Origin of the sequence: Rhizobium sp. 62_C5_N11_2, assembly GCF_051811185.1 — a bacterium.
GTDB classification, from domain to species: domain Bacteria; phylum Pseudomonadota; class Alphaproteobacteria; order Rhizobiales; family Rhizobiaceae; genus Rhizobium; species Rhizobium leguminosarum.
The window spans coordinates 732197-786725 of record NZ_JBPWPW010000001.1; the positions used below are offsets into that span (position 1 = coordinate 732197).

The following is a 54529-nucleotide window of genomic DNA, read 5'->3' on the forward strand; positions in this document are numbered from 1 at the left end:
CAGTTGCTTGCGTTTAACCCGGATTGAGATGATGGTTTTCTCATCGCCAGTGAGCTCATAGGCCCCATGACACAGCGGGAACTCTTGGATCATAAGCAGCATCGTATGTTGTTGCCGAGCGTCCGGGGTCACTGACAGGGCATGGCCGCCGGGTTCATCATAGAGCGCAATGGACACGACCTCGTTGGCTAAGACGCCACGGCACAGTTTCAGAAGCTCTGATGCTGGATCCGAGAACACGTCACTGATGCGGCACCTCACTATTCCGCCATTGCAAGAGATGAGAAGATCGCTCCAACCGTGTCGATCGAGCGTGAAGCAGAAACCCAGAGCATCGCAAACGTCAGGAGGCGATCTGGTCAACTTTTCATTTCCCTTTGCGTAACGCTGGTTGGCTAATTGAAGGCGGGATGGGCCGGTGCGAGTTTGGATGGCCAGGCCGCAAAATCTTAGTTCGGGATGGCAGCAAAGCTGTCAGGACCTGAAACCCAATGAAGTTGGCCCAAGAAGGTCCTAAGCCTTTGAACAGCTCGTTCTGGCGTTTCCGTCCGCGTCCATTGCCGGCGTTCCACATGCGTGTCGATATAGCGAAACTCTATCAGGCCCGATGATTGCGCTGAAATCCGAAGGTAGGGCACCGAGGGAGGGGCATGGTCGGTTTGTTGGACGCATAGATCAGCCATCGATGTCCATCCGAACAGCGCACTCCGAAGCGAACTTCGAGCGATGAAATCGGCAAGTTGCTCAATGCCCTGCAAGGCAGACGAGAATTTTTCGTCTTCCGAATGTCCTCGCACGTTGCGAATATGGTCAACAAGTAGGGGCCATGGCCTGATCATGTGTCAAGTCTGGCCCGGCAGCACATGGCTGTCAAATGGGTGCACGCACGCGATCATCTCATGTCGAATGCTGCCCGTATTTAGCTTAGCGATGAATCTGGGATTGGCCTTCGCCTCAATCTCGCCGCAATCGTTATAACATAACCGTAATGTTATTACATTGTAGGATGCGCCATGCCCCCGAGCCCCGATCGCCCCTCCGTCAGCCTGCTGGGACAGTCGGCTTTATCCAGGATGATCGGCATGGCGCTGGTCCTTGCCGTGCTCTGGCTGGCGATCCACTGGGCGGTTCTCTTGCCATGACGCCGCTGATCCGTCTGGAGAATTTGACCGTCGCCTATAACAGGCACCCCGCCGTCCATCATGTCTCCGGCGCCTTCGCCTCGGGCAGCCTGACGGCGATCGCCGGGCCGAACGGGGCGGGCAAGTCGACGCTTTTGAAGGCGATCATGGGCGAGCTTCGCCCCGCCGAAGGCAGGGTCGAGCACCGGCTGGGGCGGGCGGAATTCGGTTACCTCCCGCAGGCGGCCGAGATCGACCGCCGCTTTCCGATCTCGGTCATCGACACCGTCATGCTCGGCGCCTGGAAGAAGACGGGAGCCTTCGGCCGCATCGCGCCCGCCGAGATGAAAAGGGCAGGCGAGGCGCTGTCGGCAGTCGGCCTCGAAGGTTTCGGCCGGCGCCATGTCGGGTCGCTGTCGGCCGGCCAGTTCCAGCGCGTGCTCTTTGCCCGCCTGCTGCTGCAGGATGCCGGCATCATCCTGCTCGACGAGCCGTTTACGGCAATCGATGCCCGCACGACCAGGGACCTCATCGATATCGTCACCCGCTGGCACGGCGAGGGCCGCACCGTGATTGCCGTGCTGCACGATTTCGAGCTCGTCTGCGCCCATTTCCCGCAAACCCTGCTGCTTGCCCGCGAACTGGTCGGCTGGGGTGCGACTGCAGACGTCATGTCCTCCGTCAATCTCCTGAAGGCGCGAGCCATGGCCGAGCGCTGGGACGAGGATGCGAATGCCTGCGCACCTGAAGAGGCGCCGGCGGCATGACGGCCTACGATCTCTTCCTGGCGCCCTTTGCCGATTACGGTTTCATGCGCCGCGCGCTCGTCGCCTGCCTCTGCCTCGGGCTCGGCTCCGGACCGATCGGCGTCTTCCTGATGCTGCGGCGCATGAGCCTGATGGGCGACGCCATGAGCCATGCCGTGCTGCCGGGGGCTGCCATCGGTTACCTCGTCGCCGGCTCGCTGTCGCTGACGGCTATGGGCCTCGGCGGCCTCATCGCCGGCCTGTCGGTGGCGCTGCTTTCCGGCGCCGTCAGCCGGATGACCGTGCTGCAGGAAGATGCAAGCTTTGCCAGCTTCTATCTCGCCTCGCTGGCGCTCGGCGTGCTGATTGTCTCGCTACGCGGCTCGAATATCGATCTCCTGCATGTGCTCTTCGGCACCATCCTGGCGATCGATGCGCCCGCCCTTTATCTGATCGGCGCGATCACCTCGATGACCCTCGTCATCCTCGCCTTCATCTACCGGCCGCTGGTGGCGGAATGCTTCGATCCGGGGTTCCTGCGCGCCGTCGGCGGGCGTGGGCCGGCCTATCACGTGCTCTTCCTGCTGCTCGTGGTGCTGAACCTCGTCGCCAGCTTCCAGGCGCTCGGCACGCTGATGGCGGTCGGCCTGATGATGCTGCCGGCAGCCGTCGCCCAGCTCTGGTCGCGCAGCCTGCCGGTGATGATGGCGATATCAGCCGCAAGTGCCGCCGCATCCGGTTATCTCGGCCTGATCGCCTCCTACCATCTCGAGCTCGCCTCCGGCCCGACGATCATCATGACGGCGGCGATCCTCTACGGCCTTTCTATTCTTTTCGCGCCCTCCGGCCTGGCCCGGCGCTTCTTTCCCCGCCCGCATTTGAAGGGCTGATCCCAAGGAGACTTCGATGACATCGCACAGACTGCTTCTCTCCGCAGCAATCCCCGCTTTGATGGCGCTGTCGGCCATGCCCGCCTCCGCCGAAACGCTGAAGGTTGTGGCGTCCTTCACCGTGCTTGCCGATGTTGTGAAACAGGTCGGCGGCGAGCACGTCAAGGTGACGAGCCTCGTCGGGCCGAACGGCGATCCCCACGAATTCGAGCCGTCGCCGGCCGATGCGAAGAATTTGAACGCGGCGCAGGTTACCTTCGTCAGCGGCGAGGGGCTGGAGGGCTGGATGGACCGGCTGATCACCGCCTCGGGCTATAAGGGCAAGCCGGTCACCGTTTCCGAAGGCATCAACACCCGCACCATGGAAGAGGACGGCGAAAAAATCACCGATCCGCATGTCTGGAACAGCCCCGTCAACGTCAAGGTCTGGGTCGCCAATATCGAAAAGGCGCTGTCATCGGCCGATCCCACCGACGCCGCCGCCTTCAAGGCCAATGCCGAGAAGTACACAAAGACGTTGGATGAATTGAACGCCTACGCCCACGCGAAATTCGACAAGGTGGCCGAGGATCGCCGTAAGGTGCTGACCAGCCACGATGCCTTCGGTTATTTCGGCCGCGAATATAATGTCAGCTTCCTCGCCCCGCTTGGTCTGTCCACCGAAAGCGAGGCCTCGGCCGCCGACGTCGCCAAGCTGATCGAGCAGATCAAGGGCGAGCATGTGAAAGCCTATTTCTTCGAGAATTCCAACGATCCGCGCCTGGTCAAGCAGGTCGCCAAGGCAACCGGTGCCGAGCCCGGCGGCGAGCTCTATGTCGAATCCCTGTCCGACGCCAAGGGGCCGGCGCCGACCTATGAGAAAATGTTCAAATACAATGTCGACCAGCTCGCCGCCGCCATGGCGAAATCGAGCTGAGGATCGAGAGGGCTGCGGGGTTTGACCCCGCAGTCTTTACAAATTGAGGTCGAAGACCAGGATGCCGGCAAGGCCTCCATCCGTCGACGAGACGATGCGCTCGCCAACAGCCACATGTTCGGGATGGATGAGATAAGCGTCGCGGGCCTCGGCGCTTTCAAAGGTCACGGCAAACCCGTCGACGAAGCCGCCATGCAGTCCCTCGGGCGAAACATTCGGCCCGTATTTGATGTCCAATATGCCGGGAATGACCTGTTTCAGGGCGACGATTGCCGCAAACAGCGACTGCTTGTCGTCGGTCGTCACCGCGGTTTTCAGCCGCAGGAATACGCAGTGCAGGATCATCCGTGGTCCTCCCGATTTTCTTTGAGAGGACAATAGCGGCGAAAGCCGGGAGAGCAATGAGATTTATTTTCACGCAGGCGTTGCGCCGCGAGCCGGCACCCCAACCGATTACATCTGGTCGGTCTTAGCCAGAGGCCGCTTGTAGATCTTCTGGACGAGATCGCTCGCCAGCGCGCGGGCTTCGTCTTTCTCAGCCGCCGTCATCGGCCGGCAGGTGATCCTGGTGTTCGAACTGTCAAGCACTGTTGTAGTACCGGAATTGGCGATGACGAGATGCCAGCTGCAGGAGGCGACCTTGTCGATGGCGACGGCACCATGGCAACCTGTGGACAGGCAGAAGGCAACGGTCGCCTGCGCCCCGTGATCGCCTTTATACGCCAGCTCGACGGCTTTCTTAATATCTGTGACCCATCGCTCGCATTGCGCCTGTTTTGCCCCCGGCTGGCAGCTCTTGGTAACGGGAGTGACGTCGCCGGCCTGAAGCGGCGATACGCAAAAAACACCCATCGAGAGGGCGAGCAGAAACTTGAGCATGGGATTTTCCTTGTACAAGGAATGAGTGGCGCACATCGCAGGCGATTGGTCAATGGCCACCCACAAAAGCGCAGGTGGCACGCCAAGCAGATGTTGGCGCGCCACCGGGAAAATCCGAAATTGTGTAGATCCGGCGCCGCCGCTATTCCAGAACGACGGTGGCTTCGACCTCGAAGAGCATGGGATCGATGGCCAGCTTGGGAACGGGAATCAACGTCTGCGCCGGCAGCGACGCGCCGAACATGTCCTTGACGTTCTTGGTCAGCACCTCGAGCTTGGACATATCGTGATCGACCACGAAGACCGTGAGCTTGGCGACCTGATCCGGCCTGGCGCCGAGCGCATCGAGGGCGGTGCGCAAATTCGCATAGGCCTGCTTCACCTGGACGGCGAAATCGGGCGACAAGGCTCCCGTGCTGTCCTGGCCGCCCTGTCCGGAGATGTAGGCCAGCCGGCCTTGGCGGGGCACGATCACCGCCGTGCTGTAGCCATTCGGCGAGGGGTCGTAGAGGTTTTTTGGATTGACGATATCAAGCTTGAGATCGTCCTCATTGGCTGGCGCCGCAGTGGGAACGCTGATGGTCATGATGATGAGTCCTCCGATAATGAGATGTTTGATTGACACGATTTTCTCTCGGCTTCTCAGGACTGCGAGCAACGGATCCTCGCGGCCTGCAGGATGGAACTTTGTCGCTATAGAATTGACTCGTACGTGGTACGATTAAATTGCATCGTACGACGTACGAGTCAATCGGTCAGGATCGACATTCCCAGCATTGTCGGCTTAGATCGACATCTGATGAGTAAAGGGAGACGAATGGCAGCCAAACGCAGCGGCGCTGAGAGCAAAGGGTCCGGGCGGACAGGTGAGTCACCCCAGTCCGGGCAGGAGCCGCGCAATGAACCGCCTCTCTCGCTGGAACGGATCGTGGCGACCGCGGTGGAACTGCTGGACGCCGAGGGCATCGACGGATTGAAGATGCGTCGGCTGGCCGATCGCCTCGGCGCGGGCGCGATGAGTCTCTATTGGCACGTCGACAACAAGGAAAAGGTCTTCGATCTGGCGCTCGATTCGGTGCTCGAATATCGCGGCCCGCCTGAGGTCGATGCGTCCCGAGACTGGCGCGGCGACGTCGTTCATATGCTCGAAGACTGGCGCGCCAGCATGCTGCGCCATCCCTGGTCGGCATCGCTGCTGCCACGCCGGGCGCTCGGCCCGAACATCCTCGGCCGCCTGGAACTGCTGAGCAAGACCTTGTCCGGAGCCGGTGTCGCCGATGCTGATTTGAACGTCGCGATCTGGTCGCTCTGGAATTTTGTGATCGGCGCGACCACCACCCGGGCGAACTTCGACCTCTCGGACGACGACAGGACCGCCGCGCAACAGCGCCTGACAGGTCTCAGCCAAGACTACCCGACGATCGAGCGCTCTCGTCTGCTGCTGGACAATGATTGGGACGGCGCTTTCAGGAAGGGCCTCGACTTCCTGCTCGATGGCCTTGCCCCGCGACAATGAACATTCGTCATTCCTGGACGAGGCGGTGCCGGATTCTGCGCCCGTGCCTTGGGTGAGCTCATGCAAACCTGACTGGCTATTTCCGCAGGATTTTCTCCATCGCTTTCCCCTTGGCGAGTTCGTCGATCAATTTGTCCAGATAGCGGATTTCCCGCATCGTCGTTTCCTGGATATCTTCAACGCGGACGCCGCAGATCACGCCTGTAATCAACGATCGAGAGGGATTCATCCGAGGCGCTTGCGCAAAGAAATCCTCGAAGTTGGTCTTCTCCGCCAATTGATCGTCCAGGCTCTGCTGGCTATGCCCCGTCAGCCAAAAGATGATTTCATCGACCTCTGCCTTCGTGCGCCCCTTCTTCTCTGCCTTGGCGAGATAGTGGGGATAGACGCTGGCGACGCTGACTGAATAGATGCGATGCTTCGTCATGCGTGCTCCTCAACGTTCCGGATATTTTCCGGCTTGAGATAGCTGACTTCAAGACCTCAACAAGTGGCCGACAACGGTACCAGCGTAGGGGAAACCTTCGGCTTCCGTCCACGTCGCATCAGGTGCCAAGGCCGCAAGTAGATTGCGGCCATTGTCTTCCGATGAGCCCTCATAGGTGGCCCGGATGAAGATTAGCGCTCATGGCGATCAGCCCCACTTCATTTCGCCGGTCGCGACCTTGGAGCCAATATCGAGCGCAACACCCATGCCGAGGTTGGGGAAACGGCCTTCCATGGCGGCCTTCAGCGATGCGGAGTCCTTGGCCTTGGCCAGTTCTTCCTCGAAGGCCTTCAGGTAGGCGATGGTATGTTCCACACCCGCGAGGTCGGTCTTGGCGTCGGACGTCATGTGTCCGGCCACGACGACGGCCGGCTTGCGCGCCGCGAGCTTTTCGAGATTGGCAACCCAGGCGGCGCGCAGTTCCGCGCTGTTGGTATCTGCCGTCCAGACGTGGACGCCGTTGAAGATCATCACGCCGCCGAACACGGCATTCAGCGATGGAACGAAGAGGTAGCGACGATTGGCCATGCCTTCCGCATCGACAATCTCGATGGTCTCGCCATCAACAGTCAGCCTCTTTCCGTCAAAGGTTTCCGGCATGACGATGTCAGCCAGAGTCTGGGGACCGTTTTCCTTGAGCTGCGGCCCCCAGACGGCCAGCTTCTTTTCGACGCTCGCCTTGATCGCATCGACTGTCGCCGAGGCAGCGATCACCTTGGCATCGGGGAAAGCTACCTTGATCGGGCCGAGGCTGAAGTAATAGTCCGGATCGGACTGGCTGATGTAAATCGTGGTCAGCTTTTTGCCCGTCGCCTTGATGGCGTCGGCGAGCGCCTTTCCATCGGGCAGCGTGAAGCCGCCATCGATCAGCACAGCTTCGTTCGCGCTGGAAACCAGAACGGGCGCGCGGAAGAAGCCATTCTGCCCTGCAGGGAAATGCTTCCAAGTGAGGCTTCCTGCTGCGTGGCCGAGGCCTGCGGGTGCAAGTACGGCGGTCACGCCAGCGGCGAGAGTGGTTTTCATGATGGTTCTCCTGGTGAACATGGTCCTGGTGTCCTGTCTTGGTTCATTCATGCGTCATATCAATGTGGATCGGCGGTCGGGCTAGAGCGCCTTCGCGCCGGTATTGGCGATTGCGCCATCATCTGCGGGCATGCCGCCACTGACGCCGATCGCACCGATTACCTGGCCATCGGCGACGAGAGGCACTCCGCCTTCGACCGGAAAAGCTCCCGGCACGGCAAGCAGATTGCTCTGGTTGTTATGAAGGATCACATCCTCGATCGCCTTGGTCGGCGTCTTGATACCGTTTGCGGCCTTCGCCTTACCGAGCGCGGCGTCGATCGTGCCGATACCCGCCTGATTGGAGCGTTCGAGATAGACGAGGTTACTGCCGGAATCGACGATGGCGACCGTCATCTCAAAGCCTTTCTTGCGCATTTCCGCGAGGGCGGCCGCGGCGACCTGCTTGGCGCGCTCGATGCTGATCGGCGCGCCGTAGGGTGGCACACTCTGGGCGAAACCGGGCGTCGCCGATGCTGCCGCGAGCATGAAGACAGCCAGTGCTGTATAGGTCGTGCGCTTGATCATCATCGGGTTATCCTTTCATCGGATGGCTATTGCGACCGAGACGTGCAGGTGAAGCGCCTGTGTTGGACAGCCTGGCGAGGAGATCGCCGCCGCTGAATAGGTCCTGCGCCTTGAGCAAAGTCCGGTCCGCGCCGTCATCCACGATCAATCCCGGTACGCCATCGACTGCGAACTCACGCGTCAGGGCGCGCGCCGAGGCCATGCGCGCGCGATTGGCGGCCAGCAGGTCGGAATCGGGAGAAGCGAGGCGGGAGGCTGCCGCATCAAGTCCAACACTGACCAGCACGCTCTGCAGTTCGGACATGTCCGTGACATCGCGGCCCGAAACATAGCGCGCCTCCTGGATGAACCGGAGCGCATCGAGTTCGTGCTGCCCCGCCGTCAGGGCAACGGCAGTTAGTGCCAGCGTGGCCGGACCAGAATCCAGCATGCCGCCTTTTGCCAGAACCTGGCTCCGGTAGACATCGCTAAACCGCTGCCCCGTGAGGCTCCCAATGCGCTGGTCGTTTGACCAAGCGAAGGCGGCGAACTGTTCGTCCATCGCCCTGGCCCCGGAGTCGGAAAACAGACCGGTCGGGGCGAGCGACACTGTCAGATCAGGTGCCGCGGCGAGCTGTGCGAGCAGCGGCGATGCGCCATAACACCAGCCGCAAAGGGGATCGAAGAGATAGGTGATGTGGGTCTTGCCAGTCATGTCGGCTCCTTCTTGAGCCATAGATGACATGAGCCGATTGGAACGAGAAGATCGAGAAAAATGACAGAATGTATGCTAGAGGCTGACAATAAAATCGGAGAATACTATGCAGGAAGCGACCAATCTCAATCGGCTGGCTTATTTCGCGGCCGTCGTTGACGCGGGATCGTTCACGAGAGCTGCGGAATATTTGGGCATCACCAAGGCGGTTGTCAGCCAGCAGGTCGCAAGGCTTGAACAGGAGGTCGGCACCACATTGCTGATGCGCACGACGCGGCGGGTGCAGGCGACCGAAGCCGGGCTGTTGTTTCACGCCCGATGCGTCTCGATCCTGCGCGACGCAGAGGATGCCCTGGGAGAGTTGGCTCAGCGCAGGACGGAACCCAAGGGCCTTCTGAGGATCACCGCCCCCTACGACTACGGTACCTCGGTTGTCGTGCCCTTGGTCGCCGCCTTCCGCCGACGCTATAATGATTGCAAGGTGGAACTGAACCTCAGCGACAAGATGGTTGATCTGGTTGCCGACAACATGGACCTTGCCATCCGCGTCGGCTGGCTGGCTGATTCCAGCATGCAGGCACGACGAATCGGATCGTTCCGCCAACTCTTGGTGGGATCGCAAGCCTTTGCCGCGGAGATAGCGGCAATGAGCGAGCCGATTGACTGCACGCCTCTACCCTTCGTGGCCAACAACGCTTTGAGAGAGCCGCTTATATGGACGTTCACTCGCAGCGATGGAGACGCCAGGAGCGTCCGTTTTAAAGCGGACATCGCGATCAATACCACGCCAGCGGTCATGGAGGCGGTCCGACAAGGCGCAGGTCTGTCGGTTCTGCCCGATTTTCTCGCGACCGCCGGCATATTGGCGGGAGACCTCATTCCAGTCCTGCCTGAATGGCAACTCCCATCCGGCGGCGTTTACACGGTCTATCCCGCCGGGCGATTTCGGCCGCCCAAAGTTTCCGTGTTTGTCGACATGCTGATCGCAGCGTTGAAGGCGTGAAGCTATCGAATGTCGCGTAAACGATCGGAAATTGACATCGGATGTTGATATGGAGACGAAACCGGATACCAGCGCCTTGGTAAAGCCCCGCGAAATTCAGTCTGCCAAGCGTCCTCCAACATGTCTTGGTCTGGCGCTTTCCGGGCGCGACCGCTGGCGAAGCAGACCGACGGCTTCCAGTAGCTCGCGCGGGTGGTGTGAGTGACCAAAATGAAGGCGCATTGCCGCCCGGCAGCATTGGCTCGGTCTGTGGTGTCTCTGACCGCATTTCTGCTAAAGCTCGGAAGCAAATCGCCCGCGATGTCACCAACTGCCGAAGTGTGAACGGCGCAACGGGCTGATGGGCCTCTCGCTCATCAGGCCTCTTGTCTTGAAGGAGGAGCGCTAGGATGAGCACCGACCTGGATACCGTGCGGTCCTATGATACGGTCGCGGCGGAGTACGCTGCGGAGGCCGCGGCGATGCCCGAATGGGTCGCGACAGAGATCGATACGTTCGTGACCGAACTGGGCGGCTCGGGCAGGGTGCTGGAAATCGGAAGCGGTGGTGGGCGAGATGCACTTGAGCTGGAGAAGCGGGGAATTAGCGTCCGGCGCACCGATATTTCAAAGGGTTTCGTCGAACTGCTTCGCGAAAATGGCTTCGAGGCCGACCTGTTGGACCCGCTGACCGAAGACTTGGCCGACCCGCAGCGTCCCGGCACGCCATACGACGGGATCTGGGCCTGTGCCTGCCTGATTCATGTCGCGCGCGAGGATTTCGGCACGGTGCTTGGACGGCTTGCCGAGGCGACCCGGACCGGTGGCCGATTGCACGCCTCGGTTAGAGAGGGCGAAGGCGAGGATGTGTCCACACACGGCAGTGCTGCAGCGCCTCGGCGCTACGTCGAGACGTACTGGCGCGAGTCTGCCCTGCGGTCCGCACTCACAGACGCCGGCTGGATCGTTAGCGAGGTACGTCGGTGCGTCGGAAAGCCCCATGATCGGTGGCTGAGCGTTCGGGCGAGTCGGGCGTGACGCACACAGAACTTGCGGAAGTGGCCGGTTGTGGCGCGACTATGAACTCTAGGTGATCACCGCAATGTCGGCTTCTGGGCGAAGGCAAAGATCCCCTCTGTGGCCGACATGGGGGCGCATTGCTGCCGTGGTCGGTCGCATATCGGCCCAAAACGCACAAGAGGTTGCTCTGTCGTCCCTGCTGGCGGGGCTCGTCCATTCGAATTCTGGACGTCAAACTAACCACCTAGCCTATGATTCCGCGGAGTTCGTCGTTGCGCCAGGCGCTAGAAAATCTTCTCGGTGGGAAGTCCGAGCGCGAATGAACCCGCGTATTGCGCCTGGGCTCCGGGCTGCATCGGATGATAGCGAGCGCCCTGTATGTCACGGAAGCAGCGCTCCAGCCCGTTCTCTCGATAGAATGCCGCGCCGCCTGCGACCTCCATTGCAAGCTCCGTCACCTCGATAGCGTGCCGTGCGACCAAGGAACGGCCGATCATAACCTCGTTGACGGTTTCCGCGGACGGTTCGTTTCGAGCAACTACCTCTAACATCCAGCGATGCGCGATCTGTGCGGCCCTCAGAGACGTTTCCATGCGCCCGACCAACCCGATCACATGATCGTTGTTGGCCTTGCTACGGACCATCTTGACTGCGATGTCGCGGGCGCTCTCGGCGACGCCAAGATAGACCGCGTAGATCAGAGGAAACGCGATCGTGCCGATGACTTGAAATACTGGATGCCATTGCCCCGCGCTTCTGGAAAATGCGACACTGGCATCCGGCACGAAGAGGTTTTCGATGATGACATCGTTTGACCCGGTTCCCCTCATTCCGAGTGTTCGCCACGTATCCTCTATCGAAACCTCTGGCGATGCCATCGGAACGCCGAAATGGATGACGGAGCCCGCGCCATCCGGTTCTTCATAAACAGCACCGGTCATCAGGATGTTTCCTGCCGCCGCGCCGGAAGTGAAGCGTTTACGCGCGGTGATCCGGTATCCGCCATCAACTTTCATGGCCTTGCCCGATCCGCCGATCCAGTCCGATCCGCCGCTCGAGAGCAATATGATTTGCTCCGATGCAACACGTCTCAGGAGCGGCTCCACCGCGGCCACCTTTTGATGCCGCCAGCGCCAGGCGGGGATGGCGACTTGATGGGTATGCATGGAAAAGGCAAGCGCAGTGGACCCACATGCACGAGCAATGGATTTGAGCATCTCAGAAAGTTCGGGCACTTCCGCGCCCAGCCCGCCCAATTCGATTGGAACGCCTGCCCGCACGAGTCCAGATTCCTTTAGAAGCGCGTAATTCTCGCCGACGAAGGTGTCGCTCTCGTCGATCGATGCGGCGCGTTGCGCGATGGTGGGCAGGACCGAATTGGTTAGTTCGACAATGGTCCGACCGCCGGCAAGGTTCTGTTTTGGTTCTGTAAGCCCGAGCATATCAATGCCTCCTATCTCGTGAGGATTGAGACTCTGCGCTCGTTTCACAATTGCGGCTAGTACACGAACTGTACTGAACGCCGCCCCCGTATGGCTGGGCAAGGAGCATTTGGCGGACCGGTTGTTTTACAATATTGTGCCTGATCCAGACCGGTGGAGGTCCTTATGGTAGAGCGTGACGGCTACGGGCAATTCTGTCCAGTATCAATGGCGTCGGAAATCCTCTGCTCGCGGTGGACGACCTTGGTCGTCCGCGAATTCCTTTGCGGATCGACGCGCTTTAATGAGTTGCGTCGCGGTCTACCGAAAATGTCTCCGGCACTCCTGTCAAAACGCCTGAAAGAACTGGAACAATCGGGCGTCATCACGGTGACAAGGAGTGCGAACGGCATTGCCGATTACCAACTCACGGCAGCGGGCGAAGAATTGAGACCTCTGATTATAGGTCTCGGAAATTGGGCTCAACGGTGGATGGAATCGCGACTTTCCTTGAAGAATCTCGACCCTTCTCTGCTCATGTGGGACATGCGGCGGAGCCTCGATACAAGAAGACTTCCGACCCGCCGTTGTACGATACAGTTTCTGTACCCGGAACTTTCGGCCGCGCAAAAGAGCTGGTGGCTTGTGGTCGAAAACGGAAAAGTCGATCTCTGCAACTTCGATCCGGGCTATGATGTAGACCTTCTCGTTGAAGGGTCGCTCCGTTCGATGACCGCAATTTGGATGGGCCTCACGACCATACGTCAGGAAACCGATGCAGAAACGCTGAAACTTGAAGGGGACAGGGTCCTCGCGCGCGACATGCAGGAATGGCTCGGTCTTAGTGTGTTTGCCAAAACCCCCCGGATGAGGGCTTGAACCATCGAAGGCGAGTGGTTCTGACGGATACAGCCCAGCAACGAAGACCCGTCACCCAGCCGGAAAGGCTCTAGTTCCAGTGCATCCTCAATATCCACCCCCCGGGTACCTGAAGTGTTGTCGATCTTGGTATGATCTAAGAGGATCTGGTCGGCCAAGGATTGGCCGCTCGGAAAACATACGTGAGCAGTGAGAGGGGCTGCCATTTCTTTGGCGACGCGTGCTTAGGGAGAGTGTCTTTTCACCAGATCGAAGTCCATGATAAGCGGCGCCTATGGGAATCAAGAACTATTTGATCGAAGGCGGTTCCGGCACTGGGAAAACGTCTGTCGCTACCGAACTGGAGCGGCGGGGCTACCATGTCGTCCATGGTGACCGGGTCTTGGCCTATGTCGGCGACCCCGAGACGGGCCAGGCACTCGCACGACCACCCGAAGGCGCGGACCGCATCATTTGGGGATACGCCCACTGGATCTGGCGTGTCGACAAGGTCAGCGCTATTGCTGCCGACACCACCCATCCTGCCACTTTCTTCTGTGGCGGCTCGCGCAATTTCCACAAATTCCTCGACCTTTTCGATAAGGTTTTCGTGCTCGACATAGACGTTGAGACTTTAAACCGACGATTGGATGGGCGGCCAAATGAGCCGGGCTTCGAGCCGGCCGAGCGGACGCTGGTGCTCCGCTATCATCATACCCGGGAATATCTTCCCATCGGCATCAATATCGACACGACGGGTACTGTCCCAAGTGTCGTCGACGATATCCTCGCTCAACTCACCTGACGCTCTGAAAGTAATGAGAATGGGATGGGAGGCACTCGATTATTGCGGGAACGCGAGTCGCCTGAACGACTCACAGGCGGCATTATCGCTTTCGTAGTCGACCGGCAGCTCTCAGAACGAGAAACCCGGTGTCTTAACGACCAACAAGACGGCGCAAAGTACCCGCATCCCTCAACAACAAACAGATGTCCGCCTCGGGCTGAAGCCGGCCTTTGGTTGCTACCGAGGAAACCGACGAGACCGGCCGCTCCGCTTACGCCCGTTTCGTCAGCGGAAAGCGGTCGCGCAGCAGCCGCAGCACCGATTCCGACGGGATCGGCGGGCCGAAAAGGTAGCTCTGGCCGTAGTTGCAGCCCATCTTGGCGAGTTCGATCGCATCCTCGTTGGATTCGATCCCCTCCGCCACCACCTTCATCTCAAGTTCGCGCGCCATTGATATCACCGACCGGAGCACGGTCGCCTTCTTGTCGCTGCCGTCGCGCACCAGCGCCTTGTCGAGCTTGATCATGTCGAAGGGGAAGCGGGTGAGATAGGCGAGCGACGAATATCCGGTGCCGAAATCGTCGAGCGCCAGCCCGATGCCGGCTTCCTTCAGCTTCTGCAGCACCAGCCGGGCCTGTTCCGGATTTTCCATCACCATGGATTCCGTCAGTTCGAGCTTGAGGCGCGAGGGCTGGCAATGCGTCTTGGCGAGAACCGAACGCACGTCGTCATAGAGCTCGTTGTTGAGCAGCTGCACGCTCGACAGGTTGATCGACACGAAGATCGGCAGTTCGCCGGTCTGGTGCTGCCAGCTCATCAGGTCGTTGGTCGCCTGTTCCAGCGCGAACATGCCGAGCGGGCCGATAAGATCGGAGGCCTCGGCGATCGGGATGAATTCGGACGGCGGGATATTGCCGCGCTTGGGATGTTCCCAGCGCATCAATGCCTCGAAACCGGCGACCTCGACATCCTCCAGCCGGGCGATCGGCTGGTAGACCATCGACAATTCCTTGCGTTCGATGGCGCGGCGCAGATCCGTTTCGAGCTGCAGCCGGTCGGTGCCGAAGTCGCGGAAGGCCGGCTGGAACGGTTCGACACGGTTGCCGCCGGCCCGTTTTGCCCGGTACATCGCAAGCTCGGCGTCGCTGAGCAGGCCGGTGGCGCTCTCCTGCCGGTCGACCCAGGAGGCGAGGCCGACCGAGGCGGTCAGGATGATCTCGCGATTGGCGAAGTTGATCGGCACCATGATCGCCTTGCTGATCGCATCGGCGAAATCGGCGACCTTGGCCGGATTGTGCTCGGAAACCAGGATGAGGCCGAACTGGTCGCCGGCAAGCCGCGCCAGCGTGTCCTGCGGTTTCAACAGCCGGCGCAGGCGCCGCGTCAGTGCGATGAGGATGTTGTCGCCGGCGGCAACGCCGAGCGAATCATTGACCAGCTTGTAGCGGTCGATGTCGATCACCATGACAGTCGGGCGCAGCGTGTCGCCGCCCGGCGCCAGCGCCAGCACCGACTGCAGCCGGTCGAGGAAGACCTGCCGGTTCGGCAGGCCGGTCAGATTGTCGTGCAGCGCATCATGCAGCAGCCGCTCGATGGAATTCTTCTGTTCGGTCACGTCGACGATCGTGCCGACGCAGCGGATGATTTCGCCGTTCGAGCCGAGCACCGGCCGGGCGCGGATCAAGAGCCAGTGGAAATGCCCGTCCTCGGCGCGGATGCGGAACTCGTGGTTCAGCCGCCCGCGGCGATGTTCGAGCAGCACGTCGAGCGTGGCGCGGAAGCGGTCGCGGTCGTCGGGATGCAGCCGCGGCAACCAGTTGCGCGCCGCGCCATGCATGGCGCCCGGCGACAGGCCGAGCTTGATCGAGACGTCGGGAATGGTGACGACGCGGTCGCGCGCCACGTCCCAGTCCCACACCATGTCGCCGGAGCCGGTCAGCGCCAGCGATTGCCGCTCGAGATCGGAAAACAACCCCTGCTGGAAGGCGCCGCCGGCAAAAGCGTGCTGCATGACGGTGAAGCCGATCAGAAGCACGATGAGCACCAGGCCGCCGCCGAGTGCGGGCTGGATGATGTCGTTGTCGAGCCGTCCGGTGACCGTCAGCCACGCCCCGAACAGCCAGACGAGGATCAGCGCCCAGGCCGGGACCAGCAGGATGGCGCGGTCATAGCGGTTGAAGCCGAGATAGATGATCAAAAGCAGCCCCATCGTCGCCGTCAGCGCGAAGGAAAGCCTGGCGATGCCGGCGGCAATCGACGGATCGTAGATCGCCACGCCAAAGAGCAGGGCAAGGCCAAGCACCCAGGCAAGTGTCGCGTAACCGAGATGCGCATGCCAGCGGTTGAGGTTGAGATAAGTGAACAGGAAGATGACGAAACTCGACGCCAGCGCCACCTCCGCACAGGCGCGCCATATTCGCTGATCGGCCGAAGCGACGCTGATCAGCTTGCCGAGGAAACCGAAGTCGACGCAGATATAGCCGAGCACCGCCCAGGCAAGGGCCGCCGTCGCCGGCAGCATCGAGGTGCCCTTGACGACGAAGAGGATGGTCAGGAACACGGCGAGCAGGCCGGCAATGCCGAGCACGATACCGCGATAGAGCGTGAAGGCGTTGATCGTGTCCTTGTAGGCGTCCGGTTCCCAGAGATAGATCTGCGGCAGCTCCGGCGTCGACAGTTCGGCGACGAAGGTGATGACGGCGCCGGGGTTCAGCGTGATGCGAAAGACGTCGGCCTCGTCGCTTGGCTGCCGATCGAGCGCAAAACCTTCGCTCGGGGTAATCGCGCTGATGCGCTGCGAGCCGAGATCCGGCCAGAACAGTTTGGAATTGACCAGACGGAAATGCGGCGCGACGATGACGCGCTCAAGCTGTTCTTCCGAAACGTTGGCGAGCGCAAACACCGCCCAGTCGCCCTGATGGTTCTCCGAGCTTGCCCTGACCTCGATGCGGCGGCGGATGCCGTCGGCGCCGGCCGCCGTCGAAACCTGGAAGGCCTCGCCCTGGTTGGCGTAGATCTCGGTCGTCGCCGTCAGATCGAGTGCGGTATCGTCACGGGAAATTTTTACAGGTTCGGCCGCCTGGGCAACACCCGCCGCGAAGGCGAAGGCCGCCAGGAAAAGGGCTGCGATCACCGCGATCACTCGTCCGGACGGTGACTTGGGCAGCATGCGGTCTCTTGTCATCGGCTGTCGGTTTTCCTGCCTTTATCCGTATCGGTGGCGAGACGTGAAAACATCACATGGTCATGCCACTGACCGTTGATCTTTAAATATCCGCGCAGATAGCCTTCCTGTTGAAACCCGGCTTTTTCAAGCAGACGAATGCTGCGCGCGTTATCTGGAATACAGGCTGCTTCGATACGGTGCAACTCAAGCCCGGCGAAGATGTAAGGAATAACCAATTGAAGGGCGGCGAACATATGTCCCTGGCCGGCATGGCGCTCGCCCATCCAGTAGCCGATCATGCAGCTTTGTGCCGCACCCCTTCTGATGTAGCCGATGGTGACGCCGCCGACGAGCGTCATGTCGCCTTTCAGGAAAATGAACAGCGGTACCGCCTGGCCCGAGGCATATTCCTGCTTGCCACGTACGACGCGGGCGCGGTAGGCGCCCTCCGTCAGCTCGTCGCGCCGCCAGGTCGGCTCCCAGGGTTCCAGGAACTTGCGGCTTTCGGCGCGCAGCCGGTGCCACTGGTTGAAATCCTGATAGCGCGGCAGGCGCAGGAGATATCTGTCGTTCTCCAGCTCCACCGCTTCCGGCTGCCGCGACAGGAACCGAAAAACCGATTTTGGCATCGATCACTCCCGGCAGGACAGACGTCGGCTCAGCGGCTTGCCTGCAGCGTCTTCGACGCCGGGACCGAAAGCGAGGCGGTGATGTCTTCCATCGGCGCGAGCTGTTCCAACGGACCGATCGCCGAAAGCGTCGGCACCGTGTCATAGAACAGCCGGCCGGCGAGGTCGGTCAGCCGCTCGATGGTGATGCCCTCCAGCCGCTCCATCATCTCCGGATTGGAGATCGGCCGGCCGTAAAGCATCATCTGCCTTGCGATCTGGCCGGCGCGGGCCGCCGGGCTTTCCGCACCCATCAACAGCTGGGCGCGGATCTGGGCGCGGGCGCGCTCGATTTCCTTCTGGTGGATCTGATCGGCTGATTTGTGCAGCTCGTCGATGATGACGGGCACCAGCTCCGGCAGGTTTTCACCGCCGGTCGCGGCATGAATGCCGAAGATGCCGGTGTCGGAAAAGCCCCAGTGGAAGGCATAGACGGAATAACAGAGGCCGCGGAACTCGCGCACTTCCTGGAAGAGCCTGGAGGACATGCCGCCGCCAAGGATATTGGCGAGGATCTGCGAGCAGTAGAAATCGCGGGCGTGGTAAGGCTTGCCTTCGAAGCCGAGCAGGATCTGCGCGTCCATCAGGTCGCGCGGTTCGCGCACGCTGCCGCCGATATAACGCGCCGGTTCCATGACGGGCGGCGCGGAAGGGGCCGTCGGCAGGCTCGCGAAACGATCCTCGACCATGCGCAGGAATTCTTCATGCTCGACGGCGCCGGTGGCGACCACGAACATGCGGTCGGTCGTGTAGTTGCGGCTGAGATAGCCACGGATCTGCTGCGGCGTGAAGGAGACGACGGTCTCCGGCGTGCCGAGGATCGCCCGGCCGAGCGTCTGGTCGCGGTAGGCGACCTCGGAGAACCGGTCGAACACCACGTCGTCGGGCGTGTCGTTGGCGGCGTTGATCTCCTGCAGGATCACCTGCTTCTCGCGCTCCAGCTCCTCTTCCTCGAAGGCCGATTCGGTCAGGATGTCGGCGAGGATGTCGACGGCAAGCGGCACGTAGTCCTTGAGCACGCGGGCATAATAGGAGGTCGTCTCGGTCGAGGTCGCGGCATTGACTTCGCCGCCGACATCCTCGATCTCCTCGGCAATCTGGCGGGCCGTGCGGCGCGCCGTGCCCTTGAAGGCCATGTGTTCGAGCAGATGAGCGATGCCGTGCTCGTTATCCGTCTCGTTACGCGATCCCGATTTGATCCAGACTCCGAGCGCAACGCTTTCAAGATGCGGCATGGTCTCTGTGACTACTGTCAGCCCGGATTTAAGCCGGGTGCACTCAACTGTCATTGGCTATCTTTCTGCGCCTGCTGTCGTCTCGCCGCGGGCATGCTTGCCGATAAAAGTCTCAACGGCTTTCAGCTCCGGTTTGATGATCTGGAAACGCTCCTCCCTGTGCATTAGATCAGCAAGCCACGTCGGAAGCGCCGGGTCAATACCGCAGGCGGATTTTACGGCGGCGGGGAATTTCGCCGGATGCGCGGTCGAAAGCGTCACCATCGGCGTATTCGGCTTTTCTTTCTTCTGCGCGACGAAGACGCCGATCGCCGAATGCGGATCCAGCAGATAGCCGGTCTCGGCATGGGTCTGGCGGATCGTTTCGGCCACTTGCTTCTCGCTGGCGCGCCCGGCGCGGAAGTCGCGGCGGATCGCCTTCAGCGCTTGCGCACCGATCTCGAAGCCGTTGGATTGCTTGAGGCTTTCCATCGCCGCGCGCACCTTCGAGGCGTCGCGGTCATAGGCTTCGAAGAGCAGCCGTTCGAAGTTCGAGGAGATCTGGATGTCCATCGACGGCGAACTCGTCGCCTTGACCGCCTTCATGTCGTAGCGGCCGGTCTTCAGCGCCCGCGCCAGAATGTCGTTCTCGTTGGTCGCGATCACCAGCCGGTCGATCGGCAGGCCCATGCGCTTGGCGCAGTAGCCGGCGAAAATATCGCCGAAATTGCCTGTGGGCACCGTGAACGAGATCTTCCGGTCCGGTCCGCCAAGCGCCACCGCCGCCGTGAAATAATAGACGATCTGGGCCATGATCCGCGCCCAGTTGATCGAGTTGACCCCTGACAGCCGGACCTTGTCGCGGAAGGCCACGTCGTTGAACATCGCCTTCACGAGGTTCTGGCAATCGTCGAAATTGCCCTCGACGGCAAGCGCATGCACATTTGATGAAGACGACGTCGTCATCTGCCGCTGCTGCACCGGCGAGACCTTGCCGTGCGGGAAGAGGATGAAGATGTCGGTGCGCTCGCGGCCGGCGAAAGCGTCGATCGCCGCCCCGCCGGTATCGCCCGAGGTGGCGCCGACGATCGTCGCCCGCTCGCCGCGCTTCTCGAGCGCATAGTCCATCAGCCGGGCAAGCAATTGCATCGCCACGTCCTTGAAGGCGAGCGTCGTGCCGTGGAAAAGCTCCATGACGAAGCTGTTCGGCCCGGTCTGGACGAGCGGCGCGATCGCCGGATGGCGGAAAGTGCCATAGGCCTCGTCGATCATCGCCCGGAAGGTATCGTCGGGGATCTCGCCATTGGTGAAGGGCGACAGGATGGTGAAGGCGATCTCCTGATAGGTCTTGCCTCTGAGCGCCCGGATCTCCTTCTTGGAAAAGCTCGGCCATTTCGAGGGAACGTAGAGCCCGCCGTCGCGCGCCAGCCCCGTCAAAAGGGCGTCGCAAAAGCCGAGGGAAGGGGCCTCGCCGCGGGTCGAGATATAGTCCACGTTCGTCATCCTTGATCTATCGCTGGAGGAAATCCGGCCGGGCGCGCCATGGCCCGCTCTGCCGGAAATCTGGGCCGGAAATCGAAAAGGGGCCGCCCTGCGGGCAGGGCTCTGCTTGTATGCTTTTGAACTTGCCCGCATCCGGCGTCGAAAAGTGCATCAAAACGGCGCTTACCCAATCGATTTTTGTTTGCGCCGCTGATATAGACCATCGCAAACCGTCATGAAAGGCCTCGCGAAAAAGACATGGGGCCTCCAAGAAACGCTTGTACAAGGGATGGAATATGGTGCTCGGCAAGGTCTCGCGTCTCATCGTCTCCGCATATTTTCTTGCCCTGCTGACTGGTTGCAACTCGCTCGGCATAGGCGGCGACAGCAAGTCGTCAGCGCCGACGACCCAGCCGAACGGCACCGCCCAGATCATGCCGCTGGCGCCCGCCAACCCCTCTTCGAACAATCCTTCGATCGGCACCGCCACGACGGCGCAGGGCACGGTCGCCCCCGTCGTCCAGGGCGCCTGCCCGCAGATCTTCATGCGTGATCAGGACGCGATCTTCCGCACCTATGCCAAGGGCAAGAAGGACGATCCGCAGCAGGTCGTCTTCCAGGCCTCCTTCGGCGATTACACCCGCCAGTGCACGCTGAACGACACGAACCTGACGATGACTGTCGTCGCCCAGTTGCGCCTCGTTGCCGGCCCGGCCGGCACGCCAGGCCCGGTGACGCTGCCGATCCGCATCTCCGTCCTCGACGGCGAGACCGTGCTTTATTCCGAGGTCACCAAGTTCCCGACCGAGATCCCGCCGGGCACGCCGGGTGCGCAGGTCATCTTCCGCAAGGACGGCATCAAGATGCCGGTCGGCTCCGGCGCTCTGGTGCGCGTCAATGTCGGCTTCGACACCCAGCCGGCAAAGACCAAGAAGAGCAGCTAAGGCAATTCGGGCTTCGACCTGACATCGGCCCTCATCCGGCTGCCGCCACCTCTGCCTGGGTCGAGCCACGTGCCTCCACCCCGGTAAGGTTAGGGTGAGGGGCAACCATCGGCGCGAACGGGACAGCAGTGGGAGAAACCATGAAATGGTTTCCACACAGCCCGCGGATTGCGGGCCTAAAGCGTTTAGAGAACGTTGTCCCAGGCCGCCAGTGCGGCGACGACGCCTGGCAGGTCGTTCATGCGGGAGATTGCCGTTTCGGCGCCGGCATCCGTCAATTTGTCGGCATGGGCGGGATAGCTGTGCGAGGCGCCGGTAAAACCGATGACGCGCATGCCGGCGGCGCGCGCCGCATGCACGCCGTGCACGGAATCCTCGACCACAACAACCTTGTCAGGCGAAACACCCATCTGGCTTGCGCCATGCAGGAAGATGTCGGGCTTCGGCTTGGCGCGGTCCGGGCCAAGGTCCTTGGCGGAGAAAATGTTCGGCGCAAAAAGCGACTTCAGGCCCACCTTGGTCAGCATCATGTCGAGCCGCTTGGTGCTCGAATTCGAGCAGATGCAGCGCTTGATCGGCAGCTTGGAGACGGCGAATTCGACGCCCGGAATGGCCTGGACGTCCTGCGCCAGCCTGAGGTCGAGCATCTTCTCTGACTTATCGAGCAGCGAGGCCGAAAACGGGATGCTCGCCTCGCGCTCGATCTGCAGCAGGATGTTGCGCCATGTCATGCCGGCGAAGCGCTCGCCCATTTCTTCGACGCCGATCGGATATCCGGCCTCTGTGAGAAGCGCTGATTCGACTTCCGCCGCGATAATTTCCGAATCGACGAGAACGCCGTCGCAGTCGAAGATGATGAGGTCGAAGCCGTCCATATGTTCACGCCTTGCTGAAAGTCTGGGCTGGAAGCCTGGGTCTTGTCCGGGAATGCTGCGGCTTTACACGATGCCCGGCCAAAGCTCAACCTGATCTCAAGCATGGCTGCGATGCGGCAAGCGACCGGCTCCGGCGTCGCTGCCGGATCGGCCGTGCCGGGTTGGCGCGGGAATGGACAAATGGCGAGCAGATAGCAGCCGTCAGGCCGCCAGCTGCCCACCCCGGCGTCCCGCTGCAGATTGCGTCGAGGCTGTCGCCCGAAGCCTGAACCGGGAAACCAGTTCGCGCAGCTTGGCAGCTTCCTGGGCAAGCTGGCCGGATGCCGCGGTGGATTGCTCCACCATCGCTGCGTTCTGCTGGGTCACCTGGTCCATGGAATTGACGGCGGTGTTGACTTCGGCAAGGCCGGTCGACTGCTCTCTGGCCGATACGGCGATGGCATCCATGTGCTGATTGATGCGGGCAATCTGCTCGCTGATCGCCTTCAGAACCTGGCTGGTATCGAGAACCAGTTTGACGCCGCTTTCCACTTCCACCGACGATTTCTGGATGTGGCCTTTGATTTCCTTTGCCGCCTGCGCCGATCTCTGGGCGAGCTCGCGAACTTCCTGCGCCACCACCGCAAAACCCTTGCCCGCGTCTCCGGCGCGTGCCGCTTCGACGCCGGCGTTCAGCGCCAGCAGATTGGTCTGGAAGGCGATCTCGTCGATCACGCCGATAATGCTGGAGATCTGCTGGGACGAAGCCTCGATGCGGCGCATGGCTTCTTCGGCATGCGACACGACTTCGGAAGACTTGGCGGCGTTGCGGTTGGCATCGGTCGCTTCAGTGCGCGCCTCATCGGTCCGCTTGCTGGAGTTCGAGACATTGGCGGTGATCTGATCGAGCGCTGCGGCGGTTTCTTCGAGAGAGGCTGCCTGCTGTTCGGTTCGTTTCGACAGATCGCCGGCCCCGGATGCGATTTCCCTTGTGCCTTCATCGATCGCGGCAATGGCGGTTGCGATCGCGCTGAGCGTCTGATCGAGCTGCCGGATCGACATGTTGAAATCATGCCGGAGGCCCTCGAAATCGGGGGCGAAGGGCTCGTCGATCTGGAAGGCGAGATCGCCGGATGCAAGCCGCTTTAAGCCTGCGGCGAGACCCGATGTCGCCGCCCGCAGCCGTTCGGCGGCATCGTCGTCAGCCTGCTTGCGCGCCGTGACCCGCTCGGCTTCGCCCTGCAATCGGGCTGCCTCGGCGTCTTGCTCAAGCTGCTTGTTGGCAATCGCTGCCTGGCGGAAGATTTCGACGGCCGATGCCATCGTTCCGATTTCATCGGTGCGGCCGATCCCGGTGCAGGCAATAGCTGTGTCACCACCGGCGAGCCTTTGCATGTCGTTGGAAAGCGAAAGAATAGGCTTAGTGACGGTCTTGCGGGTCAGGAAATAGAGGCCGAGCGCAAACAGCGCGGCCGCGGCGAGAAGTGCTTTCAGAACAATATCGACCGACGCTTTTATCTCGGCGCTATGTTTGGAAATTTCGTCCGACGCCGCGGTGATCTCATCCCCGGCCTGTTCCATGGCCGATTCCAACGTCGAGAACTGCTGCATGAATTCGGGCAAGGCCTTCAATGCCGCCGAGGGATCCTGGCTCGCCAGATCGACAATCTTCTTGGCGCTTTCGACATAGGTCAGAAGGGGAGGTTCGATGCTGGCAAGCAGCGCTTTGGTCTTTTCGTCGGCGGCAAGCGCCTTGTTGGCAGCTATCATCTCGCGGAACGACGCGTCGTGCTCCGCCAGATCCGCCTTCACCCCGGCAGCTTCTATGCCTGCTGCCGGATTGGACGCCAGCATGGATGCCAGCACGTCCGCGCGCATTGCGTCATGCATCATGTCGGCCTGCATGTGGTTGCGCAGGATCTGTGCCGACCGGGCAACGTCGGCGTTGTTTTCGGAGAGGGTCGAGGCGGACCAGATGCCGACGCCCGTCGCGCCGCCCGCCAACCCGAAAATCGCGATGCTCGCAATGATGATCTTATGCTGGATCGACGCCATGATAGGGCTCTCTCGTTAATTTAGAAGGTGAGAGTACCAGAACATGCTTAATGATTTCTCAGCAGCGTCTCGCTTAGCGGCGCGAAAACAATAGGTTGCAGCGCAAATTTCACTTTCGATGAGAAGTTGAGCTCTTTGTGGGTCGAGCGGATGCCCGATGCCGATAGAATGACGGACCTGCGCGAGTGCCGGGGGATCGTCGAGGCTCATTGCTGCTTCACGGTCTGGGGCGTACCATGCATGCGCAAGAGGAGAGGGACAATGAGGCTTTCAGCTTTCGTCCGACCGGCGGCAGCCGTAGCGCTGCTGTTTGCCTTCACATCCACCGACGTTATCGCCAAGGGCAAGCACCGAAGCTGTGCGCAGCTGCAGGCGATGAAGGATAATGCCCTGACCGGCGGAAAGCATGCCGGGGATGGCACCGACAAGAGAGCCAAGATCGAAAGGAAGATGAGGAAGAAAGGCTGCTAGAGGCAAGTCGCCGATAGCTTGCGAGCACCGAGAGAATGGTCTGGCAGCAGGCGAGCCTGTTACCGCGTTGAGGATGGCGCGACATCCATCAAATCCGCGTCATGGCAGACGAACCGCAGCCCGGGGACTACCTTTGGCAAACTCATGCACTAGATGGCGATCGAGGAGGACGCCACCGCCGCTCTTGGGAGGAGAACAAGCGGCATGCCAATGAATGGATGAAGAGGAAGACTGCATGACGATCGAGGACATCATCGAAACCCTGGAAAAGACTGACATGCCCGACAGCCGGATCGACGCCTTCATCACCTGTGCCTTTCTGTTGAAGCAACTCCGGCCGGCCGAGCCCAACGATTTCGACGGTCCTAACGACTACCTGCCGAGCAGTATCAAGTCAGAGCACGGCTTCCTGATGGCGCGACCCTTCACACACGACGTCAATCACGCCATCGACCTGTGCCGGGAAGTCCGGCCGGATGCGGTTTGGCACCTCGCCCGCGGCCGCCAGACAGCGGACGAGTCGCTCTACGGTGCGCAACTGCGCGAGATCAAGGAGGGTGAAAGCGTGCTCGGTGAAGCCGAGAGCAATCACGCAGCCCTGGCGCTCACTCTCGCGGCGCTGCGCGCGCATGTGCGGCAGGAAGATGAAAAGAGGGCAGGTGCATGAGGGAGGTGGATTCTGCACTTGAATCTTTTGCAGATTCGTAACAAACCTACCCATCAATCGGAAAAAGCTTCAGGAACTGCCGGTCGCCTTCCGGAGAAAACAGGATCGAGCGGCTTTCGGCCGTGCGCCGCGCCCAGCCTTTGTCGAGGAAGCTTGAAAGCAGGGCCTTGCCGAGGCTGCCGGCGAGATGGGCGCGTCTTTCGCTCCAGTCGAGGCAGGAGCGGCAGAGCGGCCGGCGCGACGATCTGAGGTCGCGAACATCGATGCCGATGCATTCGAGATCGCTTTCACCCTTTTCCGTCAGCGCCAGGCCTTCGCCGACCGCCTCGATCGAGCCGGAGGCAATCAGGCTGTCGAGCATGCGCACGCCGTAATCACCGGCAAGGTGATCGTAGCAGATGCGCGCCTTGCGCAGCGCCGGCTCCTTCGGTCCCGGCTGGTGACGCAGATGGCCGCGTCCGGCGGCAAAGCCCATCATGCTTTCGATCAGCCGGGCGACGGCCTCGTCGGCCAGCGTGAAATAGCGATGGCGGCCCTGCTTGCGCTGGGCAAGCAGCCCGCCGGCTTCGAGCTTGGCGAGATGCGTGCTCGCCGTCTGTACGGTGATGCCGCCGACGCCGGCAAGCTCGGTCGCCGTCAGCGCCCGGCCGCCGGTGAGTGCCGCCAGCATGTTGGCGCGGGCGGGATCGCCGATGAGCGCGCCGATCTGCGCAATGTCAGGACCTTCCTTCATAGTTCGATCGTAACCGAAGCATCGCCGTCAGGCAATGTGCGAAAACGGCCCAGGAGAGCACTGAGACAGCAAAGGAGAAACGATATGATTACCTGCTTCATCCGCTATCAGATCGACCCCTTCAAGAAGGAGGCGTTTGCCGAATATGCCCGCAACTGGGGCCAGGCGATCCCGCGAAACGGCGCCGATCTGATCGGCTATTACGGCCCGCATGAGGGATCGGCAACGACGGCTTACGGCGTCTACAATATCGAAAGCCTCGCCGCCTACGAGGCCTATCGCGCCAGGCTGGCTTCCGACCCGCTCGGCCGTGAGAATTATGAATTTGCCAGACGCGAAGGCTTCATCCTGAAGGAGGATCGCATCTTCCTCAAAAATGTCTCCGCTCCTCACGCAAAGCTGGTGCAGCCATGATCGCCGTCATCTTCGAAGTCGTGCCCTACATGGGTGAACGCCACAAATATCTGGATCTCGCCGGCGAGCTGCGCACTGAGCTCGAAAAGATCGACGGCTTCATCTCGATCGAGCGTTTCGAGAGCCTGACGAACCGGGGCAAGCTGCTGTCGCTTTCCTTTTTCCGCGATGAGGAAGCCGTCAAGCAGTGGCGCAATCTCGAGGCGCACCGGGCAGCGCAGCAGGCCGGACGCGGCGGAATCTTCGCCGATTACCGCCTGCGGATCGCCAGTGTCGTCCGCGATTACGGCATGTTCGAACGCGACGAGGCGCCGGCCGACAGCCGCAGGGTTCACGACGCCGCCTGATCGCCGGCAGCCGGCCGGCGTCGACAAAGTCTGCCGCTCACTCATCGGCCACCCGAATAAATTCCCGAAATCGGCCACCGCTTCAGGCTTTGGTAACTAAGTTGCGTAACCATAACGGACAGTTAAGCGTAGAGCGTATGAGTGAGTATCAGAATGGCATCAGTTTTTCCGCTTGCCGACCTCAAGGCTTCCGTCAAGTCGGATTCCCGGCCGGATTCTTGGGTCGACACGATCATCAAGGGCGATTGCGTCAGCGCCCTTGAAGCTTTGCCCAGCCACTCCGTCGATATCATCTTTGCCGACCCGCCGTACAATCTCCAGCTCGGCGGAACGCTGCATCGTCCCGATCAGTCGCTGGTCGATGCGGTCGACGACGAATGGGATCAGTTCGCCTCCTTCGAGGCCTATGACGCCTTTACCCGCGCCTGGCTGCTGGCCTGCCGGCGTGTGCTGAAGCCGACAGGCTCGATCTGGGTGATCGGCTCCTATCACAATATCTTCCGTGTCGGCGCCACGCTGCAGGATCTGAATTTCTGGATCCTCAACGACATCATCTGGCGCAAGACCAATCCGATGCCGAATTTCAAGGGCCGCCGTTTCCAGAACGCCCATGAGACGATGATCTGGGCAAGCCCCAGCGCCAAGGCCAAGGGCTATACCTTCAATTACGATGCGCTGAAGGCCGCCAATGACGACGTGCAGATGCGCTCCGACTGGCTCTTCCCGATTTGCAACGGCAGTGAGCGGCTGAAGGGCGAGGACGGCAAGAAGGCGCATCCGACACAAAAGCCCGAGGCGCTGCTTGCCCGCGTCATCATGGCCTCGACCAAGCCCGGCGATATCGTGCTCGATCCCTTCTTCGGCTCGGGAACGACGGGTGCGGTCGCCAAGCGTCTCGGCCGCCACTTCGTCGGCATCGAGCGCGAACAGGATTATATCGATGCGGCCTCGGCCCGCATCGCCGCCGTCGAGCCGCTCGGCAAGGCGGAACTGACCGTCATGACCGGCAAGAAGGCCGAAGTCCGCGTCGCCTTCAACGTGCTGGTTGAAAGCGGCCTGATCAAGCCCGGCCAGGTGCTGACCGACGCCAAGCGCCGCTATAGCGCCATCGTCCGCGCCGACGGCACGGTCGCTTCAGGCGGCGAGGCCGGCTCCATTCATCGTCTCGGCGCCAAGGTGCAGGGTCTCGATGCATGCAACGGATGGACCTTCTGGCATTTCGAAGACGGGCAGTCCCTGCGCCCGATCGACGATCTCAGGTCCGTCATCCGCAGTGATCTGGCAAAGGCGGAGTGAGCACCACCTTCGCGAGATCGAGATACCTTCTTCCGATTTCCCTCCAGTTGCGGAAGAAGATCAAGGCGCCCGGGGTCAAGCCCCGGGCGTCTTCTTTTGTTTGTGCGCAATTCCGGACGCAAAACCGCTCTACACTTTTGCTGGAATTGCTCCAGTCAGAACTCCTGGTAATCGGTGACGTCGACCCGCGTGACGCGCCCTTCCGCATTGAAGGTGATCGTCTCCTCACCCTCGCGGATCAGCGGCTTGCCTGATTTGCTGTGGGTGGCGCGCACCGACCAGACCGATCGGCCGGAGAGCGGCGTCAACGTTTCCACCAGCGAATTTTCCGCCGTCTGATCGGGATAGTCGTCGAAATAACGCCGGAAGGCAGCCATGATCTCGGCGCGGCCGGCAAGGCTGCCGACGCCGTTCGAGACATAGGTGGCATCCTCGGCGAAATAGGCCTCGATGGCGGGAAAATCGAGGGCGTTGATGGCGGCGTGAAAACGTTCGATCTCTTCTGCGGGGTCGAATGCCATGGGTCTCAGACCTTCAATCCGTAAGCCGTGAGATCGCTGCGCAGCTTCTCGGGCCCCGAAAACAGCACCGCATTCCAGCCATAGGCCTTGGCACCTTCGACATTGACCGGTGCGTCGTCGATGAAGATCGTCGCAGCGGGATCGAGGCCGAAACTCTTCGTATGCGTCTCGTAGATGGCGATATCCGGCTTGATCAGGCCGACATCGCCGGAAACGGTAACGCCACGCGGTAGGTTGAGGAAGGGAAAGCGCGCCTGCGCCTCGCGGAAGGTGTCGGAGGCGAAGTTTGTCAGCATCGTTACGTCACGCCCCTCGGCAATCAGCCCTTCCATGATGGCGACGCTGTCGTCATAGGCGTGCGGCACCATCTCGTGCCAATATTTGCGGAAGGCGCGGATATGCTCTTCACGCGCCGGGTGCTGTTCGATCAGCAGCGCTTCGGCTTCCGCCCATGTGCGGCCGCGGTCCTGCTCGATGTTCCAGTCATGGGTGCAGACATTGGCGAAGAACCAGTTGCGCTCCGTTTCATCGGGGATGAGGCGGCTGAAGGGAAGATGCGGATCGTAATGAATAAGGACTTTGCCGATATCGAAAACGATATGTCTTATGTCGGTGGTCATGGTCATCCCTTGGATGTTTTAAACGCGAGAGGAATAGCCGCTGCGATCGCTTTTTTCATGATGGTCGGCAAGGCCTGGGCTTCAAGATTTGTAACCGGCTCCCACCATCCGTCATCCGGGCCGTCATCCATGGCGACCTTGGCAGCGATTGCCGCACGCCAGATCGAAAGCCTGAGCTCGAAATGGGTGAAGACATGGATGACGGTGCCAGAGGCCTGCCATGCCGCTTCGAAGGGAGCGGCCGCAGCCGAGGTCTCGCCGTCGATGCGCGCTGTCCACGCGGTCGTCGGCACCTCGGTCATGCCGCCGAGCAGGCCGCTGTCGATGCGCCGCCGCAACAGGATCTCGCCATCGCCTGTTACCGCGATGAAGGCCGCGCCATATCTGACCGGCTTCTCCTTCTTCGCCGCCTTGACCGGAAAGAGCTCGGGATCGGAAAGTTTGAGCGCCTCGCACGCCCCCCGGAACGGACAGAGCGAACAGGCCGGCCGCTTCGGCGTGCAGATCGTGGCACCCAGATCCATCATCGCCTGGGCGAAATCGCCGGGCCGATCGGCGGGCGTCAACCGCGCCACCTTCTCTCTCATCGCCGGCTTTGCCGCCGGAAGCGGCGTGGCGATCGCATAGAGCCTGGAGATCACTCGCTCGACATTGCCGTCCATGACAGCCGCCTGCCGGTTGAAGGCGATGGCCGCGACGGCCGCCGCCGTATAGTCGCCGATCCCGGGCAGGGATTTGAGGCCTTCTTCGGTGTCGGGAAAGACGCCGCCATGCTCTCTTGCCACCGCTTCGGCGCATTTCTTCAGGTTGCGAGCCCGCGCGTAATAGCCAAGCCCTGCCCAGGCGGCCATCACCGCGTCGTTTTCGGCCGCGGCAAGATCGGTCACCTCGGGCCAGCGCTGCAGAAACCGCTCGAAATAGGGTTTGACCGCCTGCACCGTCGTCTGCTGCAGCATCACCTCGGACAGCCAGACGCGATAGGGATCGGCCTTGACGCCGCGGGCCGCCATGCCGGGCGAAACGCGCCAGGGCAGCTCGCGGTGGTGGCGATCGTACCAGTCGAGCAGGGGCTTTGCTGAGGGCGTGTCGAGTGTGGTGATCGTCATGATTTGCCGCGATGGGGGGAAGTGCCTATACTTGGCGAAGCAATGCCGCGCGATCAAGTCGCCTATGCGAATTGAAGCGCGAATTGGCGGCGGCGCCGAAGGGTTTCGATGAGTTATCCACGCAAAGATGTGAAGCAGATCTCCGAGCTGGCGAACGGGCTGATCGATCCCGTTCTTGCCCGGCGCGCCGGCATCAGCACGGCTCTGCTCGGCTCGTGGAGCGAAATCGCCGGCGAGGATTTCGCCGATTGCACCCGGCCGGAAAAGATCGCCTGGGCCCGCGGCGGCAATGAGGTCGGCGGCTTCCGCCCCGGCGTGCTGACCATTGCCTGCGAAGGCGCGCGTGCGCTCTTCCTCACCCATGCCCAGGGCGAACTCATCCAGCGCATCAACAGCTTCTTCGGCTTTGCCGCCGTCCACCAGATCCGCATCGTCCAGAAGCCGGTCTCACAACCGATCCGCCGCTCCCGCACCCCGGCGCCGCTGAAAGGCGAAGCCGCCCGCAAGCTCGAAGGCATGATGGAGGGGATCGAGAACGACAAGCTGCGCCAGGCAATCCAGCGCTTGGGGACAGCGGTGATGGGCAAGCGGGGGAATCAACGCTGATGAGCAAAACGCCCAACTTGACCGGCAACGCCAAGACCGGCGGCCTGACTGAAGCCTGTGCTGAAAAGATCAGTGCGGTTGACGGCCTGGTGCTCAGCCCGCGCATGCGCAAGCTCCTCGCCGAGACCAAGGATCAGCCGCCCGAAGAACGCCGCCAGGCGATCCGCGCCCAGTTCACGCGCAAGTGCGCCTAAGCGTTGGTCTATACCGCCGAATCCGATCCCCTCTGTTATCCGGTCGGCCTGCCATTCAATGCGGAAGTGCTTGATCGTGAACGTGTCATCGAGGCCATGATCGAGAGCTTTGCGGGCTCCGAGCAGCCGCTACGACGCTGATCCTCGACATCTTCACCGAACCTTGACGCTACCCTCTTGAACTTTCCTCGGCGGTGTAGAGGCACTGGCAAAACGCTTCGGATGCCATATTTGTATATAGCAGACGGGAGAAAAATCATGCTGGTCTTGCAGTTGCCCCCTGATATCGAAGCGCGGCTGAATGAGCTTTCCAGGCGTACCGGCCGCAGCAAGAGCTTCTATGTGCGGCAAGCCATCCTCGCGCATCTCGACGATCTGGAAGATGTCTATCTTGCCAAAAGGCGCCTCGAAGAACTTCGCCGCGACGAGGGCGATAGCGTGCCGTTGGCCGAGCTGACGGCGCGTTACGGGGTGGACAATTGAGTTTCATCGACCAGCCGATACCGGCTGGCAGCCGCCGCGATATCTATCGGCAAAATTCGCAGACGGACCAATCTTGCAATTTTTGGTCTAGTCGTCTTCCCGCGGTCACAATTCTTTGAAGGAAGTTGGTGAAGCGTGGCTTGTGAGCGGCCGTCAGCCGTTATATCGCACAGTCACGCCGTCAATCTCATTAGTTATGGGGAATCCATGCAGATGTCCGAAATGCAACTGACGAAACGCCGCCTGCTCAGCGGTATCGCCATCGCCGCAGCTGCCGTTGCGCTTGTCGCCTGCAACGACAGTAAGGACGCTGCCGATGCTTCGTCCTCCGGCAAGACCATGGCTGATGGCACCAATGTCGACACCATGCAGACGGCGGCCACAGCGGCGACCGAAATGCCGCAGTCCGACGGCGATGTCGACATGGCCGCAGTGCTGAAGCCCGGCGCGCTGCCGGAAATGGCGCTTGGGAAGGCCGACGCCCCGGTCAAGATCGTCGAATATATGTCGATGACCTGCCCGCATTGCGCTCATTTCCACAACACCACCTTCGACACGATCAAGCAGAAGTACGTCGACAGCGGCAAGGTGCAGTTCATCATCCGCGAATTCCCCTTCGACCCGCGCGCTGCCGCAGCCTTCATGCTCGCCCGCTGCAGCGCCTCCAATCCGGAACAGTTGAGCACGCCGGAACAGTATTTCCCGATGGTTTCGATGCTCTTCAAGCAGCAGCAGATCTGGGCCGCCGCCGATGACGGCCGCGCCGCACTGCTGCAGATGTCGAAGCTTGCCGGATTTACTGAGGATAGCTTCACGAAATGCTTGACGAACCAGAAGCTTCTGGATGAAGTGAACGCCACGCGGGAAAGAGGTTCCAAGGATTTTGGCGTCAACGCCACCCCGACTTTCCTGATCAATGGCAAGCGCTACTCTGGAGACATGCCGGTTGACACCATGTCGAAGCTTATCGACAGCCTGCTCTGAACCGGATCGTTTCGATAGAACGGGCGACGGCGAAAGCCGTGCGCCCGTTTTTTTGTGGCTGCATGACAAGCCCGTCCCGCGCTGCGGAGCTTCTGCATGAAGTTCAACAAGCTGCGCCTGGTCGGCTTCAAATCCTTCGTCGAGCCGACGGAATTCATCATCGAGCGCGGGCTGACCGGCGTTGTCGGCCCGAACGGCTGCGGCAAGTCTAATCTCGTCGAGGCGCTGCGCTGGGTGATGGGCGAGAATTCCTACAAGAACATGCGCGCCTCCGGCATGGACGACGTGATCTTTTCGGGTTCCGGCAACCGCCCGGCGCGCAATACCGCCGAAGTGGCGCTCTATCTCGACAATGGCGAGCGCACCGCGCCTGCCGCCTTCAACGACAGCGACGAGATCCAGGTCACCCGCCGCATCGAGCGTGAACAGGGTTCGCTCTATCGCATCAACGGCAAGGAAAGCCGCGCCAAGGACGTGCAGCTGCTGTTTGCCGACGCCTCCACCGGCGCCCGGTCGCCGTCGATGGTCGGGCAGGGGCGTATCGGCGAGCTGATCCAGGCCAAGCCGCAGGCCCGCCGCCAGCTGCTCGAAGAGGCGGCCGGCATCTCAGGCCTGCATTCCCGCCGCCACGAGGCCGAACTGCGGCTGCGCGCCGCCGAAGGCAATCTCGAACGTCTCGACGACGTCACCTCGCAGCTCGAAAGCCAGATCGAAAGCCTGAAGCGCCAGGCCCGCCAGGCAAATCGCTTCAAGACGCTGTCTGCCGATATCCGTGCCCGCGAGGCAATGCTGCTGCATATCCGCTGGGTGCAGGCCAAGGAGGCCGAGGCCGAGGCCGACAGCGCGCTGAACCAGGCGACCTCAGTCGTCGCCGAAAAGGCGCAGATGCAGATGGAGGCGGCGAAGAACCAGGGCATCGCCAGCCTGAAGCTGCCGGAACTGCGCGAGGGCGAGGCGCGTGCCGCCGCCGCCCTGCAGCGCCTGCAGATCGCCAGAAGCCAGCTGGAGGAGGATGCCGGCCGCATTCTGCGCCGCCGCGACGAGCTGACCCGCCGTCTCGCCCAGCTTGCGGAAGATATAAGCCGCGAGGAGCGGCTGGTGGCCGACAATGCCGTCATCCTGGCGAGGCTCGATGCCGAAGAGGCGGAGATTTCAGAAATCCTTGCCGATTCCGGCCGTTATGCCGAGGAAACCCGCGAGGCCTTCGAGGAGGCGGCGGCAAAGCTTGCCGACAGCGAGCGCATCTTTACAGCGCTGACGGCCGAGCGCGCCGAGGCGGCTGCCGGCCGCAACCAGCTGGAACGCGCCATCCGCGATCTCACCGACCGCCGGATGCGCCTCGAACGCCAGATGGATGAGGCAAACCAGGAACTGTCCGCTGTCGGCGAGAAGATCGCCGGCCTGCCCGATCCCGACGAAAAACGCGCCATCGTCGAGGCCGGCGAGATCGCCGTCGCCGACGCCGAAGCCGCCGTTCAGCTGGTCGACCAGGCGCTTGCCGTTGCCCGCCAGACCGAGGCGCTGTCGCGCGCGCCGGTCGATCAGGCCCGCTCGAGCCTGAATGCGCTGGAAACCGAGGCCCGCACCATCTCCCGCATGCTCGCCGCCGGTGCTGCCGCCGGCAAATTTCCGCCGGTTGCCGACGAACTGAAGGTCGACCGCGGCTTCGAGACCGCACTCGGTGCTGCCCTCGGCGACGATCTGGAATCGCCGCTTGATGCCGAGGCGCCGGCCCATTGGTCGGATAATGGCGATGGCGCCAGCGATCCCGTCCTTCCATCCGGTGTTGCGCCGCTGCTTGCCCATGTCCGCGCGCCGGCGGCACTCACCCGCCGGCTGCGCCAGATCGGCCTGGTCGCGGAAGGCGATGCCGAGTCGCTGATGGCGGCGCTGAAGCCCGGCCAGCGGCTGGTGACGAAAGAGGGTGCGGTCTATCGCTGGGACGGCCATGTCACCGGTGCCGACGCCCCAAGTGCCGCGGCGCTCCGCCTTGCCCAGAAGAACCGCCTGGCCGAGCTCGAAAGCGAAGCAGCCCTTGCCCGCGACGTGCTTGCCGAAGCCGAAGAGCGGCAGGCAGCGGCAGCGGAAGCGATCCGCGCCGAGGAGCGCCGGCTTGCCGAGGCGCGTGACATGAGCCGCCTGTCGGCGCGCCATCTCGCCGAAGCGCGTGATGCGCTTGCCGCCGCCGAGCGTGCCTCCGGCGATCTCATTCGCCGCCGCGATGTCGTCAGCGAGGCCGCCAGCCAGCTGCGCGCGCAGCTGGAGGAGATCGCCATCCAGGAAGAAAATGCCCGCATCGAGCTGGAGGACGCGCCCGATCTGACTGCGATCGACGAGCGGCTGCGGTTCCAGCAGGCGGAAGTTGCGACCGATCGTGGAGCGCTGGCCGAAAGCCGCGCCCGCCATGAAAGCCTGGCGAGGGAAAACGAAGCCCGCCAGCGCCGCATCATGGCGATCGGCCAGGAGCGCGACACCTGGCGCCAGCGGGCGGCAAGCGCCGAAGATCATGTCGCGACGCTGCGCGAACGCGAGGAAGAGGCGCGCGAAGAGGCAGCCGAGCTCGAACTGGCGCCGGATGAATTCGACGACAAGCGCCGCGCCTTGCTTAGCGAATTGCAGAAGGCCGAGGAGGCGCGCCGCCAGGCCAGCGATCTGCTGGCTGAGGCCGAACGCATCCAGCGCGAGGCCGACCAAAAGGCGACGACGGCGCTGTCGGAACTTGCCGAATGCCGTGAACGCCGCGGCCGTGCCGAGGAGCGCCTGGTCTCCGCCCGCGAGAAGCGGCAGGAAAGCGAAGGCCGCATCCGCGAGGTCCTGAACGTCGCGCCGCACGAGGCGCTGCAGCTGACCGGGCGCCCGACCATGCAGGCGCTTCCCGATCCGCGCGAAGTCGAGCGCGAGCTGGAACGCCTGCGGATCGAGCGCGAGCGGCTGGGCGCCGTCAACCTGCGCGCCGACGAGGAGCAGAAGGAGCTGAGCGAGAAGCTCGAAGCGCTGATCAAGGAACGCGACGACGTCATCGATGCGATCCGCAAGCTGCGCGGCGCCATCCAGAGCCTCAACCGCGAGGGCCGCGAGCGGCTGATCGCCGCCTTCGACATCGTCAATGCCCAGTTCCAGCGGCTGTTCACCCATCTTTTCGGCGGCGGCACCGCCGAGCTGCAGCTGATCGAATCCGACGATCCGCTCGAAGCCGGCCTGGAAATCCTCGCCCGTCCGCCCGGCAAGAAGCCGCAGACCATGACGCTGCTCTCGGGCGGCGAGCAAGCGCTGACGGCAATGGCGCTGATCTTCGCCGTCTTCCTCACCAATCCGGCGCCGATCTGCGTGCTCGACGAAGTGGACGCGCCGCTCGACGACCACAATGTCGAGCGCTACTGCAATCTGATGGACGAAATGGCGGCTTCCACCGAAACCCGCTTCGTCATCATCACCCACAACCCGATCACCATGGCCCGCATGAACCGCCTCTTCGGCGTCACCATGGCCGAACAGGGCGTCTCCCAGCTCGTCTCCGTCGACCTGCAAATGGCCGAGCGCCTGCGCGAGATTGCCTAAAGCAATTCCAGGAAAAGTGCGCAGCGGTTTTCCGTCCGGAATTGCGAAACCAAAGACAATAATTCCAGGAAAAGTGCGCAGCGGTTTTCCGTCCGGAATTGCGAAACCAAAGACAATAATTCCAGGAAAAGTGCGCAGCGGTTTTCCGTCCGGAATTGCGAAACCAAAGACAATAATTCCAGGAAAAGTGCGCAGCGGTTTTCCGTTCGGGATTGCGTGAAACCAGGCGGACGCAATTTCAGCAAAGGTGCGGCGCGGTTTTGCGCCCGGAAATTGCGTAAAATCAAGGGCCGAGCAATAAACACCAAAAAAGGTCGGCTCTCTTGTCGCTTGTACCCCATTTGGGTGATGCTCTTTTCGCTGACTTGCATTAGAAGTTGTTTCAACGCAACCTAATTACTCTGCTGGAAAGCGGGCGACCAAAGGTTGCGCATTGTCGAATTTGCGTGCGGTTTTCCGGGCGAGGGCAAGAACCGGAAACCGAGAGCAAATCTTGGGAAGTAGCGATCTATTTTCTCAGGAATTGCGTATGACGAGGTCAGAGCGGTTCTCTTTACAAAAAGCTGAGCCGTTCCTGGGTTGAGGGACCCCCCGTCCGGTTTTCCTGGCCGGACGGAAACAAGGCTTTGCGGGACATTGTTGCAGTCCCGCAAAGCTTTTTTTATGCCTTGTTTGCTGTTTGGGCGCCTTTCAACCGTTTCGATGCCGGCCACGGCCAAGATTTATTGTGCAGCGCAACATTCTGCCGCATTTGTCGATTTTCATTTCAACACCAACGGATTAAGCTGATCCCGATTTGGTGTTGGGGGGAAGATGACCAAGTGGGTCTATAGGTTCGGCGACGGGCAGGCTGAGGGCCGGGCGCGCGATCACGAGATTCTGGGCGGCAAGGGCGCCAATCTGGCGGAAATGTGCGCGCTCGGATTGCCGGTGCCGCCGGGGCTGACGATCGTCAGCGACGCCTGCAACACCTATTACAAGAATGGCCGCCATATCGAGGATGCGGTGAAGGCTGAGGTGCGCGCCGGCATATCGGCGATCGAGGCGGTCACCGGCCGCCACTTCGGCTCCGTCAGCCAGCCGCTGCTGCTCTCGGTGCGCTCCGGCGCCCGCGTCTCGATGCCGGGGATGATGGACACGGTGCTCAATCTCGGCCTCAACGACGAGACCGTGCAGGCGCTGGGTCATGATGCCGGCGACGCGCGTTTTGCCTGGGACAGCTACCGCCGCTTCATCCAGATGTATGCCGATGTCGTCATGGGCCTCGGCAACGACGCCTTCGAGGAGATCCTGGAAGACGAGAAGGCCAAGCTCGGCCATGAATTCGATACCGAACTCAGCGCCTCGGAATGGCAGCATATCGTCTCGCTCTACAAGAAGCTGATCGAGGAGGAGCTGGAGCGGGAATTCCCGCAGGATCCCGAAGTCCAGCTCTGGGGCGCGGTCGGCGCCGTCTTTTCCAGCTGGATGAGCGCGCGCGCTGTCACCTACCGCCAGCTCCACAATATTCCGGAAGGCTGGGGCACGGCGATCAACATCCAGGCGATGGTCTTCGGCAATCTCGGCAATTCGTCCGCCACCGGCGTTGCCTTCACCCGCAACCCCTCGACCGGCGAGAGGGCGCTTTACGGCGAATTCCTGGTCAATGCCCAGGGCGAGGATGTGGTGGCCGGCATTCGCACGCCGCAGAGCATCACCGAGGAGGGGCGGATTTCCTCGGGCTCCGAAAAACCCTCGATGGAAAAGCTGATGCCCGAGGCGTTTCGCGAGCTCTGCCACATCTGCACCGAGCTCGAGATCCATTACCGCGACATGCAGGATATCGAATTCACCATCGAGCGCGGCAGGCTGTGGATGCTGCAGACCCGTTCGGGCAAGCGCTCGACCCGGGCGGCAATGAAGATCGCCGTCGACATGGTCGACGAGGGCGTGATCACCGAGGATGAGGCGGTGTTGCGCATCGAGCCCTCCAGCCTCGACCAGCTGCTGCATCCCACCATCGATCCGCGCGTCACCCGCCAGGTGATCGGCACCGGGCTGCCGGCGTCGCCGGGCGCTGCCACCGGCGCCATCGTCTTCACCGCCGAAGAGGCCGTCGAGGCGGAATCCGAAGGCCGCAAGGTCATCCTGCTCAGGGTTGAGACCAGCCCCGAGGATATTCACGGCATGCATGCCGCTGAAGGCATCCTGACGACGCGCGGCGGCATGACCAGCCATGCGGCGGTCGTTGCCCGCGGCATGGGCATCCCCTGCGTCGTCGGCGCCGGCACCATGCGCATCGATCAGCGCAACGAGCGGCTGCTCGGCATCGGCGTCACGCTGAAGAAGGGCGATATCATCACCATCGACGGCTCGGCCGGCCAGGTGTTGAAGGGCGAGGTGCCGATGATCCAGCCGGCGCTGTCGGGCGATTTCGGCCGCATCATGGGCTGGGCCGACCGCGCTCGGCGCATGACGGTGCGCACCAATGCCGATACGCCGGCCGATGCGCTGGCCGCCCGCTCCTTCGGCGCCGAAGGCATCGGCCTTTGCCGCACCGAGCACATGTTCTTCGAGGGTGAGCGCATCCATGTGATGCGCGAGATGATCCTTGCCGTCGATGAGACGGGCAGGCGGCTGGCGCTCGACAAGCTGCTGCCGATGCAGCGGCTGGATTTCACCGGCCTCTTCACCGTCATGCACGGCCTGCCGGTAACGATCCGCCTGCTCGATCCGCCGCTGCACGAATTCCTGCCGAAAACAGACGACGAGGTGGCCGAGGTCGCCTTCGCCATGGGCATGGAGCCCTCCGTGCTTCGCCAGCGCGTCGATGCGCTGCACGAGTTCAACCCGATGCTCGGCCATCGCGGCTGCCGGCTGGCGATCTCCTATCCCGAAATCGTCGAAATGCAGGCCCGTGCCATCTTCGAGGCGGCGATTGCCGCGGCCCAGGAGACCGGGGCTGCCGTCGTGCCGGAAATCATGGTGCCGCTCGTCGGCCTGCGCGCCGAGCTCGATTACGTCAAGGCGCGGATCGATGCCGTCGCCGGCGACGTGATGAGCGAGGCCGGCATGAAGATCGATTATCTCGTCGGCACGATGATCGAGCTGCCGCGCGCGGCCCTTCGCGCCCATGTGATCGCCGAAGCCGCCGAATTCTTCTCCTTCGGCACCAACGACCTGACGCAGACCACCTTCGGCATCTCGCGCGACGATGCCTCGGCCTTCATCCCCACCTATCAGCGCAAGGGCATTATCGAGCACGATCCCTTCATCTCGCTCGATTTCGACGGTGTCGGCGAATTGATCAGCATCGCCGCCGAACGCGGCAGGCGCACCCGCAACGACATGAAGCTCGGCATCTGCGGCGAACATGGCGGCGACCCGGCCTCGATCCGCTTCTGCGAGACGATCGGCCTCGACTATGTCTCCTGCTCGCCGTTCCGCGTGCCGATCGCCAGGCTGGCAGCGGCGCAAGCGGTGATTTCAAATGGTCTGGACGAGGTCCGGCGCGGTCCGAAAGAGCTGCGGGCAGGCTTGTAAGATATTCGGTGGAGTTGGGGCAGGGCGCCCGTGGCGCTCAGTGATGATACCGCCAGCGATCGCGGTAGATATAAGGCCCGTTCAGATCCCAGGCCATGCTCTGCATCATCTCGGCACTCTGCGCCCGCGATTCGGCGCGCCGGTCGAGATCGATGCGCTGCAGGCAGGTGGCAAAACCATCCGTGCCGCGCCGGAAGCCATAGCTGAGGCACCGCTGCTCATCCGCCGCCCGCCGCTCCTCCGGCGTCATCGTCTGGCAGGCGGAGAGCCCGGCGACGATGGTGGCCATGACGGTGATGAGAAGACGAATACGCATTGGTTTATTCCTTGGAATGCATTTCCCCGAGGAAAGGCCATTCGGGCGAGGGCGTCAAGCCGCTCTTCCCAGGAGATCGCTGAGACCAGCCCCTCATCCGGCTGCCGCCACCGCTCGCGGGGCGAAGGGGACATGCCGCGACCTCTCCGTTCCCCTTCTACCTCTCGCGTGGCACGTCCCCTCGCCCCGTTTTTACGGGGAGAGGGTTAGGGTGAGGGGCAGCCATACGGCACGACCAGCATCGTCACGCCGCCCCAGCCGGATCCCCAATCGGCAGCAGCGCCGGATTGAGCGGTGGATCCTGCGGGTTCTTCGTATCGGCCGGATCCTGCGCCGGCGTCAGCGGCGGTTTTTGCTGGATGGGGTCGGGAATGCCGGGTGTCGGCGTCGGGCCGCGCGGCGTATCGGCATTGGGTGTCGGGATCGGGTCCTTGTTGGGCATGAGTACCTCCTTTTCGAAAAAGGAACGGCAGCCTCAGCACTTGGTTCCACTTTCGCCGGCCAAGCTTTCTATGCATGAGGGGCATTCCTCTGTATGAGGAAAGCATGGCCTCTCCAAAAGAGGCCGGAATCACTGGAACGAGCATGGCCCTTCGCGATCGATTTTCGAAAAAACTGAACTGTCCGCAATGCGGCAATGAGGGCTTCGCCGAAGCCTCGGAAGTTGACGATCCCAAGCGCAAGCATCCGGATTTCAAGGTCGATCAGCTGCCGCGCGGCTTTGGCGTGCAGCGGCCCTCGAACAACCAGGAAAATTTCATGATCAAGTGCGAATGCGGGCGCAAGTTTCCCTTCCGCAGTGTTGCGGAAGCCGCGGCCGAGCGCCGCTGACATCTTGATCTAGAACTTAGATCCGCTCCAGCAGTTCGATGAAGGCATCGGCGAAACGCACCAGCGGCGCGGTCTCTTCGTCAGGCGCCTGCATGCGGATCTCCGTGCCGTGATCGTCGAGCAGCGCCAGCACCACGCGCATCTCCTGGCCGTCATCCGGAATGCGCAGCACGGCGATGCGCCGGCAATTCTGGACGAGGCCGCCGGCCGGCAGGTCGAACAGCAATTCGCCGCCGGAGCGTGCCGCTGCCTGGCGCACCGCCTCGCAGAAGCCGGCATCGCCGCCGGCATAACCTTCGAGCGAAAGTTCGAGCTCGAGCAGCTCCATCGGCAGCATCGGCTCGGACTGGTGGTCGATCCCGCCAAGCGCAGACGCCTGCGGCCTTGCTGCAATCTCGGGTGAAATCATCCCGTCTCTCCTCTACATCTGGAGATGAAACCGCGGCAGAATGGCTCTTTTTTGACATATCAGCAAGGGCTTATGAAGCAGCCCCCGTTTCACCATGGCCTTCCGCCGTGGATTCCAACGCAATGCCTCAGACAATAGTTTCAATTTAGCCGAATCTTGCCCCAGATCCGGATGACTTTAGGCCGGGCCGACCTAAAATCTGAATCCGGATCTAAATCAAAGGATAGAGCATGATGTCGTCCGAAAACCGCTTCACACTTTTCGGCATCATGCTCTAAACAGGGTTGAGGCGATTTGCGTGGTCGAACGCGCGGGCGCCGACGAGCAACCGGTAAGTTTGATGGCCATCCGCTTCGACCGCCCCGTTTCCAACGCCGCCCGCTTTTCGCGGCTGCTCGGGGCGTTTTCCCTGGTGCTGGCGCTGGCTGTGATGATCGCCCACCGATTCGGCGGCCTCGCCACACCCTATCTGGTGCTGCTGCTGATTGCCGCCGCCGGCGGCGCGCTGCTTTCCGCCATGCTGGCCGCCCTCGGGCTGCGCAGCCTCTGGATGACGGGGGCCGAAGGCGGGCTGGCGGCGCTGGCGGCTTTGATCTATGCCGCCTTTCCGCTCGGCCTCGGCGCCTATGCCACCGAGCACTATCTGACACTGCCTGATATCTACGACGTCTCCACCGATCCGGTCTCCGCACCGGACTGGCTGTCGCCGCCCTATTCCGACCAGATCTGGCTGAAACGCAACGCTGATGTGACGCCGGAGGATCGCGAAAAGCAGCTCGCCGCCTATCCCGAACTGACCGGCCGGCGTTATGAGGGCGCGCTCGACCGCGTGCTGGAAGCGGTGCGCAAGGTCGCCAAGATGAGCGGCATTACCATCACCAAAAGCAGTGGCGACACCGAGCCGGGCCGCGATCCCGAGGACAGACCGGTCAAGCCGCCGCCGGCGAGCGACGATGCCGTGGCCGACGCGCCCGATATCGTCCCCGTGCCGACGCCGCGCCCCTATGACGATGATGTCGCCAAGCTGATCCGCGGCGCCACCGGCGTGACGCTGCAGGGCACCACCCGCACGCTGATCCTCGGCCTGCGCTTCGATATCCTCATCCGCCTCCGTGAAGAGGCCGAAACCACCTTCGTCGACATCCGCGTCGCCTCCCGCTACGGCCAACACGACCTCGGCTTCAGCGCCGAAATCGCCGGCGATTTTCTGAAGGCGCTGGATGCCGAACTGCTGGGAATTGCGGGTGGGTGAGCAACGGTGGCGCAAAGCGCCAGCAATCGATCCGGCGAATCGATTGCAGTTGCGAACGCCCTGAGCCCAAAGCGAAGGGCCGGGATACGGTGCGGGAAACTCGCGCTATAAGGTAGCAACTGCCACCAAACGCTGGTTCCTCGAGTCGTCAACGGCGCGGCCGAAACTAGCACCGCGCGAACCGTGCCCATCGCTATTGCGTCTCGACTGCCATGCGGCCCCAGCCTCACGCACCGTGTGAAAAAACGGAGCTGCGTCACGCTGTCGTAAACCAGTGAAGCAAACGGAAGACCAAGACCCAGCTCCTTGGATCGACTCTGCGGCTGCGCGTGAAACGTGCAGCAAAATCATGTACGGTGTTTAGCGCGGAATTCCTGTTGGGAGCGAAGACATGGAACGCAGATTATCTGCAATCCTGGCCGCCGACGTAGTCGGATACTCCGCACTTATGGAGGAAGACGAAGCGGGCACCTTTGACCGCCTTCGGGCTCGACGCACTGAGCTTTTTGAGCCCGAGATTGCGGGGCATCATGGGCGGGTCTTCAAGCTCATGGGCGACGGCCTCCTCGCGGAGTTCGGCAGCGTGGTCGACGCTGTCGAGTGTGCCGTATCTCTCCAGCGCGGAATGGCGGAGCGCAACGCTTCTGTAGCGGAGGAGGAGAGACTCAACGTCCGCATCGGCATCAACCTCGGCGAAGTGATAATGGACGGCGATGACCGCTATGGCGAAGGTGTGAACGTCGCGGCCAGGCTGGAGCAACTCGCCCCCCCAGGTGGGATCTGTGTTTCAGGCAAGGTGGCGAAGGAAGTCGAGAATAAGCTCGCGTTTGCCTTCGACTCTGCCGGGCAGCGGAAGGTCAAGAACATCGAAGAGCTTGTCGACGTCTACTACGTACGCATCGACGCCTCGCCACGCCGACGCCTTCCGCACAAGCGCGGGATCGGCCGTCCGTGGTGGGCACTCGGAGTCGCGGCAGCCATTGTGGCCGTGGTGGCCGCCTGGATGGCGCTGTACTATCCACTGACAGCGCGCTCCCCTGCAGTCTCCAGTACGATCCCATCCGTCGCCGTGCTTCCTTTCAAGGATCTGAGTGCCGACGAGAGCCTGGGATACTTGGGAGAAGGGGTGGCGAACGACCTCATCGCTATCCTCTCGCGCTTTGCTGATATCGCGGTCGTCTCGCGAACGTCATCGTTTGCGTATGAGGACAAGGAAGGTGACGTCCGCCAGATCGGCAAGGAGTTGGGCGTTGGCTATATCGTCGAAGGCAGCGTGCGCAAGGAAGGCGATAGGGTGCGCATCGTTGCGGAACTCATCGACGCTGAGACGGGGGACCATGTTTGGGCAGACCGCTTCGACAAGGCCGGAACCGACCCATGGGCGCTTCAGGATGAGTTGACCGGCAAGATTGTGGGGGCGATGACGGGCGAATGGGGAGCCATTCGCAAAGCGGACTACAGTCAGGCTTGGGGCAAGGACAGCACCAACCTGGCTGAATACGACTACTACCTGCGCGCGGAAAGCCAATTGAACCTTTTCACGAAGGAAGGTCTCGAGCGATCAGGTGACATCTCGCAACAGGGGCTGCAGGTGTTCCCCGACTCCCCCTTATTGACCGTGGAGTTGGGGTGGTCTCACTGGATGAAGGTTGGGCTGCTTTACAGTTCTGACCCGCAGGCTGATCTTCAGGACGCGGGCCGACTGGCCGACAAGGTCCTCTCAAACAAGAACCTGAGCCCGCAGGTAGCGAGATTGGCACACTGGCTCCGTGCGTGGCTTCTGACGCTCAAGGGGGACCATGATGGGGCTGTTGCGGAAATGAACAAGGCCATTGCGGCGGCACCATACAATGCCTTCACCCTCACCGATGCAGGAAGTATTTTCCTACAGGCCGGTCAACCCGAAAAGGCGTTGGAATTGACCGACTCTGCAGCCGCTCGGGATCCGGGATTGTCCTGGTTCTTTAACTACGTGCGAGGCTTCATCTTCATCGTGCTTGGTAGAAACGAAGACGCAGTTGAGGTGCTGAAGACCACCGAATTTGCCGACGCGCCACTGCAACTCGCCATTGCCTATATGCGTCTTGGTCGCCAGGCAGACGCCCGAGCTGCCGTCGAGAAGATGCTCAAGTCAACGCCGGCTGCGACGATCCAGTCGTGGCGGCAGGCCTGGAACTTCCGAGATCCTTCCATTCTCGATCAAGCCGCCGCAGACCTTGCGCGCGCCGGTCTTCCAAGTGGTCGCGCTCAATAGCCAAACGGATTGATGTTCAGCCTTCGACGCCCCTACCGTGCCGCCGCAGGCGGCAGCAAGCGATCCGAGGAAGGAATGACGGCGAAGCGGAGTGCCGTGTCAGCCCCCCTCTGCCCTGCCGGGCATCTCCCCCACAGGTGGGGAGATTGGCTGGGCGCACCGGCTTCCCCAAACAATGAACGTCCAGAACGGCGAAACGATAGATGGGCGGGAAGTTCAAGCTACTTGTGATCTCCCCACCTGTGGGGGAGATGCCCGGCAGGGCAGAGGGGGTATTACGGCACACCGGCAAAGGTGAGGTAGGGCAACACACCTTCCCAAGGCGGCATCCCCGCAGCCACCACCCCCTCACTCCACCACCAACCACCCCGTATACCGCACCACCAACCCCGTCAGCCGCCCGCCGATCTCCACGTGGAAGTGCAACCGCCCATCCCGCTCCTCCTCATACGTATCCCCACCCGGCGCCAGAAACAGCGGCAGCGGAATGCCGAAAAACCGCCAGCCGCGCACCACGAGCCGCAGCTTCTCTCCCTCCGCCACCAGCGCCAACAGCACCCGGAACGGCCCGAAGACTTCGGCCAGCAGATGCCGGTCGCGGCCCTTGCCCTCGACCTGGAAGCTGCGGAAGACCGTGCCGCCGAAATCCCGGGTCCAGATCTCCTTGTCGCCATCGGTTACGAAGCGCACCGTGACCGGCACTTCCCAGCCCGCTTCGGGAAAGCCGATGAGGCGGGCGACGACCCTGGCCAGCAGCCCGCCGCCGCGCTCGATCCGCGCCCGGCCGGAGGCGACGCGCGCGCCGCCGGCATGCAGGGCTGAAATGGCAAGCGGCAGCCGCTCAAAGGCGCTGCCGAGAACCCTGTGGTAGAGAGGCAGGGGCGCCTCCTCGTTTTCCATCCGGATGCCCGATGTGATCTGAAAACGCCGGAAGGCCGCTTCGAAATCTTCAAGCCGCAATTCCCCCGCCGCCGGCCGCGCACCAGGCTCCGGCCGGATGCCGGTCAGCAGCCGGCGCACCAGCGCGTCGACGCCGATGATGGGAATGAACGGCCCGTCATCACCTTCGGCAATCAGATGCCAGCCTGATGTCAGCTTCTTTCCCGCGTGATCGAGACCGCCGACGCGGACGAACATGCCGCCGCGATGTTCGCCGATCGCAAAACGATGGCTGGCGCCTTGCAGCAGCCGCGCAAACGGCAGCAGCGATGGCAGCAGCCGGAGGCGGACGAGCCGGGCCGCAAGGCTGAGCAGGTGCTGCAGCGGCTGCGGCTCGGTGCCGACACCGGTGAAGCTGGATTGCAGGCCGGCAGCACGCGCCGGCAGCAGCGCCAGATCCGGTGCATCCACAAGCAGGAATTTGCGCCTGCGCAGCGGCGCCACACCAGGCGGCGCCACCGTCACCCGCATCGCATCGATCAGCCCGCGCCCGGCGGCCGGCCGTCCCTCGCGCAGCACGGTGACCTTCTTGCCGGCATAGGTCGCGATCGCTCTCACGACATTGAGCCCGATCCGCACATGCGCCGACGGGGCAATGCCCGCCGCCACACTGTCGATCCGCGAGAAATGCGGCGCCATCGCATCGAGTGCCGCGAAGGAGAGGGCGGGCAGGCTGCTCAGCCCAGAAAGCGCGAAGGTGCCCTTTTCCCTGGCCGCGGCATCGAGCCCAGCGATGCCGGCGACGAAGCCGGTGCTGTCGGCGATATCGGCATAATCGATGTCGAGGTCGATGCAGGCCTCGGCCACCTTATAGGCATCCTCCCTGAAGGTCTGGAATGGCCCCGAGGCATCGACGACGAGATGAGGCCTCAGCCGCGTCAGCTGTTCGGTGAGATCACCGTCGCGATCGAAGGCCACTGCCTGCACCATCGCGCCGAGATTGTTGCTTCCCAGGCCCTCGGCTCCATCTTTCGGCGTTCGGAGATCTGCAACAAAATCGTCAGCCTTTTCAAGCGAGCGCCCCGCAACCAGCAGCCTGAGCCTGGGTTGATCGCCAAGCAGCCGGGCCAGCCGGCCGCCGAAAGTGCCATAGCCGCCGATGATGAGCAGTGAAAACCGGTCGGCGCTCATGAGACGAAGCGGCGCCGCTGCTCCGGCGTCGGCACCATGCAGCTTTGCCGCCCGGCAATCTTCAGCCGGTTGCGGGCGATGAATTCATAGAGCGCATCGGCCGCCCGCCGCGGCAGCAGCCGGAAGATCTTGACCAGCGAATAGGGAAAGCCGAGGCCCGCCACCATGCGGATCGTGCCGTCGGATTTGAAGAAGCCGCGACCCTCTTCGATCAGGATATTGGTCTCATAGTCGCGCGCATCGAGCCCGTAATGCCGGTAGAGTGCGGCACCGAGCGGCGTCTGCGCCGCGAGGAAGCGGTATCGCTGCTGCTTGTCATGTTTCAGCACGAATTTCACCCAGCCGGAACAGAACACGCATTCGCCATCAAAGACGATCAGCGGCTGGTCATCGGCAAAATCAGGCACATCGGCATCGCTGCGATAGCTGTAAGCGGCACGCGTCATGGTAATCTCCCCATCTCCCGCTTACAACAGCCGGTAGGTGGCGGCAAGCGAAGGCGGCCCATCGGCCGCAATCTCGCCGCGCTCCAGGAGATCCTCGATATGGGCGAGCACGGAAAGCGCGGCTGCCCCATGCAGCTTCGGATCGGTATCGCGATAGATCACCTTCACCATCTCGGCAATCTGAGTGTCGCCCGCCCGCACGCGCGCCAGCACCGCCTGCTCGCGCTTGAGCCGGTGCGCCTTCAGCGCCCTGAGGAAACTCGAGGGCTCCGTCACCGGCCCGCCATGGCCGGGCAGCAACAGCCGGTCCTGGCGCTTCATCAGCCGGTCGAGCGAGGCCATGTAATCCGCCATCGAACCATCCGGCGGCGCGACGATCGAGGTCGACCAGGCCATGACGTGATCGCCGGAGAAGAGGATGTCACGGCCTTCGAGCGCGAAGGCGGCATGATTGGCCGTGTGCCCCGGCGTCAGCACCGCTCTGAGCGACCAGCCATCGCCCGATAGGGTCTCGCCGTCACTGAGCGTTATATCGGGCACGAAGGATAGATCCGAGCTTTCGGCAAAGGGATTGATCTCGCCATCCCTCAGCGGCCGCGCCGGCCGATGCGGCCCTTGCGCCACCGTCACCGCCCCCGTTGCCGCCTGCAGGCGGCCGGCCAGCGGAGAGTGGTCGCGATGCGTGTGGCTGACGAAGATATGCGTCACCGCGCGGCCGGCAAGCGCCGCCATCAGCGCCTGAAAATGCGCCTCGTCCTCCGGGCCGGGATCGATGACCGCGACGGAGGAAGAGCCGACGATATAGCTGTTGGTGCCGAAAAAGGTGAAAGGGCCGGGATTGTTCGCGGTGATCCGCTCGACACCTGAAACCACCGGCACGGCTTGCCCATAGGCCGGCTCGAAAGCGAGGTCGAATACGGGACTGTCCATGAAGGAATGATCTCGGGCCGATGACGTCGCCAATTCCTAGCACGACGGCGGCCGCTACGCAGCGCATAAATCTGCGCCGGGTTAAACTTAGTCATTGTGACAGGCGAAGAGCTTTGCTAATCAGGCGTCGATTTGAGCAAGCGGTTTCCGCTCAAGCTCTGGTGGGGCGTCGCCAAGCGGTAAGGCAACGGTTTTTGGTACCGTCATCCCTGGTTCGAATCCAGGCGCCCCAGCCACCCTAACTTTACGCTTTTATTCCTGATCTTTGCGCCCCCATGAAGCGGCGCGGACCTCTCCTATGCCACTATAAGGATAACCATAGGATCATATTGATATCTTTACAAACATATATATATGATTATAATTATAAAGATATCTATATGATGAGGCCTTTATGGCGCGACCAAACCCAGAAAGCGCTCTGCGCTTCCCGCTTTCAACTATTTTGGGGAACGAAACGAATGTGCGGGTGATGCGGGAATTATCGCTTCACGGCGGGCAATTGAGTGTTGGCAATCTCGTCAACAGAACCAAAATATCCCGCCCTCCCATACTAGCCTCGTTGGCAACCCTCGCAAGTTTTCAAATCGTTACCGAGAGTGGAACCGGATATGCCCGTCTCTTTAGTCTCAATCGAGGCTCACCATTCTCTACCCCGGTGCAAGCCCTGTTCGAGACGGAGGAAAGGCGCTTTGCCGATATCCTTGCCGCAGTGAAAGAATGCGCCTCCCGCTTCGGGGACAAAGTTGTAGCGGCATGGGTATTTGGCAGCGTTGCGAGGGGGGAAGACAATGCCTCAAGCGATTTGGACGTGGCGTTCATAGCTGATGCGCCAGACATCGAAACGATACAAAACGGAAGCATCGATTTTCTTGCAGCCAAAGGAAAAGAGCTATCGTTTTCGCCTTCGATCAACACCCTGTCTATCACTGACCTGAGACGATTACGCCAAAGCGGCGATCCCTTATGGAAAGCGTTTCTAAACGAAGGACTGGTAGTGCTTGGACCTCGTCCGGAATCGATAACGATGTGAAGAGATTACGTTGACCAGAAGTGGCCCCTCGAAACCCTCTGACGCTCGCCATGGTGCAAATCGCTTGATAATCGCCAGGGGATTTCTGGAATCGGCCAAAGTGCAAATCAGCAGTGCTCAAGCAGGAACACTTGGAAATCCGATTGCCGCGACTGTGGTCAACGCGGCAATTGCCTATACGGATGCACTCACGGCAACGTTCGCGAACAAGATCAATCAAAACGATCACGCAGCGGTCATCAAGACTTTGCGAGACGCATTGGGAAATCGACTGCCAAAATCTCAGGAGACCAGGCTAACTCGCATTCTCGGCAACAAAGACTTAGCCCAATACGGCGGCCGCTTCATGCTGCTATCCGACGCGGAATCTCTATTCGAGCAGTTGAAGGAATACGCAGAGTGGGTGGAAAACGAGATGACCCGCCGCTGATCTAAACTCTACGCCAGTCGCTATTTCCGCCTTCCCTAGGGGGCGTGGGTCTGTGTGGACTTAACGCGGCTGCCCACTCTGTTGCCGCGAACTACCTGCCAAAATTTGAGTTCGGTTAATACTGTGGAGGATGAAGGTGGCCGAATTGTTCGGAATGCTTGATGATGAATGGGAAGGGCTGCAGCCCTATCTCGGCGGAACGTTTACAACCCAAACCTTTCGAAGCGCCGTAGAACAGAACGCACCGCATGCCTGGGCAAAACTAGTTGAGCGATATGGGCGGGGCGGAAAAGGCAGCGGCAAGTACTATTCGCCGTCGAACATTCTATACAATTACCTAAATGACAAAGCTCGCAATTCCCTGATTATTCGGCGTGGCTTCGTACCATCTGAAAACGCGAATCGTGGTCCAATGGAAAATTGCCGATGCGGTTGCGCCAATCACAAGCGAAGAAGATAAGCAATTTATTGAAGGCAGAGAGGAGCGACGTGTGCACCTCTTGCGCGAACGAAAACCCGGCTTGCGACGAGATCTTCTCAGAGTTCGGAAACGTGTGGGCATGTCCTGCGACATCTGCAAAGCGACCGGTTCGCACGTCGCGGAAGACATGCGCGACTCCACGTTCGAAGCTCATCACGACAAGGAGCCTTTCTCTACTCCCGGTGAGCGCGCGGTAACGATCAAAGACATGGCCTTGCTTTGTGCAAACTGCCATCGCTTGCTTCATCGCCTTGTGGCCCTGAAGGACCGATGGTTTGAGGTGGAGGAAGCCCGCCAGGAGTTTGGTTTCGAGCTCCAAGCCATATCCGCATGAAATCCGGCTTGACGCCTTAAGTCGCCGCACCGCTGACTGAATTACACTGTGACATCTCGTCCGGCGGCGCCAGCCTGTGAGCTTCTGTTAGTCGATAGCCGCTTTTTGCGTCACGCTCTTGCGCGCCATGGCTTCTTCAGCAAAGTTCGGCTTCAAATAGAAGGGTGGGGCATGAGCAAATCTTGGATGGTGCGCGCTGAGCGTGACGGGCGGCTGTTCGACGCGTTCAAAGAGAAATCGGCGGTCGCGATTGGCTGGAACGAAGTTGGTGACCTATCGAATGTGAAGACACGGAAGGCGATTAGCGATCTAGTTACGGCGACGTGGCCGGAGACTAAGCTACAGTCGGTTGCCATGGTTGCTGGCCAGCTTCATCGATTTGTCAACGAAATCGATGTCGGCGACATGGTCGTAACCTACAATCCTTCGCGCCGCGTTTATATGATCGGCGAGATCGCCGGCCCCTATCGCTACGACACTTTGGTCGATCCTGAAGATGCACAGGTTCGGCCTGTGCACTGGCAGGGAGAAGTCAGTCGGGATCTCCTATCCGTTGAAAGTCGTAACAGCCTCGGTGCAATCTCCACGCTGTTTCGGATATCAAACGATGTTGCCGCAGAGCTCAAGAAGGCGATGGTCTCGGGACAGCCTGTGAAACCAGAGGCGGTAGCGACGACAGATGCGACGGAGGACGATCTCTTCAAATCGATGGAGAGCCGCGCTCATGAGTTTATAAAGGACAAGGTCAACGCACTCGCCTGGGACGACATGCAGGAGCTTGTCGCGGGATTGTTACGCTCGCTGGGTTACAAGACGCGGGTCTCGGACGCAGGGCCAGATCGCGGGAAGGACATAGTTGCCTCTCCGGACGGGTTCGGTTTCGAGTCGCCTCGTATTGTAGTCGAGGTCAAACATCGTAAAGGCACAATGGGCGCACCGGACGTTCGAAGCTTCCTAGGTGGCCGACACCCGCAGGATAAGGGTCTGTATGTGAGCACCGGCGGTTTCACGCGCGAAGCTCGGTATGAAGCGGAGCGTGCAAACATCCCGCTGGCGCTCATGGATCTAGACGACTTAGTGAAGAGCCTGCTGGAGCAATACGGGAAGCTTGACCTTGAGGCTCAGCAACTCGTGCCCCTGAAGCGAATCTTCGTGCCGGCTTGGACATAGCGGTTAGTTATTCAGTTCCCCATCCGCAATGTCAGTCGGGCTTGCTGTTCGCTTCGTTGACTTCATCGCCTCAACGATCTCCATCGTTTCGACTGAAACGTGGGTGACGCGAGCGATCAGGTCAATCATCCTGAACCGCGCCAGGATCTCCAGAGGCCGTTTGGCTTAAGTTATGCGGCCAGCGCTAATTGGTCCAGCATGGCGTAGTATCGTACCTCGGCTTCGGCTGATGCTGACGACGCCATTCACCGCCCGGAACAACGTGCGGGCGCGGATGGCGCGGCCTTCGGGGGCCATGTCGGACTGCAGTTCGGGCAGAGGTTCGGCGATCATATCCATGAGGAAGAGGTGCTCGTCGAGATGCCATTGCGGCGTCGGGCTGGTTTCCGGCGGGGAGTGGTCGAGTATCGCGTTCCAGAAGTTTCGAACGCGGCAGCGCCCGATAACCAACCGATCTCACCTTACCCGCGCTCTGCAAACAGTCGAACACCTGTGAGTCCGGCAAGCTTTTCCGCGAGCGCCTCCTGAAACCCAGCATCGCTAACCTCAGGCAAGGCCTCCCGCTGCCGGCGATGATACCAATAACCGCCGCTCACCTTCGCGGCCCCCGCATCGCTTGCCGCAAGCCACGTCTGCGTGAGGTGCCCCATCTCCAGGTCATCGGGGGCGCCGGCGCCGCCCATCTTGGTCGGCACCCAGCCAGGGTCCACCGCGTTGCTCAGAACATCCGGCCAGTGGCGGGCGATGGCGGCGGCGAGGGTGGCGATGTAGAGCTTGTTTTCCGAATAGGCCTGGCTGGCGTTCCACGGCCGCTTCTTCCAGTCGATATCGTCAAGGGCGCTGCTGCCGCTGCGGTGCATGCCGCTGCTGAGATAGATCAGGCGGTCGGGGCGGGTGATCCAGGCGGTGAGCAGATAGGGGGCAAGCACATTCACCGCCAGCGTCTTGGCGTGACCATCAGGCGTTTCGCCCCGGCTCCTCTCGAGGTAGATGCCGGCATTGTGGATGACGGCGTCCATGCGGCCGATGGCGTTGACCTGTTCGGCAATCGATCGCGTCTCGGCGGCGCTGGCGAGATCGCCGATGACGAGGCCGAGTGCGGCAGAGGAAACCGCTGATATGGCGGCGGCGCGCTCGCGGGAGCGGGCATGCAGCACGACGTCATGGCCTTCCTTCATCAGGGTGCGGGCGGCGGCAAGCCCGAGGCCATCGGTGGAACCGGTGATGAAAATACGGCTCATGGGGTGTCCTTTCGCGGCGGCGTGGAGGGCGCCAGTCAAGCAGCTTTCGTTGGGCTGCTCAATGCGGGAGTTGGGGCGTGGGTTCCCGTGCTCCCAGGTGAGGATCCATGGGAATTTACCGATCGGGATATTTCGGGATGTGGAGCAGGGTTGAGGCTAATGAATTTTCCCGCTCGGTAATATGGATCGTGGCTTGGGCGCGGCATGAATCCTCGACTCAAGACAGAGCAGGAATTTCAGACACATCGGGCTAGCGAGCTGTGAGGTCAGCCCCTCATCCGGCTGCCGCCACCCGTACCCGGGTCGAGCCACGGGTCTCGACCCCGGTAGGTTAGGGTGAGGGGCAGCCATTCATGCTGACCTCCATTCATCAGCAGCGGGCATGGATCCTCGGCTCAAGGCCGAGGATGACGGAGGGTGTGGTAATGTTCCAACCAAAATCGGCTGTCCGCCCCCGCTTACCCCCGCATCACCTCCGGTGCTCCGCCCCGGCCGCAATCGTCTGCACCAGCTCATCCACCTCTCGTGCCAGCCGCTCCAGCGGCAAGCCGACGAAGCGGCCTTCCAGGCTGATGCTGACCACCCCATGCACCGCGCCGAACAGCGTGCGGGCGCGGATCGCCCGGTCTTCCGCCGGCATGTCGGGTTGCAGTTCGGCCAGCGGTTCGGCGATCACGTCCATCAGGAAGAGGTGTTCGTCAAGATGCCATTGCGGCGTCGGGCTGGTGTCGGGGGGGAAGTGGTCGAACAGCGCCTTCCAGAGGTTCCGGTGCTCGACGGCGAAGCTGAGGTATCCCTGCGCCAGGTTGCGCAGCCGGTCGGTCGGCGGCTTGTCCTTGGTCTCGGCGAGCGTCAGCCTCGCCTCCAGCGCCTTCAGCGTGGCGGAGTTGACGTGGATGACGAGCTCGGCGAGGTCTGAAAAGACCGTGTAGAGGCCGCCGAGCGCGCAGCCGGCATCCTGGGTGATGTCGCGGGCCCGGAGATTCGTCAGCCCGTCACGGGCGATCCGCTCGCGCGCCGCCTCGATCAGCCGGGCCTTCAGGTCTTCGCGTTTTTCTTCTCGTCTGCCGGCCATTCACCATTCCACTTCATTTTTTTGAACGTCGTTCAAAATTTATCTTGAACGACGTTCATGATTCTGGCATAACACCTCTCGTGAACAACGTTCATAAACCGGAGGAAGGAAATGTTCAAACTGATTTCCATTTTGTTGCGGGGCAGGGCGCATGATGCCGAACAGGCCTTCGCCGACCGCAACGCCGTGCCGCTGCTGGCCCAGCAGATCCGCGATGCCGCCCAATCGATCCAGTCGGCCCGCCGCAGTGTCGCCGTCGCCATCGCCCAGAACGAGCAGGAGAGGGTGCAGCACACAGCAATCGTCACCCGCATCGACGATCTCGAAAACCGCGCCTCCGCCGCATTGGCGAAGGGCAATGAGGGCCTGGCCCGCGAGGCGGCCGAGGCGATCGCCTATCTCGAAGCCGAGCGCGATGCATCGGAGAAGGCGCAAGGTCAGTTCAC

General features: G+C 61.6%; 57 protein-coding genes, 1 tRNA gene and 1 pseudogene (2 of these 59 cut by a window edge). 29 read left to right on the top strand and 30 right to left on the bottom strand.

Features of this window, described 5'->3' with window-relative positions; genetic code table 11:
- On the bottom strand, positions 1-363 hold the 5' portion of the coding sequence (locus tag AB8B31_RS03610) for a hypothetical protein (protein WP_018245132.1). It extends 159 nt beyond the left edge of the window; the window shows 363 of its 522 coding nt (coding positions 1-363); it begins with the start codon at positions 361-363; its stop codon lies off the left edge, out of view.
- Between the two features lie 650 nt (positions 364-1013).
- Between AB8B31_RS03610 and AB8B31_RS03615 the strand changes: the two genes are divergently transcribed.
- From AB8B31_RS03615 to AB8B31_RS03630, 4 genes are read left to right on the top strand one after another with little or no spacing between them, the layout of a single operon-like run.
- Positions 1014-1142 carry a hypothetical protein gene (locus tag AB8B31_RS03615; protein WP_018245133.1) on the top strand — a complete coding sequence of 43 codons (129 nt, stop codon included), beginning with the start codon at positions 1014-1016 and terminating at the stop codon, positions 1140-1142.
- A complete protein-coding gene (locus AB8B31_RS03620) occupies positions 1139-1888 on the top strand; it encodes a metal ABC transporter ATP-binding protein (protein ID WP_018245134.1) in 750 nt (249 codons plus the stop codon). The genes AB8B31_RS03615 and AB8B31_RS03620 overlap by 4 nt, the downstream gene beginning before the upstream one ends.
- Positions 1885-2757, top strand: coding sequence for a metal ABC transporter permease (locus tag AB8B31_RS03625; RefSeq protein ID WP_018245135.1), 873 nt, complete (start codon positions 1885-1887; stop codon positions 2755-2757). The genes AB8B31_RS03620 and AB8B31_RS03625 overlap by 4 nt, the downstream gene beginning before the upstream one ends.
- Before the next feature lie 16 nt (positions 2758-2773).
- Positions 2774-3673: a metal ABC transporter substrate-binding protein gene (locus AB8B31_RS03630; protein ID WP_018245136.1), complete on the top strand. Its 900-nt coding sequence runs from the start codon at positions 2774-2776 to the stop codon at positions 3671-3673.
- 36 nt (positions 3674-3709) lie between these two features.
- On the opposite strand, the gene AB8B31_RS03635 is transcribed toward AB8B31_RS03630, so the two are convergent.
- The 3 genes from AB8B31_RS03635 to AB8B31_RS03645 form a co-directional block, all read right to left on the bottom strand.
- Positions 3710-4018: a Dabb family protein gene (locus AB8B31_RS03635; RefSeq protein WP_018245137.1), complete on the bottom strand. Its 309-nt coding sequence runs from the start codon at positions 4016-4018 to the stop codon at positions 3710-3712.
- Between the two features lie 108 nt (positions 4019-4126).
- Positions 4127-4552 carry a hypothetical protein gene (locus tag AB8B31_RS03640; protein WP_018449254.1) on the bottom strand — a complete coding sequence of 142 codons (426 nt, stop codon included), beginning with the start codon at positions 4550-4552 and terminating at the stop codon, positions 4127-4129.
- A gap of 142 nt (positions 4553-4694) precedes the next feature.
- The gene (locus AB8B31_RS03645; RefSeq protein ID WP_050566337.1) at positions 4695-5138 is read right to left on the bottom strand and encodes a RidA family protein; all 444 of its coding nucleotides are present in this window, start codon (positions 5136-5138) and stop codon (positions 4695-4697) included.
- Between the two features lie 231 nt (positions 5139-5369).
- Between AB8B31_RS03645 and AB8B31_RS03650 the strand changes: the two genes are divergently transcribed.
- Positions 5370-6068, top strand: coding sequence for a TetR/AcrR family transcriptional regulator (locus tag AB8B31_RS03650; protein WP_018245140.1), 699 nt, complete (start codon positions 5370-5372; stop codon positions 6066-6068).
- A 76-nt stretch (positions 6069-6144) separates the two neighbouring features.
- Here the strand turns inward: AB8B31_RS03650 and AB8B31_RS03655 are convergent, their stop codons facing one another.
- The 4 genes from AB8B31_RS03655 to AB8B31_RS03670 all read right to left on the bottom strand — a co-directional run bounded on the left by AB8B31_RS03655 (position 6145) and on the right by AB8B31_RS03670 (position 8839).
- Positions 6145-6495: a DUF2200 domain-containing protein gene (locus AB8B31_RS03655; RefSeq protein WP_018245141.1), complete on the bottom strand. Its 351-nt coding sequence runs from the start codon at positions 6493-6495 to the stop codon at positions 6145-6147.
- A gap of 207 nt (positions 6496-6702) precedes the next feature.
- Entirely contained in the window at positions 6703-7599 is an 897-nt protein-coding gene (locus AB8B31_RS03660) for an MBL fold metallo-hydrolase (RefSeq protein ID WP_018245142.1), read from the bottom strand.
- Positions 7600-7659: 60 nt separating this feature from the next.
- Positions 7660-8148 (bottom strand): GlcG/HbpS family heme-binding protein, encoded by a 489-nt coding sequence (locus AB8B31_RS03665; RefSeq protein WP_018245143.1) that lies wholly within the window; start codon positions 8146-8148, stop codon positions 7660-7662.
- 4 nt (positions 8149-8152) lie between these two features.
- Positions 8153-8839 carry a DsbA family protein gene (locus tag AB8B31_RS03670; RefSeq protein WP_018245144.1) on the bottom strand — a complete coding sequence of 229 codons (687 nt, stop codon included), beginning with the start codon at positions 8837-8839 and terminating at the stop codon, positions 8153-8155.
- A 106-nt stretch (positions 8840-8945) separates the two neighbouring features.
- On the opposite strand from AB8B31_RS03670, the gene AB8B31_RS03675 reads away from it, so the two are divergent.
- Entirely contained in the window at positions 8946-9842 is an 897-nt protein-coding gene (locus AB8B31_RS03675) for a LysR family transcriptional regulator (RefSeq protein WP_018245145.1), read from the top strand.
- Between the two features lie 389 nt (positions 9843-10231).
- On the top strand, positions 10232-10858 hold the full coding sequence (locus AB8B31_RS03680) for a class I SAM-dependent methyltransferase (RefSeq protein ID WP_018245146.1): 627 nt from the start codon (positions 10232-10234) through the stop codon (positions 10856-10858).
- A gap of 266 nt (positions 10859-11124) precedes the next feature.
- On the opposite strand, the gene AB8B31_RS03685 is transcribed toward AB8B31_RS03680, so the two are convergent.
- Positions 11125-12282 carry an acyl-CoA dehydrogenase family protein gene (locus AB8B31_RS03685; protein WP_018245147.1) on the bottom strand — a complete coding sequence of 386 codons (1158 nt, stop codon included), beginning with the start codon at positions 12280-12282 and terminating at the stop codon, positions 11125-11127.
- A gap of 165 nt (positions 12283-12447) precedes the next feature.
- On the opposite strand from AB8B31_RS03685, the gene AB8B31_RS03690 reads away from it, so the two are divergent.
- On the top strand, positions 12448-13140 hold the full coding sequence (locus tag AB8B31_RS03690; protein ID WP_018245148.1) for a winged helix-turn-helix transcriptional regulator: 693 nt from the start codon (positions 12448-12450) through the stop codon (positions 13138-13140).
- A 274-nt stretch (positions 13141-13414) separates the two neighbouring features.
- Complete coding sequence (locus AB8B31_RS03695; protein WP_018245149.1) at positions 13415-13924, top strand: nucleoside kinase; 510 nt, start codon at positions 13415-13417, stop codon at positions 13922-13924.
- 253 nt (positions 13925-14177) lie between these two features.
- On the opposite strand, the gene AB8B31_RS03700 is transcribed toward AB8B31_RS03695, so the two are convergent.
- From AB8B31_RS03700 to thrC, 4 genes are read right to left on the bottom strand one after another with little or no spacing between them, the layout of a single operon-like run.
- Positions 14178-17090, bottom strand: coding sequence for a sensor domain-containing phosphodiesterase (locus AB8B31_RS03700; protein WP_018245150.1), 2913 nt, complete (start codon positions 17088-17090; stop codon positions 14178-14180).
- Complete coding sequence (locus AB8B31_RS03705; protein WP_018245151.1) at positions 17087-17701, bottom strand: GNAT family N-acetyltransferase; 615 nt, start codon at positions 17699-17701, stop codon at positions 17087-17089. The genes AB8B31_RS03700 and AB8B31_RS03705 overlap by 4 nt, the downstream gene beginning before the upstream one ends.
- A 29-nt stretch (positions 17702-17730) precedes the next feature.
- Entirely contained in the window at positions 17731-19029 is a 1299-nt protein-coding gene (locus tag AB8B31_RS03710; RefSeq protein ID WP_018245152.1) for a M16 family metallopeptidase, read from the bottom strand.
- Positions 19030-19032: 3 nt separating this feature from the next.
- Positions 19033-20457, bottom strand: a complete 1425-nt coding sequence (gene thrC / locus AB8B31_RS03715; protein ID WP_018245153.1) for a threonine synthase — start codon at positions 20455-20457, stop codon at positions 19033-19035.
- A 275-nt stretch (positions 20458-20732) separates the two neighbouring features.
- On the opposite strand from thrC, the gene AB8B31_RS03720 reads away from it, so the two are divergent.
- Positions 20733-21380 (top strand): hypothetical protein, encoded by a 648-nt coding sequence (locus tag AB8B31_RS03720; protein ID WP_018245154.1) that lies wholly within the window; start codon positions 20733-20735, stop codon positions 21378-21380.
- A 185-nt stretch (positions 21381-21565) separates the two neighbouring features.
- Here the strand turns inward: AB8B31_RS03720 and AB8B31_RS03725 are convergent, their stop codons facing one another.
- On the bottom strand, positions 21566-22255 hold the full coding sequence (locus tag AB8B31_RS03725) for an HAD family hydrolase (RefSeq protein ID WP_018245155.1): 690 nt from the start codon (positions 22253-22255) through the stop codon (positions 21566-21568).
- Positions 22256-22456: 201 nt separating this feature from the next.
- The gene (locus AB8B31_RS03730) at positions 22457-24289 is read right to left on the bottom strand and encodes a methyl-accepting chemotaxis protein (protein WP_018245156.1); all 1833 of its coding nucleotides are present in this window, start codon (positions 24287-24289) and stop codon (positions 22457-22459) included.
- 261 nt (positions 24290-24550) lie between these two features.
- Between AB8B31_RS03730 and AB8B31_RS03735 the strand changes: the two genes are divergently transcribed.
- Together AB8B31_RS03735 and AB8B31_RS03740 are read left to right on the top strand one after the other, a co-directional pair.
- Positions 24551-24760, top strand: coding sequence for a hypothetical protein (locus AB8B31_RS03735; protein ID WP_018245157.1), 210 nt, complete (start codon positions 24551-24553; stop codon positions 24758-24760).
- 235 nt (positions 24761-24995) lie between these two features.
- On the top strand, positions 24996-25427 hold the full coding sequence (locus tag AB8B31_RS03740) for a hypothetical protein (protein WP_026188649.1): 432 nt from the start codon (positions 24996-24998) through the stop codon (positions 25425-25427).
- A gap of 46 nt (positions 25428-25473) precedes the next feature.
- Here AB8B31_RS03740 and AB8B31_RS03745 read toward each other — a convergent pair whose 3' ends face one another.
- Positions 25474-26160, bottom strand: a complete 687-nt coding sequence (locus AB8B31_RS03745) for an ArsR/SmtB family transcription factor (protein WP_018245159.1) — start codon at positions 26158-26160, stop codon at positions 25474-25476.
- An 84-nt stretch (positions 26161-26244) separates the two neighbouring features.
- Between AB8B31_RS03745 and AB8B31_RS03750 the strand changes: the two genes are divergently transcribed.
- From AB8B31_RS03750 to AB8B31_RS03760, 3 genes are all read left to right on the top strand, one after another.
- Complete coding sequence (locus AB8B31_RS03750; RefSeq protein ID WP_018245160.1) at positions 26245-26574, top strand: NIPSNAP family protein; 330 nt, start codon at positions 26245-26247, stop codon at positions 26572-26574.
- Positions 26571-26921, top strand: coding sequence for an antibiotic biosynthesis monooxygenase family protein (locus AB8B31_RS03755; protein WP_018245161.1), 351 nt, complete (start codon positions 26571-26573; stop codon positions 26919-26921). The genes AB8B31_RS03750 and AB8B31_RS03755 overlap by 4 nt, the downstream gene beginning before the upstream one ends.
- Positions 26922-27074: 153 nt before the next feature.
- Positions 27075-28217 carry a site-specific DNA-methyltransferase gene (locus tag AB8B31_RS03760; protein WP_018245162.1) on the top strand — a complete coding sequence of 381 codons (1143 nt, stop codon included), beginning with the start codon at positions 27075-27077 and terminating at the stop codon, positions 28215-28217.
- Between the two features lie 155 nt (positions 28218-28372).
- On the opposite strand, the gene AB8B31_RS03765 is transcribed toward AB8B31_RS03760, so the two are convergent.
- From AB8B31_RS03765 to mutY, 3 genes are read right to left on the bottom strand one after another with little or no spacing between them, the layout of a single operon-like run.
- The gene (locus tag AB8B31_RS03765) at positions 28373-28738 is read right to left on the bottom strand and encodes a nuclear transport factor 2 family protein (RefSeq protein ID WP_018245163.1); all 366 of its coding nucleotides are present in this window, start codon (positions 28736-28738) and stop codon (positions 28373-28375) included.
- A gap of 5 nt (positions 28739-28743) precedes the next feature.
- The gene (locus AB8B31_RS03770) at positions 28744-29358 is read right to left on the bottom strand and encodes an HAD family hydrolase (protein ID WP_026188650.1); all 615 of its coding nucleotides are present in this window, start codon (positions 29356-29358) and stop codon (positions 28744-28746) included.
- 2 nt (positions 29359-29360) lie between these two features.
- Positions 29361-30464 (bottom strand): A/G-specific adenine glycosylase, encoded by a 1104-nt coding sequence (mutY, locus tag AB8B31_RS03775; protein WP_018245165.1) that lies wholly within the window; start codon positions 30462-30464, stop codon positions 29361-29363.
- Between the two features lie 108 nt (positions 30465-30572).
- On the opposite strand from mutY, the gene AB8B31_RS03780 reads away from it, so the two are divergent.
- From AB8B31_RS03780 to AB8B31_RS03800, 5 genes are all read left to right on the top strand, one after another.
- Positions 30573-31070 carry a DUF721 domain-containing protein gene (locus AB8B31_RS03780; RefSeq protein WP_018245166.1) on the top strand — a complete coding sequence of 166 codons (498 nt, stop codon included), beginning with the start codon at positions 30573-30575 and terminating at the stop codon, positions 31068-31070.
- On the top strand, positions 31070-31264 hold the full coding sequence (locus tag AB8B31_RS03785; RefSeq protein WP_018245167.1) for a hypothetical protein: 195 nt from the start codon (positions 31070-31072) through the stop codon (positions 31262-31264). The genes AB8B31_RS03780 and AB8B31_RS03785 overlap by 1 nt, the downstream gene beginning before the upstream one ends.
- Positions 31265-31522: 258 nt before the next feature.
- Entirely contained in the window at positions 31523-31747 is a 225-nt protein-coding gene (gene relB, locus AB8B31_RS03790; RefSeq protein ID WP_018245169.1) for a type II toxin-antitoxin system RelB family antitoxin, read from the top strand.
- A 213-nt stretch (positions 31748-31960) separates the two neighbouring features.
- The gene (locus AB8B31_RS03795) at positions 31961-32731 is read left to right on the top strand and encodes a DsbA family protein (protein ID WP_018245170.1); all 771 of its coding nucleotides are present in this window, start codon (positions 31961-31963) and stop codon (positions 32729-32731) included.
- Positions 32732-32827: 96 nt separating this feature from the next.
- Positions 32828-36289: a chromosome segregation SMC family protein gene (locus AB8B31_RS03800; RefSeq protein WP_018245171.1), complete on the top strand. Its 3462-nt coding sequence runs from the start codon at positions 32828-32830 to the stop codon at positions 36287-36289.
- Here AB8B31_RS03800 and AB8B31_RS03805 read toward each other — a convergent pair.
- Positions 36286-36660, bottom strand: coding sequence for a hypothetical protein (locus AB8B31_RS03805; RefSeq protein WP_032981436.1), 375 nt, complete (start codon positions 36658-36660; stop codon positions 36286-36288). The genes AB8B31_RS03800 and AB8B31_RS03805 overlap by 4 nt on opposite strands.
- Positions 36661-37102: 442 nt before the next feature.
- Here AB8B31_RS03805 and ppdK point away from each other — a divergent pair, with 442 nt between their 5' ends.
- Positions 37103-39811 (top strand): pyruvate, phosphate dikinase, encoded by a 2709-nt coding sequence (gene ppdK, locus AB8B31_RS03810; RefSeq protein WP_018240961.1) that lies wholly within the window; start codon positions 37103-37105, stop codon positions 39809-39811.
- 37 nt (positions 39812-39848) lie between these two features.
- Here ppdK and AB8B31_RS03815 read toward each other — a convergent pair whose 3' ends face one another.
- Positions 39849-40127 (bottom strand): hypothetical protein, encoded by a 279-nt coding sequence (locus AB8B31_RS03815; RefSeq protein ID WP_018240962.1) that lies wholly within the window; start codon positions 40125-40127, stop codon positions 39849-39851.
- A 244-nt stretch (positions 40128-40371) separates the two neighbouring features.
- Complete coding sequence (locus tag AB8B31_RS03820; RefSeq protein WP_012756389.1) at positions 40372-40569, bottom strand: hypothetical protein; 198 nt, start codon at positions 40567-40569, stop codon at positions 40372-40374.
- A gap of 143 nt (positions 40570-40712) precedes the next feature.
- Here AB8B31_RS03820 and AB8B31_RS03825 point away from each other — a divergent pair, with 143 nt between their 5' ends.
- The gene (locus tag AB8B31_RS03825) at positions 40713-40958 is read left to right on the top strand and encodes a hypothetical protein (RefSeq protein ID WP_018449220.1); all 246 of its coding nucleotides are present in this window, start codon (positions 40713-40715) and stop codon (positions 40956-40958) included.
- A 16-nt stretch (positions 40959-40974) separates the two neighbouring features.
- Here AB8B31_RS03825 and AB8B31_RS03830 read toward each other — a convergent pair whose 3' ends face one another.
- Complete coding sequence (locus AB8B31_RS03830; protein WP_018240964.1) at positions 40975-41367, bottom strand: hypothetical protein; 393 nt, start codon at positions 41365-41367, stop codon at positions 40975-40977.
- Between the two features lie 340 nt (positions 41368-41707).
- Between AB8B31_RS03830 and AB8B31_RS03835 the strand changes: the two genes are divergently transcribed.
- Together AB8B31_RS03835 and AB8B31_RS03840 are read left to right on the top strand one after the other, a co-directional pair.
- The gene (locus tag AB8B31_RS03835) at positions 41708-42619 is read left to right on the top strand and encodes a DUF1499 domain-containing protein (RefSeq protein ID WP_026188292.1); all 912 of its coding nucleotides are present in this window, start codon (positions 41708-41710) and stop codon (positions 42617-42619) included.
- A 391-nt stretch (positions 42620-43010) separates the two neighbouring features.
- The gene (locus AB8B31_RS03840) at positions 43011-44873 is read left to right on the top strand and encodes an adenylate/guanylate cyclase domain-containing protein (protein ID WP_018240966.1); all 1863 of its coding nucleotides are present in this window, start codon (positions 43011-43013) and stop codon (positions 44871-44873) included.
- A 348-nt stretch (positions 44874-45221) separates the two neighbouring features.
- Here the strand turns inward: AB8B31_RS03840 and AB8B31_RS03845 are convergent, their stop codons facing one another.
- From AB8B31_RS03845 to AB8B31_RS03855, 3 genes are read right to left on the bottom strand one after another with little or no spacing between them, the layout of a single operon-like run.
- Entirely contained in the window at positions 45222-46943 is a 1722-nt protein-coding gene (locus tag AB8B31_RS03845) for an SDR family oxidoreductase (protein ID WP_018240967.1), read from the bottom strand.
- Positions 46940-47389 (bottom strand): thiol-disulfide oxidoreductase DCC family protein, encoded by a 450-nt coding sequence (locus AB8B31_RS03850; RefSeq protein ID WP_018240968.1) that lies wholly within the window; start codon positions 47387-47389, stop codon positions 46940-46942. The genes AB8B31_RS03845 and AB8B31_RS03850 overlap by 4 nt, the downstream gene beginning before the upstream one ends.
- Before the next feature lie 21 nt (positions 47390-47410).
- Positions 47411-48319, bottom strand: coding sequence for an MBL fold metallo-hydrolase (locus AB8B31_RS03855; protein WP_018240969.1), 909 nt, complete (start codon positions 48317-48319; stop codon positions 47411-47413).
- Positions 48320-48481: 162 nt separating this feature from the next.
- On the opposite strand from AB8B31_RS03855, the gene AB8B31_RS03860 reads away from it, so the two are divergent.
- From AB8B31_RS03860 to AB8B31_RS03870, 3 genes are all read left to right on the top strand, one after another.
- Positions 48482-48555 (top strand) — tRNA-Gln (locus AB8B31_RS03860).
- 158 nt (positions 48556-48713) lie between these two features.
- A complete protein-coding gene (locus AB8B31_RS03865) occupies positions 48714-49352 on the top strand; it encodes a nucleotidyltransferase domain-containing protein (protein WP_204339711.1) in 639 nt (212 codons plus the stop codon).
- Positions 49353-49362: 10 nt separating this feature from the next.
- On the top strand, positions 49363-49782 hold the full coding sequence (locus AB8B31_RS03870; protein ID WP_245315052.1) for a hypothetical protein: 420 nt from the start codon (positions 49363-49365) through the stop codon (positions 49780-49782).
- Positions 49783-50147: 365 nt separating this feature from the next.
- On the opposite strand, the gene AB8B31_RS03875 is transcribed toward AB8B31_RS03870, so the two are convergent.
- Complete coding sequence (locus AB8B31_RS03875) at positions 50148-50582, bottom strand: hypothetical protein (RefSeq protein ID WP_018240974.1); 435 nt, start codon at positions 50580-50582, stop codon at positions 50148-50150.
- A gap of 186 nt (positions 50583-50768) precedes the next feature.
- On the opposite strand from AB8B31_RS03875, the gene AB8B31_RS03880 reads away from it, so the two are divergent.
- The gene (locus AB8B31_RS03880) at positions 50769-51767 is read left to right on the top strand and encodes a restriction endonuclease (RefSeq protein ID WP_026188295.1); all 999 of its coding nucleotides are present in this window, start codon (positions 50769-50771) and stop codon (positions 51765-51767) included.
- 225 nt (positions 51768-51992) lie between these two features.
- On the opposite strand, the pseudogene AB8B31_RS03885 reads toward AB8B31_RS03880, so the two are convergent.
- The 3 genes and pseudogenes from AB8B31_RS03885 to AB8B31_RS03895 all read right to left on the bottom strand — a co-directional run.
- Positions 51993-52193: pseudogene (locus AB8B31_RS03885) on the bottom strand (hypothetical protein); the annotation flags it as partial.
- 35 nt (positions 52194-52228) lie between these two features.
- On the bottom strand, positions 52229-53008 hold the full coding sequence (locus AB8B31_RS03890; protein ID WP_018240978.1) for an SDR family NAD(P)-dependent oxidoreductase: 780 nt from the start codon (positions 53006-53008) through the stop codon (positions 52229-52231).
- A 469-nt stretch (positions 53009-53477) separates the two neighbouring features.
- Positions 53478-54083, bottom strand: a complete 606-nt coding sequence (locus tag AB8B31_RS03895; RefSeq protein ID WP_018240980.1) for a TetR/AcrR family transcriptional regulator — start codon at positions 54081-54083, stop codon at positions 53478-53480.
- Between the two features lie 111 nt (positions 54084-54194).
- On the opposite strand from AB8B31_RS03895, the gene AB8B31_RS03900 reads away from it, so the two are divergent.
- A protein-coding gene (locus tag AB8B31_RS03900) for a PspA/IM30 family protein (protein ID WP_018240981.1) crosses the window boundary here: on the top strand, positions 54195-54529 show its beginning. 352 nt of this gene lie beyond the right edge of the window; 335 of the gene's 687 nt are visible here — the first part of the coding sequence; the start codon lies at positions 54195-54197; the stop codon falls past the right edge of the window.

Excerpts from the sequence above, each read along its gene's own strand:
- AB8B31_RS03720 (WP_018245154.1), top strand. The coding sequence starts at position 20,733 with ATGGTGCTCGGCAAGGTCTCGCGTCTCATCGTCTCCGCATATTTTCTT.
- thrC (WP_018245153.1), bottom strand. The coding sequence starts at position 20,457 with ATGACGAACGTGGACTATATCTCGACCCGCGGCGAGGCCCCTTCCCTC.
- AB8B31_RS03760 (WP_018245162.1), top strand. The coding sequence starts at position 27,075 with ATGGCATCAGTTTTTCCGCTTGCCGACCTCAAGGCTTCCGTCAAGTCG.
- AB8B31_RS03785 (WP_018245167.1), top strand. The coding sequence starts at position 31,070 with ATGAGCAAAACGCCCAACTTGACCGGCAACGCCAAGACCGGCGGCCTG.
- AB8B31_RS03685 (WP_018245147.1), bottom strand. The coding sequence starts at position 12,282 with ATGCTCGGGCTTACAGAACCAAAACAGAACCTTGCCGGCGGTCGGACC.
- AB8B31_RS03735 (WP_018245157.1), top strand. The coding sequence starts at position 24,551 with ATGAGGCTTTCAGCTTTCGTCCGACCGGCGGCAGCCGTAGCGCTGCTG.
- AB8B31_RS03650 (WP_018245140.1), top strand. The coding sequence starts at position 5,370 with ATGGCAGCCAAACGCAGCGGCGCTGAGAGCAAAGGGTCCGGGCGGACA.
- AB8B31_RS03750 (WP_018245160.1), top strand. The coding sequence starts at position 26,245 with ATGATTACCTGCTTCATCCGCTATCAGATCGACCCCTTCAAGAAGGAG.
- AB8B31_RS03825 (WP_018449220.1), top strand. The coding sequence starts at position 40,713 with ATGGCCCTTCGCGATCGATTTTCGAAAAAACTGAACTGTCCGCAATGC.
- AB8B31_RS03815 (WP_018240962.1), bottom strand. The coding sequence starts at position 40,127 with ATGCGTATTCGTCTTCTCATCACCGTCATGGCCACCATCGTCGCCGGG.
- AB8B31_RS03805 (WP_032981436.1), bottom strand. The coding sequence starts at position 36,660 with ATGCAAGTCAGCGAAAAGAGCATCACCCAAATGGGGTACAAGCGACAA.
- AB8B31_RS03880 (WP_026188295.1), top strand. The coding sequence starts at position 50,769 with ATGAGCAAATCTTGGATGGTGCGCGCTGAGCGTGACGGGCGGCTGTTC.
- AB8B31_RS03730 (WP_018245156.1), bottom strand. The coding sequence starts at position 24,289 with ATGGCGTCGATCCAGCATAAGATCATCATTGCGAGCATCGCGATTTTC.
- AB8B31_RS03855 (WP_018240969.1), bottom strand. The coding sequence starts at position 48,319 with ATGGACAGTCCCGTATTCGACCTCGCTTTCGAGCCGGCCTATGGGCAA.
- AB8B31_RS03740 (WP_026188649.1), top strand. The coding sequence starts at position 24,996 with ATGACGATCGAGGACATCATCGAAACCCTGGAAAAGACTGACATGCCC.
- AB8B31_RS03665 (WP_018245143.1), bottom strand. The coding sequence starts at position 8,148 with ATGATGATCAAGCGCACGACCTATACAGCACTGGCTGTCTTCATGCTC.
- AB8B31_RS03680 (WP_018245146.1), top strand. The coding sequence starts at position 10,232 with ATGAGCACCGACCTGGATACCGTGCGGTCCTATGATACGGTCGCGGCG.
- AB8B31_RS03645 (WP_050566337.1), bottom strand. The coding sequence starts at position 5,138 with ATGACCATCAGCGTTCCCACTGCGGCGCCAGCCAATGAGGACGATCTC.
- mutY (WP_018245165.1), bottom strand. The coding sequence starts at position 30,464 with ATGACGATCACCACACTCGACACGCCCTCAGCAAAGCCCCTGCTCGAC.
- AB8B31_RS03625 (WP_018245135.1), top strand. The coding sequence starts at position 1,885 with ATGACGGCCTACGATCTCTTCCTGGCGCCCTTTGCCGATTACGGTTTC.
- AB8B31_RS03770 (WP_026188650.1), bottom strand. The coding sequence starts at position 29,358 with ATGACCACCGACATAAGACATATCGTTTTCGATATCGGCAAAGTCCTT.
- AB8B31_RS03795 (WP_018245170.1), top strand. The coding sequence starts at position 31,961 with ATGTCCGAAATGCAACTGACGAAACGCCGCCTGCTCAGCGGTATCGCC.
- AB8B31_RS03745 (WP_018245159.1), bottom strand. The coding sequence starts at position 26,160 with ATGAAGGAAGGTCCTGACATTGCGCAGATCGGCGCGCTCATCGGCGAT.
- ppdK (WP_018240961.1), top strand. The coding sequence starts at position 37,103 with ATGACCAAGTGGGTCTATAGGTTCGGCGACGGGCAGGCTGAGGGCCGG.
- AB8B31_RS03800 (WP_018245171.1), top strand. The coding sequence starts at position 32,828 with ATGAAGTTCAACAAGCTGCGCCTGGTCGGCTTCAAATCCTTCGTCGAG.
- AB8B31_RS03705 (WP_018245151.1), bottom strand. The coding sequence starts at position 17,701 with ATGCCAAAATCGGTTTTTCGGTTCCTGTCGCGGCAGCCGGAAGCGGTG.
- AB8B31_RS03725 (WP_018245155.1), bottom strand. The coding sequence starts at position 22,255 with ATGGACGGCTTCGACCTCATCATCTTCGACTGCGACGGCGTTCTCGTC.
- AB8B31_RS03700 (WP_018245150.1), bottom strand. The coding sequence starts at position 17,090 with ATGACAAGAGACCGCATGCTGCCCAAGTCACCGTCCGGACGAGTGATC.
- AB8B31_RS03765 (WP_018245163.1), bottom strand. The coding sequence starts at position 28,738 with ATGGCATTCGACCCCGCAGAAGAGATCGAACGTTTTCACGCCGCCATC.
- AB8B31_RS03695 (WP_018245149.1), top strand. The coding sequence starts at position 13,415 with ATGGGAATCAAGAACTATTTGATCGAAGGCGGTTCCGGCACTGGGAAA.
- AB8B31_RS03820 (WP_012756389.1), bottom strand. The coding sequence starts at position 40,569 with ATGCCCAACAAGGACCCGATCCCGACACCCAATGCCGATACGCCGCGC.
- AB8B31_RS03835 (WP_026188292.1), top strand. The coding sequence starts at position 41,708 with ATGGCCATCCGCTTCGACCGCCCCGTTTCCAACGCCGCCCGCTTTTCG.
- AB8B31_RS03780 (WP_018245166.1), top strand. The coding sequence starts at position 30,573 with ATGAGTTATCCACGCAAAGATGTGAAGCAGATCTCCGAGCTGGCGAAC.
- AB8B31_RS03630 (WP_018245136.1), top strand. The coding sequence starts at position 2,774 with ATGACATCGCACAGACTGCTTCTCTCCGCAGCAATCCCCGCTTTGATG.
- AB8B31_RS03895 (WP_018240980.1), bottom strand. The coding sequence starts at position 54,083 with ATGGCCGGCAGACGAGAAGAAAAACGCGAAGACCTGAAGGCCCGGCTG.
- AB8B31_RS03710 (WP_018245152.1), bottom strand. The coding sequence starts at position 19,029 with ATGACAGTTGAGTGCACCCGGCTTAAATCCGGGCTGACAGTAGTCACA.
- AB8B31_RS03845 (WP_018240967.1), bottom strand. The coding sequence starts at position 46,943 with ATGAGCGCCGACCGGTTTTCACTGCTCATCATCGGCGGCTATGGCACT.
- AB8B31_RS03670 (WP_018245144.1), bottom strand. The coding sequence starts at position 8,839 with ATGACTGGCAAGACCCACATCACCTATCTCTTCGATCCCCTTTGCGGC.
- AB8B31_RS03675 (WP_018245145.1), top strand. The coding sequence starts at position 8,946 with ATGCAGGAAGCGACCAATCTCAATCGGCTGGCTTATTTCGCGGCCGTC.
- AB8B31_RS03620 (WP_018245134.1), top strand. The coding sequence starts at position 1,139 with ATGACGCCGCTGATCCGTCTGGAGAATTTGACCGTCGCCTATAACAGG.
- AB8B31_RS03660 (WP_018245142.1), bottom strand. The coding sequence starts at position 7,599 with ATGTTCACCAGGAGAACCATCATGAAAACCACTCTCGCCGCTGGCGTG.
- AB8B31_RS03840 (WP_018240966.1), top strand. The coding sequence starts at position 43,011 with ATGGAACGCAGATTATCTGCAATCCTGGCCGCCGACGTAGTCGGATAC.
- AB8B31_RS03635 (WP_018245137.1), bottom strand. The coding sequence starts at position 4,018 with ATGATCCTGCACTGCGTATTCCTGCGGCTGAAAACCGCGGTGACGACC.
- AB8B31_RS03690 (WP_018245148.1), top strand. The coding sequence starts at position 12,448 with ATGGTAGAGCGTGACGGCTACGGGCAATTCTGTCCAGTATCAATGGCG.
- AB8B31_RS03640 (WP_018449254.1), bottom strand. The coding sequence starts at position 4,552 with ATGCTCAAGTTTCTGCTCGCCCTCTCGATGGGTGTTTTTTGCGTATCG.
- AB8B31_RS03615 (WP_018245133.1), top strand. The coding sequence starts at position 1,014 with ATGCCCCCGAGCCCCGATCGCCCCTCCGTCAGCCTGCTGGGACAGTCG.
- relB (WP_018245169.1), top strand. The coding sequence starts at position 31,523 with ATGCTGGTCTTGCAGTTGCCCCCTGATATCGAAGCGCGGCTGAATGAG.
- AB8B31_RS03655 (WP_018245141.1), bottom strand. The coding sequence starts at position 6,495 with ATGACGAAGCATCGCATCTATTCAGTCAGCGTCGCCAGCGTCTATCCC.
- AB8B31_RS03890 (WP_018240978.1), bottom strand. The coding sequence starts at position 53,008 with ATGAGCCGTATTTTCATCACCGGTTCCACCGATGGCCTCGGGCTTGCC.
- AB8B31_RS03755 (WP_018245161.1), top strand. The coding sequence starts at position 26,571 with ATGATCGCCGTCATCTTCGAAGTCGTGCCCTACATGGGTGAACGCCAC.
- AB8B31_RS03830 (WP_018240964.1), bottom strand. The coding sequence starts at position 41,367 with ATGATTTCACCCGAGATTGCAGCAAGGCCGCAGGCGTCTGCGCTTGGC.
- AB8B31_RS03850 (WP_018240968.1), bottom strand. The coding sequence starts at position 47,389 with ATGACGCGTGCCGCTTACAGCTATCGCAGCGATGCCGATGTGCCTGAT.
- AB8B31_RS03865 (WP_204339711.1), top strand. The coding sequence starts at position 48,714 with ATGGCGCGACCAAACCCAGAAAGCGCTCTGCGCTTCCCGCTTTCAACT.